A 57,671-nucleotide genomic window follows, 5' to 3' on the forward strand; every position below is an offset into this window, starting at 1 on the left:
CCTTGCCTGCACCAGCCCGTCCGAACCGGCGCCGAAGCGGGCGAGCGTCACCGGCAATTCCTCGCGTTTGGGGTTGAAGACGCCCGGCGGCCGGCCGGACAGCGGCACGCTGGCCAGGCCCGAGCGGACGAAGCCTTCGAACAGGATCGGTGCGGCCGAGACGTAGCCGGAGAGGCCGGGGATGGGGCTGGCGTCGGCACGGCCGACCCAGACGCCAAGCACGTAGCGGCCGTCGAAACCGACCGACCAGGCATCGCGATAGCCGTAGGAGGTGCCGGTTTTATAAGCGATGCCGCGCTGGGCAGCGCCTTCCGGCGGCTTCACGCCGGACAGGATGTCGTCGATCTGCCAGGCGGCCTGGTCGTCGAGGATGGTGGCGGTGGTGCGCTCGGCATTGGCCGGCTCGGTGCCGTCATGCAGCGTGTGCATCTTGCCGCCATTGGCGAGGCCCGTATAGAGCTGCACGAGATCGCGCAGCGTCACGCCGGCGCCGCCGAGGCCGATCGCCAGGCCGGGCGCCTCGTTGAGCGGCAGGACCAGGTTGACGCCTGCCTGGCGGAAGCGCGCCGTGAGCCGCGCCGGTCCGACGGCGTCCAGCACCCGGATCGCCGGCACGTTGAGCGACAGCTGCAGCGCCTGCCTGATGCTGACGTCGCCCTGGTAGCCCATGTCGAAATTCTTCGGCCGGTAGCCGCCGAAATCGGCGGGGCGGGCCTCGATGATCGTCTCCTGCGCGATCAGGCCTTGCTCGAAGGCCAGCCCATAGATGAACGGCTTCAGCGTCGAACCGGGCGAGCGCACGACCTTGGTCATGTCGATCCAGCCCGAGCGGCTGGCGTCGAAGAAATCAGCCGATCCGACCTCGCCAAAAATGTCGCCGGTGCGGGCATCGGCCATCACCATGGCAATGGAGAGTTTCGGGCCGAGCTTCCTGGCGGCCTCCCTTGCCACCTGCTCCAGCCCCTGCTGGACGCTTTTGCGGATGGTCAGCTGCAGCGGCTTGCCAGGCTCGGCCTTGGGCAGCATGGCGTAGGACGCATGCGCCGCCAGCGCCGGCAGCTTGCGGCGCAGGCCGGAGACGTCGTCGAGGGCGGCGCGCGTGGCCTCTTTTTCGCCGAGCAAGCCGGCGGAGACCATGCGGTTGAGCACGCGGTCGCGCGCGGCATGCGCGATGTCGACGTTGCGGTCGGGCCGGCGTTTCTCGGGCAATTGCGGCAGTGCGACCAGCAGGGCCGCCTCCGACACGGTCAGCCGCTTCGGCTCCTTGCCGAAATAGGCGAGCGAGGCGGCGCGCACGCCTTCCAGATTGCCGCCATAGGGCGCCAGCGTCAGGTAGCGTTCGAGGATTTCGCGCTTGGACAACCGCCGCTCGATCTGGATGGCGCGCAGGATCTGCTTGAACTTGGAACCCAGGCTGCGGCTGTCGCGCGGCTCGATCAGCCGGGCAAGCTGCATCGAGAGCGTCGAGCCGCCGGAGACGATGTGGCCGCTGGTGGCGAATTGACCGGCGGCGCGGCACAGCGCCAGCAGGTCGACGCCACGGTGGTCCCAGAAGCGCTTGTCTTCATAGGCGACGAGCATGTCGACGAATTGTTTGTCGACCTGGTCGAGCCGGGTCCCGAGCCGCCAGTAGCCGTCCGGTGTCGCAAAGGCGCGCAAGAGCTGGCCGTCGCGGTCCTGCACCTCGGTCGAGACCGTCAGCTTTGCCGGCAAAGGCGGCGGGAAGGAGCGGTCGAGTTCCCAAAGCGCGGCGATGGATGCGGCCGCAAAACAGGCAAGCGAAATGCCTGCGAGGGCGGTTCGCCTGAGGAATTTTCCGGAGAGCATGGCGCTGCCCCACACCCTTACCCTCTCCCCGTGAAGAACGGGGGGAGGGGGGCGTCAGCGTCGGAGCTTCTTCCTTCTCCCCGTTCCTCACGGGGAGAAGGTGCCGGTCCACCCTCCGCAGCTGCAGCGCAGCTGCTGCGGAGGACGGGCAGGCGGACGAGGGGCAGCGCAATCGCCATTTTTGTGATCGCCAGCGTCAGAGCAACTTACTCCGCCTTGACCTCCATCATGCCGGAGGCGGTGCGGGCCGAATATTGCGGCCGGTACATGTCCTCCACCGTCGCCGCCGGATGGGCATAGGTGCCCGGCGTCACGGCGCGCACGACATAGGCCAGCGTGATGTTGCGGTCGCCGTCGCCTTCGTTCGGATTGAAGGCGGCGACGAAGCGGTCATCGCGGAACTCCAGATGCGCGGCATCGGTCTGCGCCAGCCAGGAAAAGTTCGACAATTGCGCGCTGGAGACCAGGCTCGGATTGTCGATCTCGAAGCCAGCCGGCAACAGGTCGGTGACCAAGAGGCGCGATGGCCAGTTGTTCTGCTCATAGACCTTGAGCACGACCACGTAGCGTTCGTTCTGCCTGGCCTCGGTGATATTGGCCTCGGTGCCGTCGAGCCTGTAGTAGGTGCGATCGATGGTGAAGCCGTCGCCGCCGGCCGGCAGCGGCTCGACTGGCGCGGCCACCGCGGTGACCACCGCCTGCAGCGGCGTCGTGCCGGTGTTGGCTATGGTGAGCGGGCTGCCCTCGAGGTCGCTTCCGGAGACACGGTCGGAATAGCCACCGGAATGCGGCGCGCCGTTGACGGAAAGCGTGATGGAATCGTTGCCTTCCTTCAGCGCCCGCGCCGCCAGCAGCATCCAGGATTCGTCCTGCGTGCTCGTCCAGCGGGCGTCGGCGCGTTCCCTGGCGACCAACCTGATCAGCTGCGGCACGATGCCCGGCACCGGCTTCGATTCCGCAGCCAGCGCCAGCATCGCAGCGCCATCGCGGAGCGGCGAGCCGTAGTCGGAGCGGTAGTAGTCATATTCGGTGCTCGCCTGGGCCAGCCGCAGCGCCGTCTGGAAGGTGGCTTCCGAACGCTGCGTGTCGCCATAGAGCGCCAGGCTCGCCGCCAGTTGCGCGACGGCCATCGGGCTGGAGAAGGCTTCGAGCTGCGTGTCGGCATAATAGCGCAGATCGCCGATCGAGGCCTTCTTGTTGCGAGCGAGTACATAGAGCGCGTAGGCGATCTCGCTGCCGCGGTCCTGGACGTCCTGGTCGTAGCCCAGCGAGTTCTGCAGGTTGTTCAGCGCCTGGTTCATCGCCTGCGCCGGCACGTCGTATTTCTGCTCGCGCGCCCGGGTCAGGAACTCCGTCACATAGGCGTCGAGCCAGAGATCGCCGGAGCCCGGACCCCAAAGGCCGAAGCTGCCGCTGGAAGCCTGGTAGCTCAGCACCTTGTAGACGGCGTCCTGGATGCGCCCGTGCAGGTCAGGATCGCTCTCCATGCCGATGCTGGTGGCCATGTCGTTGACATAGAGCAGCGGCATCGCGCGGCTGGTCGTCTGCTCGGCGCAGCCATAGGGATAGCGGTCGAGCGTCATCAAGAGCGAAGGCACGTCGAAGGCCGCCGTCTGCGAGACGCCGACGCTGACCGAGACACCGTCGAGCACGCTTGCGGCGAGCAGCTCCTTGTCGACGCGAAGCGCGCCGCCATTGGGTTTCAGGTCGACCACCATGCGGTTGGTGATCGGAAGCTGCGCCGGGCGCACCGGCAGATAGAGCGTCTGCTCGACCTCGGTGCCGCTGTCATGCGCAAGCTTGACGGTGATCGAAGCATCGCCCGCCGTCGCTGCGATTAGCGGGAAGGAGAGCGTCTGCCGCTTGCCTTGGCTAAGCGTCAGCTTCTCGGGCAGGGGCTTGTCGCCGGTCGAGAGATCCCCGGTCGCGGTGACCGACAGTTTGTAATCGCCGGCGGGACCGTCGGTGTCGGCGATGTCGAGGCGCATCGTAGCGGCATCGCCCGGCGCCAGGAAGCGCGGCAAGCCGGCGGTGATCACCACCGGATCGCGCACGATGACGTCGGTTTGAGCATGGCCGACCGCTTCCTTGGTCCAGGCGACGGCCATGACGCGCACGGTGCCGTTGAACTGCGGGATGTCGAAGTCGATCCGCGCCTTGCCATTGGCATCGAGCTCAACCGGGCCGGAGAAGAAGGCGACCAGCTTCTCGGTCGGCGGGCTGCCCTGCGACTGCATGCTGGCGCCGTCGCCGCCGGTCCGCAATTTGCCGGTGGTGCCGAGCGAGCCGTCGATCAGGCGGCCATATAGGTCGCGGATATCGAGGCCCAGCATGCGCTGCCCGAAGAACCAGTTCTCCGGGTCGGGCGCCTTGTAGTTGGTGAGGTTGAGGATGCCGACGTCGACGGCCGCGACCATCACATAAGCATTGCTGCCGGGTTGCGCACCGTTGACGGCAACCGGTATCGACAGCTGCTGGCGCGGCGCGGTCTTTTCAGGCGGCGTCAGCGCGACGGCGAGCTGCTTTGAGCCCGGATCGACGGTCAGCCATTTGACGCCGATGGCGCGGGCCGGCATGCGCGATACCTGCGCATCGCCCGGCCTGAACAAAGTTGCCGTGATATAGGCACCGGCGCCCCAGTCATCGCCGACCGGGATATCGACCGTGCTGCCGCCGGCCGGCACCGAGGCGGTGACGGTCTTCAAGAGTTTATCCGCACCGATGGTGACCAGCAGTTCGCCGGCAAAATGCGGCGAGACCTTCAACTTGGCGACTTCGCCCGCGGCATAAGTGTCCTTGTCGAGCGCGATCTCCAGGCCGTCAGGTGTCTCGGTGGTGGTCGAGGCGACATACCAGCCGGCGTCGAACTCGTAGCTGGTCGCCGGACCATCGGGGTCTGCCGTCTCGACCTCGAGACGGTAGCGGCCCCAGTCGACGGGCAGCGACACGGTCGCCTCGCCGTCGGCGTTGAGGTCGATCTGCCCGTTGGCGACGGCCTTGGTGAGGTTGACCGCTTCATAGTTCCAGGAATTGTTCGAGCGGTACCATTGGTAGTTGCGCTCGACCTTGACCAGCGACCACTGGGCGCCTTTCAGCTCCCCGCGCTTGCCATTCGGATCGACGGCGATGATGCTGAACTTCGCCGTCCCGCCTTGCGGAACCTCGCCGCCTTCGAAATCCGAGCGGATGCCGATCATTTCCTTTTCCGGATGCGCGGCGATATCGAGCGAGCGCTCCACGGCGCGGCCGCCGGCTTCGCGCATGCGAACGGTGATCTTGGCGTTGATCAGCTTGGTGGTCGAAGGCAACTGGTCGATAGAGACCGGGAAGGTCGCCTTGCCGTCATCGCCGACGACGGGAAGGTTGGCTAAAGGCGTCACGGAAGGCTCGGCCGACTGCTCGTCGGCAAGACCGAAGGTGAAGTCCTCGAACCGGTCCCAGCTGCTCGTGGTCGACAGCGTCATCTCGCCTTCAAGCGCGAGGCCGGCGGCCGGCGCGCCGTAAAGGAAGCGGCCGTCGACGCTGACATTGGCGGTCTCGCCCTGGGCGATCTCCTTCTTGTCGGCCGTCAGGTCGAACTCGATGCGATCCGGCACGAAGTCTTCGACCAGGAACATCTGGCTCGCCACCGACGCCTGCTTGGGGTCGGTATAGATCGACACCGTCCAGGTGCCGCGCATGGCGTTGGCCTCGAGCGGCAGGTCGACGGCATGGCTGCCAGCGGAGGCGCCGTCAGTGACGATGCGGCGGTTCTCGACGCCGTCGGGACGGGTGAAGATGAAGGTCAGAGGCAGATTGTCGACCGCCTTGGCCGCGCCGTCGCGTGCAAGGGCCGCGACATGGACATCCTCGCCGGCGCGGTAGATGCCGCGCTCGGTCCAGGCATAGACGTCGAGCGCGCCGGGCGCGGCACGCCCGGCAACGCCGCGGTCCGACAGATCGAAGCCGGCGCGGCCCATGTCGAGGAAGACGAAGTCGTTGTCGCCCTGCTTGGCCATCAGCACGGCCGGCACCATGCCGCCTTCGCCGCGGGTGAGGCCGGGGTTGAACACGGCGTGGCCTTTGGCGTCGGATGTCGCCGTGCCGAGGATATCATTGTTCTTGGCAAGCAGCGTCAGTTCAGCGCCGGCGATCGGCTTGGCGGAGCCGAGCGAGCGGGCAAAGACATTGAGCCCGTCCTGACCAGTATAGGTGGACAAGCCGATATCGGAAACGACGAACCACTGCGTGGCGCGCGAACCATAGTCGTCGCCCTTGTCGTCGACCGGCTGCGCGGTCAGCACATAGACGCCGGGTTTGCGCTGCGGGATCGCCTGGTCGACCGGGAACGAGGTGGTGACCTCCTTGTTGAGGTCGTTGGCGATGTCCAGCGTGCCTTCCCAGACAGGCTCGCCCATCTGGTCGGAAATGGTGGAAATATCATAGCCGTCGAGCTGATGCAGGAACTGGTAGCCGGACAGAAGCTGCGCCAGCGAACGGTCGCCGATGCGGTAGAGCTTCATCTTGGCGGCGGTCATGTTGACCGTGACGACCGGGATGCCGCGGCGGACGCCGGCCGGCAGCACGAAGCTGTCGCCGGTGAAGCGGGCGGACGGGGCGCGGTCCTGGACATAGATCGACAGCACGACCGGGGCGGCGATAGTCTCGCCGACCGCCGCCGGCAGGCCGGCGCGGAAGGTCACGTCATAGTGCTGGCCGTGTTCCAACCCCTCGACGCAGATCTGCTTGCCCTTGGCCTCGACGGCCTTGGGGGCGGCGTTGTCGACGGTGACGAACTGCGAATAATCGACGCCGGTCTTGACCAGTTCCTCGGAAAACTGGGCGCAGATGCGCGGCGAAGAGGAATCGGCCTCGACCGAGTGATCGATGACGCGGAAACCCTTGCGCGCCTTGAGATCGGCATATTCAGCCTGCACGGCCGGCGAGCTCACCAGCGCGAGGCTCGCCTCATAGGCCTGAATGGCCGGCCGGAAGAGGTCGCGCTTGTCGAGGCCGGCGCCAAGCAGCGCCAGCGCCTCGGCGCGGGTCTTTGCGGTACGCACCAGCTTGTAGGCGTTGAAAGCGGCCGAGGTGACGTTTGCCGGCAAGGTCGAGGGCTCGGAGGTGTTGGAAGCCGGCTGCACGCCGAGCGTCTCGCGCGCCAGCGCCAGCCAGAGCGCGCCGTCGTCCGGCAGGATGGAAAGGGCGGCCTGGTATTTCTGCATGGCGAGACGATGATCGCCAGTCAGCGCCGCCTGCTCGGCCGCGGCCTGAAGTGCTGCCAGCCCTTCGGTCGGCTTGTCATAGGCCGGATCGGTCAGCTTGTTGCGGAACTGCTGGGCCTGGTCGGCCATCCAGTTGGGGAAGAAGGCAAGCGCCGGCGGCGCGCCGATATCGGGGTCGCCATCGACGTTTGCGACTTTGCCGGCAATGGCGCCGCTGAAGGGTTTCAGCTGATTATAGTCGGATTTGAGAAAGCACCATTTGGCCTTGGTGTTGTAGGTGAAGGCGCGGCAGGCGGGGTCGCCGAGGCATGTCGTCGTGCATTGGTCGAGGCTGACATTCTGGTCGGACCTGAGGTCGAAACCGAAATAGTCGGAATTGTCCGTCGTCACGATTCGCCGGGCTTCGGCCGCAAGTGCCGCGCCGCTCGATGCGAGGAAAATAGGGGCGAAAAAGAGAAGCAGAAGGAAAGAGAGACCACGAGCCGCGCGCATTGCCACATCACCCTCCAGACACTGCCAGCGTCCGGGCATGATCAAGCGTCAAGCGGGCTTGTCAACGCCGGAACGCGGCAGGTTTTCAACCTGCCAACGGTTTCCATGCCGGCCAAAGGCCGGTATTTCGACAGAACCTCTATGAGATGGATCACACTTTCTTGCGAAGATGCAAAAGGTGTGAATTCCAAGCCCGGTCTATTTCAGACAATTGGATTGTGGCCCCTTTACGAGCGTTTCAGAACTTCATTCCAATTTTAGTTTTGTCGACTAGGTTGTGTTAATGCCGGCGTATGAAACGCAGATGTCAGGAGGGATCGCTCCAGGGCGCGGGCTTCCGCGCGCCCTGCTTTTCGCGCTTGTCTGCGCTACCGTGCTCGCCGGCGAAGCGCGCCCGGCGGCTGCCTTCGAGATTTTCGGCATCAAGCTTTGGGGTTCATCCAAGGACGAGGATGCCGACATCGTCGATCCGCTGCGCTATTCCGTAACCATCGACGCGCCGGACGCCGACAAGGATCTGGTCAAGAGACTGGAGAATGCCTCGGCGCTTAAAAATGACGAGGAGCATCCGGTGTCGGGGTCGCTCGGCCTGATGGCCAAGGCGCGCAGCGACCGCGAACAGCTTGTTGCCGCGCTTTACGCCGACGCTCGCTACGAAGGCGTGGTCACCATCACCATCCAGGGCAAGTCTCTAGACGAACTGCCGCCGGATGCCGAGTTCAAGGGGCCGCAGCCCATCCCGGTGGTCGTCAGCATCGCCGCCGGGCCGAAATTCACGCTGGGCGACATCAGGCTGAAAGGCGATGCCGCGGGCCTGGCAAGCGCCGATTTCGGCCTGATCGCCGGCGGCGATGCAGGATCGGGCGCGGTGCTCAAGGCCGAAGCGGCGATCGTACGCGCTCTGAAGGAAGAGGGCAGGCCGCTAGCCAAGGTGACGGACCGCGAGATCGTCGCCGATCACGCGACCTCCACCCTCGATGTCACGCTGACGGTGGCGGCCGGTCCGGTCGCCGGCTACGGCGACACCACGGTCGAGGGCACCGAGAAGGTCGACCGTGACTTCACCGAATACATGACCGGCTTGAAGCGGGGCCGGCAATATTCGCCGCAAGAGATTGACGATGCCCGCGATCGCCTGCTCGGGCTCGAGGTCTTCAATAGCGTGACCTTCAAGGAAGGCGACAGCCTCGACGCCCAAGGCAATATCCCGATCGACGTTGAGGTCAGCGAGCGCAAGCCGCGCTTTTTCGGCATCGGCGGCACGTTTTCGAATACCGAAGGCCTGGGGCTGGAAGGCTATTGGGGCCACCGCAACTTGTTCGGCCAGGCGGAGAAGCTGCGGATCGACGGTTCGATCAGCGGCATCGGCAGCAACAGCATTTCCGCGCTCAACTACAATGCCGGCATCATGTTCGAAAAGCCGGGCGTGCTCGGACCGACATCGAAGTTCTTCACCGGCATCAAGACGGTGTTCGAGCATCCCGACGCCTATGACCATTTCTCGGTCAAGGGCAATATCGGCGTCTCCTACGACCTCGACAAGAAGCAGAGGGTTTCGGCGGAATTCGCCCTCGACTATTCGCGGATCACCGACGCCTTCGGCAAGCACACCTATCTGATCGCCAGCGTTCCGCTGCAATATGTCTATGACAGCCGCGACAACAAGCTCAATCCGACCAGGGGTTTTCGCGCGCTCGCCTATGCCGAGCCGAGCTACGATATCCTGAACGGCTCGACCTTCCTCAAGCTGAAGGGCGAAGGCTCCGCCTACCAGTCGCTCGATACAGCCAGCAAATTCGTGCTCGCGGAGCGCGCCGTGCTCGGCTCTATCGTCGGCACCGGGCTGCAGAACGTGCCCGCCGACCGGCGCTTCTATTCCGGTGGCGGCGGCTCGGTGCGCGGCTATGCCTATCAGGGTATCGGCCCGAAGGACATCGACGGCCAGCCGATCGGCGGACTGTCCTTCTTCGAGACTTCGGTCGAGATGCGCATCGCCGTCACCGACACGATCGGCATCGTGCCTTTCGTCGATGCCGGCACTGTCTCGACGAAATCCTTCCCGGATTTCTCGGACGTCAAGGTCGGCGCCGGCGTCGGTTTGCGCTATCTTACGCCATTCGGGCCGCTGCGCATCGATGCCGCCGTGCCGCTCAACCGCGATCCGAGCGATCCGCATTTCGGCATCTATGCCGGTATCGGTCAGGCGTTCTGACGATGAAGATATTCTGGCGCATCCTTCGCATCTGCCTTTACACGCTGCTCCTGCTGCTCGTGGTGGCGATCGGCGCGCTCGTTGTTCTGACCGGGACCGAAGGGGGCCGGCAAAATCTCACCGGCCTGATCTCGAAAATGGCCTCTACCGAGGATCGCAAGGTCACCGTCAGCGGCATCGAAGGCATATGGTCCGGCGCGTTGCGGCTGGACCATGTCGTGCTGGAGGATCGCGCCGGACCCTGGCTGGTGGCGCGCAAGGTGGCGCTCGACTGGTCGCCCACTGCGCTCTTGTCGCGCAATTTCAACGCCGACCGCATCGCGGCCGAACGCATCGAGCTGGCGCGGTTGCCGCAAGCCAGCCAGCAGCCGTCACAAGGCGGCTCGACCGGCCTGCCGGTTTCGATCGACGTCAGGGAGATCGACCTGCCCGAGATCGCGCTCGGGCAGGAACTCGCCGGCAGCGGCATTGCGGAACTTGCCGCCAAGGGCTCGCTCAAGGCCGACCCGTCGCCGCTGGCGATCGACACGGTGCTCAACGTCGCCCGGCATGACGGCAAGCAAGGCAATGTCGACGCCAAGGTCCATTTCGCGCCGGCCGACAACAAGCTCGACCTCGATCTCAAGGCCTCGGAGCCGGCCGGCGGCATCATCGCCAACCTGCTCAAGCTCCCCGATGCGCCGCCCGTCGATATCGTCGTTTCGGGAACCGGGCCGCTCGCCAATTGGAGCGGCATCGGCACCTTCGTCGTCGACCGCCAGATCGTCACCCAGCTCACCGGCCGGCATCAGTTGAACGACAAGGGGCACTACGTAGAAGCCAAGGGCGACGGCGAATTCGAGCGCTTCCTGCCGGAGAAGTTCAAGTCGCTGTTTGCCGGCAAGACGAACTTCGACGTGGCCGCGACGGCGACCACGACCGGCGGCGTCGATATCGAGCGCGCCACTATCGAGAGCGGCACGGTTCACGGCACGGCCACCGGCAATGTCGACCCGAAGGGTGCCAGCGACCTTGCCGTCGAGCTTTCCGCCAAGGACAAGCCCGTCACCATCGATGTCGGCACCAGCGCGGTGCCGATCCTGGTCGCGGTCGGGAAGGCGACCGCGCGCGCCTTTGGCGATGGCAAGGCGCCGATGGTCGACATCGGCACCTCGTTGGCCTCGATCGCTGTCGGCGGCACGCAGCTCAACAATGTGACGGGGGAAATCCACTCCGACGGCTTCGATGTCGAAAACCGCAGCGGCCCGGTCAGCGTCAAGCTCGCCGCCACCGGCCTGAAGACCGACGTGGCGACGCTGGCGCCGCTGGTGACGGGCAAGCTCGCCGCCGATCTCTCCGGTTCGATCAGCCGCGAGACCGTGACCGTCGACCATGGCACGCTGCGCAGCGACGCGCTGAATGCCGCGCTGACCGCCGGCGTCTCGCTCGCCGATCTCTCGATGACGCTGAAGATGAACGCCGACGCCGTATCGAAGGCGCTGCCGCCGCAGATCAGCTCGCTGCTTGGCGAACGGGTGAAATTCTCGGCCACCGCGACCCGCGATCCGGAAGGCGCCTTCGCGGCCAATGAGCTGGAACTCACCTCCGGCTCGCTCAGCGCCAGCGGCACCGCCAGCGCGCAAGGCTCCGACATCCAGGCCAACCTCAAGGGAACGCTGGGCGATGTATCGGCGCTGTCGTCGCTGGCGGGCACGCCGCTCGCCGGTGGGATCAATTTCGCGCTGAGCGCAAGCGGCCCGCGCTGGGCGCCGGATTTCTCGGTCTCGGCCGACAGCGCCAGCCTGACGGCCGCCGGCCGCACGGTGAAGGACATCAAGCTCTCGGCAAAGGGCAAGGCCGACATCGCCAACCCGTCGGCCGACGTTTCGCTGACCGGCAGCGCCGAGGAGCAGCCGCTCGACATCAGAGCCTCGCTGGTGACCGCCGATGGCAAGCGCTCGATCAGGGGGCTTAGCCTTGCGCTCGGCGACAACAAGGTTTCGGGCGATCTCGCGCTCGACGACCGGTTCCTGCCGCTCGGTACGCTGACGCTGGCCGTTCCCGATATCGCGCCGCTGGCGGCGCTCGGCGGTCAGGCGGCGACCGGCGACATCAACGGCACGATCGCCTTCGCCAAGGATGGCGAGGCGCCGAACGTCACCATCAATGCGGCAAGCACCTCGATCGCGCGCGGCGAGCTGGCGGCAAAGACGATCACCGTCGACGCGCTGATCGCCAACTACCTCAAGGGTCCGGCGATCTCGGGCACAATCAAGGCCGACAGCGTGACTTCCGGCAGCACGGTGATCAGCGGCATCGGCATCGATTTGAAGCGCGACGGCGACTGGACCAATTTTTCCGGCGGCGCGACGGCGTCGGGCATTCCGGCCACCGCAACCGGTCGCGTGAAGATTGCCAACGGCAAGACCAGCGTCGAGATCGCGTCCGGCGAAGCGACCGTGCGCGGCATCAAGGCGGCGATCGCCGAGCCTTCGAGCCTCGCAATCGCGAACGGCGTCACCAGCGTCGAAAAGCTCGCGCTCAATCTCGGTGGCGGCACGGCGACGGTTTCCGGCAGCGCTGGCCAGACACTCGACCTTACGGCCAATTTCGCCAGCCTGCCGGCGGCGCTCGCCAATGATCTCGTGCCCGGCCTCGACGCAGCCGGAACGCTGGAAGGCACGGCGCATGTCACGGGTCCTTCGTCCAACCCCGATGTTCAGTTCAACGCCAAGCTCGCCGGCGCCGAGACCAGCCAGACGCGTCAGGCGGGGCTCGGGCCGCTCAATCTCGATGCCGCCGGCAGCTATACGCTGGGGAGCGGTGTAGCATTGGACCACGCCACGCTTTCTGGTGACGGGATTTCGGGCAGGGCTGCCGGCACCATCAATCCCAATGGCGCCAGCGACTTTTCCCTTGACCTCACCTCATCCGGACCCAGTCTGCCGCTGACACTCGGCAGTGCCGAGAGCCCGGTCAAGGTCAAGGTCCAGTCGTTGTCAGCAAGGATGGCAGGCGAAAGCACCCAAGCGCGGCTGGATGTGTCCGCGATACTACCTTCCATTGCCGCCAGCCAGGCGAAGGTGGACGGTCTGGCGCTGGTGCTGCATTCGGATGCGTTCGACCTCAAGGGCCGGGCAGGTCCGGTTTCCGGCACGGTCTCGGTGGACAGAATAGGCCTCGACAATCCCATGATCGCGCCGCTGATCGCAGGCAAGGTCACGGCCGAGGTCAATGGTCGGCTCACGACCGACGCCGTCGCCGTCAACAGCGGCTCGTTCAAGAGCGATGCGCTCAATAGCCAGGTCGCTGGCCGGATATCCCTGGGTGACGGTGCCGTCGACCTCAATCTGAAAGCCGAAGTTGCTTCGTCCGCACTGCCAGCGGCGGTGCGTGGCATGCTTGGCGAGAGGGCGCAGTTGAGCGCCGGGCTGAAGCGCGATGCGAATGGCAATGTCAATGTCAACGGCTTGAAGCTGAATTCGGGCGCGCTGAGCGCCGACGGACAGGCGAGCCTTGCCGACGGCAAGGTCGCCGCCGATGTCAGAGGCGCATTGAGCGACGTTTCGCTGCTGTCGAAAGACGCCAAGGGCGCCATCGCTTTTGCCCTGAATGCGCAAGGTCCGATCATGGGGCCCGATCTGTCGCTGACGGTCGACAGCGACCGGCTTTCGGTGGCGGCGCGCGAAATCACCGGGCTGAAGCTGACCGCGACCGGCAAGGCGGATGCCGCCAATCCGGCGGCTAATGTGCAACTGACGGGCAATGTCGCCGGGCAGCCGCTGCAGGGCAATGCCGTGCTCGCCACCACCGGCGGCAAGAGCGCGATCAACGGGCTTTTGCTGTCGCTGGGATCGAACAAGATTTCCGGCGATCTCGCGTTGGACGAGGCCTTCGTGCCGGTGGGCACAGTGTCGCTCGACCTGCCCGATATCGGGCCACTGGCCGCACTTGCGCTGGAAAAAGCGGAAGGCGACGTGCGTGGCACGATCGCATTCTCGAAAGCGGGAAATGGGTCGAACGTCGCCATCAAGGCAAGCACGGCTGCGATCAGGCGCGGCGACGTTTCCGCCAAGAACGTCGCCATCGATGCGCAGATCGCCAATTATCTTGCCGCACCTGTCATCTCCGGCAAGGTTCGCGCCGAAAGCGTGACTTCAGGCGGCACTGCCGTCACCGGCATCGATGTCGACCTGAAGCGCGACGGCGATTGGACCGGCTTCTCCGGCGGCGCCACGGTCAAGAACATTCCGGCGAAGGCGGCCGGCCGGGTGAAAGTGGCGAACGGCACGACGACCATCGAGCTCGCGTCGGGCCAGGCGACGGCGCAAGGGATCAAGGTGGCGATCGCGCAGGCCTCGACGGTGACCATTGCCAACGGCGCGACGACGCTCGACCGGCTGGTGCTCAATCTTGGCGGCGGCACGGCGACGGTGACGGGCAAGGTCGCACAGACGCTCGACATCAACGCCAATCTGGCCAGGGTGCCGGTCTCGCTCGCCAACAGTTTCTCGGCCGGCCTCGATGCGGCAGGTTCGATCTCCGGCACTGTGAAGGTATCCGGCGCGTCGGCCACGCCGGCGGTCGCCTTCAAGGTCGACGCTTCCGGCGTACAGACCTCGCAGACGCGCGGCGCCGGCCTCGGCGGCATGAATGTATCGTCGTCGGGAACCTTTGCCGGCAACAAGCTCGCCTTCGACGCCAATATCAGCGACGGCGCCGGCCTAGGTCTCAAGGGTGGCGGCACGGTGACGACAGCGGGTACGCCGACCCTGGCGCTCGACTTCAACGGCAAGGTGCCGTTCTCCTTCCTTGCCTCGAAACTCGCCGCGCAAGGCCTTGCGCTCAACGGCACCGCCAATGTCGATGTGCAGGTGCGCGGTCCTGCATCCGCGCCGGTGATAAGCGGCAAAGTCACGACGTCCGGCGCACGCCTCATCGACGCGCGTTCCGGGCTTGCGGTCAACGATATCGCGGCCGACGTCTCGATCGGTGGCGGCGTCGCCAGGATCAACCGACTGACCGGCACGTTGTCGACGCGCGGCAGCCTTTCGGCCAGCGGCACCGTCGGCATCACGCCGGCGCAGGGTTTTCCGGCCGACCTGTCGATCAAGCTTACCGATGGTCGCTATACCGACGGCAGGGTGGTGACCGCCAACCTCGGCGGCGACCTGACCATCAAGGGGCCGCTCGTGTCGGCGCCGGTGATCGCCGGCACCATCAATCTGGCGAAGACGGTCATCACCGTGCCGGAAAAGCTGCCGGGGTCGCTCTCGGCGTTGGATGTGAAGCACAAGAACGCGCCGCGCGCGGTTCGCGCGCAGGACAGGGCGCTGAACCCGCCGACATCCAGCGGCAGCGGTAACAGCGGCAGCGGCCTTGTCCTCGACGTGACGGTAAACGCGCCGAACCAGATCTTCATCCAGGGCAGGGGCGTCGACGCCGAGCTCGGCGGCTCGCTGAAGCTGACCGGTCCGGCATCCGCGCCGCAGGCCGTCGGCACCTTCACCTTGCAGCGCGGACGGCTGACGATCCTCGCCAAGCGGCTGACCTTTACCGAGGGCACGGTCGGGTTCCAGGGTTCGCTGGTGCCCTATCTCAACCTGACGGCGACGACGACGACCAGCAGCGCCACCGTCACCATTGTCGTCTCCGGAGAAGCGACCAATCCCAAGTTCAACTTTTCCTCCGTGCCGGCGCTGCCCGAAGACGAGGTGCTGGCGCAACTGATCTTCGGCCGCTCGATGTCGAATCTGTCGCCGCTGCAAATCGCCCAGCTTGCCGATGCGGCCGCGCAATTGGCCGGCGCCGGCGGCACGACCTCGCTGCTCGACAATCTGCGCAGCGCGATCGGCGTCGACGATCTCGATGTGACGACGGACGAGAAGGGCGGCACCGCGGTTTCGGCCGGCAAATACCTCAACGACCGCACCTATGTGACGATCCAGAAGGGCGACAAACCGGGCTCCGGCAAGGCGACGATCGACCTCAATGTCGGGCGCGGCGTGAAGCTGCGCGGCGAGGCCAACGACGCGGGCGAAGCCAAGGGCGGTGTCTTTTACGAACGCGAATATTGACGGTGCGGTGCTCGCCTCAGCGGGCGCAAGAGGACTTTTGCCGCGCGCGCGAAGCCCTTATCCGCCTAGAATGTCTTGATTTAATCGCCCCGCCGATTTTTTGGGAAATGTGCGGTGCACTAACAAATTTGCGTCAAGCCTGTCGCTATCACGCCAACCGGCCTCATTCCAAAGTTGCACATTCCCTAGCATGTTCCCACTCCACACCGTCTTTTGACATCACGGTCTGGATGCGGAATGTTAAAAGGCGGAAAGCCAAACAATGGGAGTTAGTCATGGCAATCTATAAAAGTAACGGTGACCGCGTTCCGGACCACATCCTAGCCCTGGCCGAAGAAGCCAAGGCAGGAAAGGTCGACCGTCGCGAATTCCTGGCTTTGGCCAGCGTCTTCGGGGCGTCCACGGCGATGGCCTATGGCCTGCTCGGCCTCGCTGATCCGACCCCGGCGAGAGCCGAGGACGTGCAGGGCAAGAAGGGCGGCACGCTGAAGGTCGCGCAGTGGATCAAGGACCCGAAGGATCCGCGCAAGGCCGACTGGTCGGAAATCGCCAATGCCGAGCGCCAGGCGCTCGAGCCGCTGGTCAAGTACACAACCGAATACACGTTCCGCCCCTATCTGCTGGAAAGCTGGGACGTGAATGATGACGCCACCGAATACACCCTGCATGTGCGCAAGGGCGTGACCTGGTCGAACGGCGATGCCTTTACCGCCGATGACGTCATCTTCAACCTCAAGCGCTGGGCCGACAAGAAGGCCGAAGGCAATTCGATGCCCGGTCGTCTTGGCACCTTGGTCAAAGACGACAAGCTGGACGAGAGCGCCGTCACCAAGGTCGACGACATGACCATCAAGCTCAAGCTCGGCAAGCCCGACATCGCGCTGATCCCGAACATGTGCGACTACCCGGGCCTGATCGTCCACAAGAGCTTCGACGAGAAGGGCGGCGATTTCAAAGCCTGCCCGATCGGCACCGGTCCCTTCGAGCTCGTCTCCTACGATGTCGGCCAGAAAGTGGTCTACAAGCGCCGCGAGGACAACAAATGGTGGGACGGTGAGGTATTCCTCGACGGCATCGAGTTCATCGACTACGGCACCGACCCGGGTGCCATGGTCAGCGCCTTCGAGGCTGGCGAAGTCCACACCAACTTCGAAACGTCGGCCGACTATGTGACGATCCTCGACGGTATGGACCTTGTGAAGTCGGAAGTGGTGACGGCCTCGACGATCGTGTGCCGCACCAATGTCAACAACAAGCCGTATGACAACCAGAAGGTCCGCAACGCGCTGCAGCTCGCGGTCGACAACAATGTCGTCCTGCAACTTGGCTACGGCAATGCCGGCACGGTGGCCGAGAACCATCACGTGTGCCAGATCCATCCGGAATATTTCGAACTGCCGAAGATCAAGCGCGATCCCGCTAAGGCAAAGGCCCTGCTGGCGGAAGCCGGCAAGGCCGACTTCGAGCATGAGCTGATCACAGTCGACGAGGATTGGCACAAGAACACCGGCGATGCGATCGCCGCGCAGATGCGCGACGCCGGCATCAAGGTGAAGCGCACGGTGCTGCCGGGCTCGACCTTCTGGAACGACTGGACCAAATATCCTCTGTCCATGACCAACTGGAACATGCGTCCGCTTGGCGTCCAGGTGCTCGCGATCGGCTACCGCTCCGGCGAGGCCTGGAACGAGACGGCGTGGTCGAACCCCGATTGGGACGCCAAGCTCAACGCCGCGCTGGCCGTCGCCGACGCCGCCAAGCGCAAGGAGATGATGAAGGACATCGAGCAGATCCTGCAGGATTCCGGCATCATCATCCAGCCTTACTGGCGCAAGCTCTACAGCCACTCGGTCAAAGCGGTGCAGAACTACAAAATGCACCCGACCTTCGAGCGCGATTACGGCAAGGTCTGGCTCGACCAGGCGTGATCGAACCGTGGGGGAAGGGCCTTGCCCCTTCCCCTCAATCCCCGCACAATGCCGGAACCGGAAGCCGATGCCGCAAAGGGCGTGGGCTTTTCCGGCAACGGCATGCAACGAAAAAACAGGGTTGATCGCATTCGAGGGTCCGTTTGACAGGCAACCTGGCCGCTGGCGGCCAGATTGGTTTCCAGACAGGCTCCAACCCCAACCAGACCGGCAGGGGCCGCCATGCTTTCTTTCATCCTCAGGCGTCTTGGCACGATGGCATTGACGATGCTGTGCCTGACGTTGGTCGTCTTCTTTCTGATCAATCTCAACCCGAACCTGAAGAAGCTGGCGATCAGCCAGACCGAAATGCATACGTCGGCCGAGCAGCTAGAGGACTGGCTGGTCAACCACGGCTACCGCCAGAATTTCTTCGTTCGCTACGGGCAGTGGCTAGGTGTCTTGCCCAAGCAGCCGATCATCGATCCGGCGACGGGCAAGCCGGCGCAGCGCTTCTCTTTTTGCAACGATCCGGTCGAGCCGAAATTCTCGGGTGTCCTGCAGGGTGATTTCGGCTGCTCGACCAAGTTCAAGACGACGGTCGCGGCCAAGCTTTTTCCGGCGCTTGGCGCCACGGGGCTTTTGATGTTCTGGGTGCTGGCGGTGATGGTGCCGATCTCGCTGCTCATCGGCATCCTTGCCGGCATGCGCGAAGGCTCGCGCACCGACCGGACCCTGTCGGTCGCCTCGATCGCCTCGACGGCGACGCCCGAATACGTGTCGGGCGTCATCTTCACCGTCATCTTCGCCTCGTGGCTCGGCTGGCTGAACGGCTCGGCGGCCTCGGCGAGCCAAGGCCTCACCTTCTACAATTTCACGCTTCCGGTGATGACGCTGGCCATCTACGGCACCGGCTATATCGCGCGCATGACACGAGCCTCGATGGTCGAGGTGATGACGCAGCAATATATCCGCACCGCGCGCCTGAAGGGCCTCTCCTTCGGCAGCGTTGTCGTCAAGCATGCGCTGCGCAACGCGCTGATCGCGCCGTTCACCGTCATCATGCTGCAGTTCCCGTGGCTGCTGACCGGCGTCGTCATCGTCGAGGTGATGTTCCGCTATCAGGGGTTCGGCTACACCCTGGTCGAAGCCGCCGGAAACAACGACATCGACCTTTTGCTTGGCTGCTCGCTGGTTTCGGTGTTCATCGTGCTGATCACGCAGCTCATCTCCGATGTCGGCTACGCGTTTCTCAATCCGCGTATCAGGGTTCAATAGGGGGCAGGGCGGATGCAGACCGAATTTATCAGCGCCTTCGACGTCGTGCTCGGTGTGCTTGAGCGTTTCTGGCCGGTGTGGATCGCGCTCGTCCTGGTGATGGGCGTTAGCTTTGCCTACAAGAAGAAGCTCGCCCTCTACGGCCAGCTCTTCGACAGCGGCGTCGGCATTGCCGGCGTCGGCATCTGCCTGTTCTGGCTGTTCACGGCGATCTTCGCCTCGACCATCTCGCCTTTCGATCCGCTGGCGCAAGTGTCGATCATGAAGGACACGCTGCCGGGCGCGATCGAGCCGACATCGAAGCTCGTCTACTATTTCGGCGGCGACAAGCTGGCGCGCGATGTCTTCTCGCGCATGGTTTATGGCAGCCAGATCGTGCTGATCATCGCGCCGGCGGCGACCGGTTTCGCGCTGATGGTCGGCATCACGCTGGGCCTGCCGGCGGGCTACTATGGCGGCAAGATCGACACGTTGCTATCGTTCCTCGCCAACCTAGTGCTGGCTTTCCCGGTCATCCTCCTGTTCTACCTGCTGGTGACGCCCGGGATCATGGACACACCGATCCCCTATGCCATGGCAGGGTTGTTCTTCCTGTTCCCGATCATTTTCTTCAGCGTGCTGTTCTGGACGCGTTTCAAGAACCGGCCGGACCGGCTCTATATCCTGCTTGGCATCACGCTCGTCGTCGGCGGCTGGATCTATGCCGGGCTCGTCTTCGACGCCGACCCGCTGAAGATCGTCCACATAGATCCGAACCAGCTCAACATTTTCGTGGCGGTGGTGTTCGCTTCCAGCCCCGGCGTGTTCCGCATCGTGCGCGGGCTGACTATGGACATCAAGACGCGCGACTATGTGGCCGCAGCGCAGACGCGCGGTGAGTCGCCCTGGTACATCATGCTTTGGGAAATCCTGCCCAATGCGCGCGGACCGCTGATTGTCGATGCCTGCCTGCGCATCGGTTACACGACGATCCTGCTCGGCACGCTCGGCTATTTCGGCCTGGGCCTGGCGCCGGAAAGTCCCGACTGGGGCACTGCGATCAAGGATGCCAGCCGCCTGCTGCGCTCCTTCATCCATCCTGCGCTGCCGCCGACGATCGCGCTGATGTCGTTCGTGCTCGGGCTGAATCTCTTGGCGGATTCGCTGCGCGAACAGTCGATGAAGGATTGATGGCGGGGTCCCAGGCCCTACTTGCCCAGAGGACCCTAATTGCCCGGAGCATGATCCCGAACCGAAGGTCAGCGTAGCAAAAAGTGGCACCCGGTTTCGGACAAGATCATGCTAAAATAAGAAACTAAGGATTGGAGCGACCCATGAACGAGGCAGTTCGAAATCCAGCCAAGCCGACCAATGGGCCGATCATCGAGATCGAGAATCTCTCGATCTCCTTCTTCACGCGCAAGGGCGAGATCCCGGCGGTGATGGACTTTTCCTGCACCGTCATGCCCGGCGAGGCGATGGGCATCGTCGGCGAATCCGGCTGCGGCAAGTCGACCGTGTCGCTCGGCATCATGCGCGACCTCTCCAATATCGGAAAGATCGTGGGCGGCAAGATCAAGTTCCAGGGCAAGGATATGGGCGAATTGTCCGAGGAGGAGCTTCGCGCCATCCGCGGCAACAAGATCGCCATGATCTACCAGGAGCCGATGGCGAGCCTCAATCCGGCGATGAAGGTCGGTCAGCAATTGATGGAAGTGCCGCTGATCCACGACAAGGTGTCGAAGGAAGAGGCCTACAAACGCGCCCTCGAAATGGTACGCGCGGTGAGGCTGCCCGATCCGGAGCGCATGATGCGCTCCTATCCGCACCAGCTTTCCGGCGGCCAGCAGCAGCGTATCGTCATTGCCATGGCGCTGTTGTCGAAGCCGGCGCTGCTCCTGCTCGACGAGCCGACGACGGCGCTCGACGTCACCGTCGAGGCCGGCATCGTCGAACTGGTCAAGGGGCTCGGCGAAAAGTTCGGCACCTCGATGATCTTCGTGTCGCACAATCTCGGCCTCATCCTCGAGACCTGCGACAAGATCACGGTGATGTATTCCGGCGAGGCGGTCGAGACCGGCAAGATCGAGGACGTCTTCGACCGGATGCGCCACCCGTATACACAAGGGCTGTTCCGCTCGATCCCGCTGCCCGGTGCCGACAAGAATTCGCGGCCGCTGATTTCCATTCCCGGGCAGTTGCCATTGCCGCACGAGCGGCCGAAAGGGTGCAATTTCGGCCCCCGCTGCCACCATTTCGTCGAAGGCGTCTGCAACGCGGCGGAAATCCCGATGATCGCCGTCGAAGGGCATGAGGGCCATTTCTCGCGCTGCGTGCGCTTCAACGAGATCGACTGGGAAGCGCTGCCGCCCGGCGCCAAGAAGGTCAACGAAAAGGTCGAGCCCGGCGCGCCGGTGCTCAAGATCGAAGCCCTCAAGAAGTACTACAAGGTCGGCGGCAGCGAGGTATTCGGTTCCAGCGAAGGCCGCGTCGTCAAGGCCAACGAGACGATTTCGTTCACCGCGCGCGAATCCGAGACGGTCGCGATCGTCGGCGAGTCCGGCTGCGGGAAGTCGACGCTTGCCAAGGTGCTTCTGGGGCTCGAGACCGCAAGCTCGGGCACGGTGACGCTGGGCAACAAGGAGATCCAGTCGACCGGTATCGAGAGCCGCAATGTCGAGACCGTGTCTTCGATCCAGATGGTGTTCCAAAACCCGTTCGACACTCTGAACCCCAGCCACACGGTCGGCTCGCAGATCATCCGCACGCTGGAGAAGTTCAAAGTCGGCAAGACGGTCGCCGAGCGGCGCAAGCGCATGCTGGAACTGCTCGACCTGGTGAAGCTGCCGCGAGCCTTCGAGACCCGCAAGCCGCGCCAACTCTCAGGCGGGCAGAAGCAGCGCATCGGCGTGGCGCGCGCCTTCGCCGGCGATGCCAAGGTGGTGGTGGCCGACGAGCCGGTCTCGGCGCTCGACGTCTCGGTGCAGGCGGCGGTGACCGAGCTCTTGATGGATATCCAGCGCAAGAACAAGACGACGATGCTGTTCATCAGCCACGATCTGTCCGTCGTTCGCTACATCGCCGACCGCGTCGTCGTCATGTATCTCGGCTATATCGTCGAGCAGGGCACGACGGACCAGATCTTCTCGCCGCCTTACCATCCCTACACGGAGGCGCTACTCTCGGCGATTCCGATCGCCGACACCAGCGTCGTCAAGAAGCACATCGTGCTCGAGGGCGACATCCCGTCGGCGATGAACCCGCCGACCGGCTGCCCGTTCCAGACGCGCTGCGGCTACAAGAAGCTGGTGCCGGACAATCTCTGCGAGACGAAGGTGCCGCCGGTGAAGAATCTCGGCGACGGCCATATGAGCCTGTGCTGGCTTGCCGACGACGTGCTGGCGAAGATGGAGCCGGTCATCAAGTTCGATAAGGAGCATGCGGCGCATGAGGGCGTGCCGGATGACGCGCCGCATGGCGCAGGGCCGGGCTTTGCCGGTACTCCGCCGAAGCGTCCGAGCGGCAAGAAGCCCAAGCCGAAGCCGAACTAGAGTGGTTGACCGTTCCACGGAAACGCCGAACCACTCTATCTCTTTGTTTCACGCAATTCCGGACGGAAAACCGTTACATACTTTTCCTGGAATTGCTCTGAGGGGCAGCGCGCTTCCGCGCCGCCATCAGCTGCCGCACTGCCGCAGCTGCGTGGCGTAGTCGCTGGCCATCTGGTCGGTGGCGCGCGCGTAGTTCTGCACGCCGGCGTCACCGCGATTGCCGCGGCCGTAGGCCGACCAGCCAAGATAATAAGCGAGATAGAGGTTGTAAGTGTCGTTGCGAGCGACGCCGAAAGTGTCGACGGTCTTGGAATGATACCAGCCGACGAAATCGATGGCGTCGGCGAAGCGGCTGCGCCGCGCCGCCCAGTTGCCGGTCTCCATCTGATATTGCGACCAGGTGCCGTCGAGCGCCTGCGAGTAGCCCGCGGCGGTGGAGACATGCTTCCACGGAATGAAGCCGAGCAGCTTGGTGCGTGGCGGCCGGGCATTGCTCTTGAAGCCGGATTCCTTGCGCACCGTCGCCATCAGCACCGGGACGGGAATGCCGTATTTCTGCTCGGTGCGCTCGGCGGCGGACTGCCAGTTGTCGAACCAGCCGTCATTCTGGTCGAAGACGGCGCAGACATTGTTGATGTGGCTGGGCGCCGTCGCGCAGGCCGAAAGCGCCAGCAGCACAGAGACAGCGACAATTTTACTAAAACTCGACCTACGCATCGGAAGACGAATAGGCGTAAATCATAAAAGGAGTCTTTCGAGCTTCCTTAACGCCGGCCGGGATAGGCCGATCATGGGTCTATCGATATTTCGACCGAATGTGTCGTATATCTTTTCGTCGATTTGAAAAAATGCCGCCGTGGCTAAAATCACGCCGGCAAATGGCGAATTCCTGACAGCTACCGCGCCCGGCCAGCGCTCTGATGCGCGCATGACCGAACCAAGACGAAAACGCGGTGCCGAGCGAACCAGCAACCGGGGGCCGTCCGCCATCCCGCAGTTGCCGCTCAGGCGCGTGACGAATCCTTACCCGCCGATGGCGGTGCTTTCCGCCGACCAGATCGAGGCCATTCATCAGGCGTCGATGCATATCCTGGAAAATTTCGGCATCGAGGTGATGAGCAAGAGGGCGCTCGCCCTGTTCGAACGCGCCGGCGCCAAAGTCGATCACAGCTCGATGAATGTGCGCCTCGACCGCGGCATGGTCGATGAGGCGCTGAAGACGACGCGCGCCAGCTACACGCTCACCCCACGCAACTCTGCCCGTGCCATCCATCTCGGCGGCAACACCATCAACTTCACGCTGGTCGCCGGACCGCCCAACGTGCACGATATGGAGCGCGGCCGCCGCGCCGGCAATCTCGCCGACTACTCAGACCTCGTCCGGCTGGCGCAACATTTCAACTGCATCCATATGCTGGGCAACCAGGTCTGCGCGCCGATCGAATTGCCGGCCAACTCGCGCCATCTCGACGCCTATTTCGCTAATCTGACGCTAACCGACAAATGCTTCCATGTCTCGGCGATCGGACCGGGCAGGGCGCTTGACGGCATCGAGATGACGGCGATTGCGCGTGGCTTGACGCTCGACCAGATCGGCCAGGATCCCGGCGTCACCACAATCATTTCCGTCAACTCGCCGCGCCGCTTCGACGAGATGATGGCCGAAGGGCTGATGACCATGGCCGAGTTCGGCCAGTCGGTGGCGGTGACGCCGTTCACGCTGATGGGAGCGATGAGCCCGGTGACGCTTGCCGGCGCGCTGGCGCAGCAGAATGCCGAGGCGTTGTTCGGCATTGTGCTGACGCAGCTGGTTCGGCCAGGCGCGCCGGTGATGTATGGCGCCTTCACCTCCAATGTCGACATGAAGTCCGGCGCGCCGGCCTTCGGCACGCCGGAAAACACCAAGGCCAACATTGCCTCCGGGCAATTGGCGCGGCGCTATAATTTGCCATATCGCACGACGCCGGGCTCCGCCTCGAACGCCGCCGACGCGCAAGGCGCCTATGAGACGCTGATGGTGCTGTGGGGCGCCGTGCTCGGCCACGGCAATCTCATCTACCACGCCGCCGGCTGGCAGGAGGGCGGGCTGACAGCCTCGTTCGAAAAGCTCATCATCGATGTCGAGATGATGCAGCACATGATGGAATTCCTGCGGCCGATCGTGGTCGATGAAGGCGAACTGGCCGTCGAGGCGCTGGGCGCCGTGCCGACCGGCGGCCACTTCTTCGGCTCGCCGCATACGCTGGAGCGCTACGCCACCGCCTTTTATCAGCCGATGCTTTCCAACTGGCAGAATTACGAAGCCTGGCAGGAGGCCGGCGCGCTGGACACGACGGCGCGTGCGACGCGGCTGTGGAAGAAGGCGCTGGTGGAATATGTCCAGCCGGCCATGGATCCTGGCGTGCGCGAGGCGCTCGAAGCCTATATCGCGCGCCGCAAGGAAGCGATCGGGCAGGGCGAGCCGTGAAGGAACAGCTTGCCAATCTGATTCATTTCAATCTCTCAACTCACTGAAATAACGAGAAGAACCCATGAAGTCGCATGCAAAGGTCGTGGTCATCGGCGGCGGTGTCGTCGGATGCTCGGTGCTGTTCCATCTTGCCCGCCACGGCTGGACCGACGTCGTGCTTTTGGAGCGCGATGAGCTGACCTCGGGCTCGACCTGGCATGCGGCCGGCGGCATGCACACCATCAACGGCGATCCCAACGTCGCCAAGCTGCAGAAATACACGATCTCGCTCTACAAGGAGATCGAGGAGCTTTCCGGCCAGGCGACGGGCGTGCATCTGACCGGCGGCGTCTTGTTGGCGGCAACCGAGGCGCGGCTCGACTGGCTGCGCGGCGTGGTCTCCAAGGGCCGCTATCTCGGCATCGACCTCGAAGTGATCTCGCCCAGGGAAGCGGCCGAGCTGATGCCGCTCATCGACCCAAAACAATTTGTCGGCGCGGTGCGCAACAAGGAGGACGGCCATCTCGATCCGTCGGGCGTCACGCATGCCTATGCCAAGGCCGCGCGGAAATTGGGCGCGGAAGCGGAGCGCTTCACCAAGGTCGAGGACATCGTGCGCCGGCCGGACGGCCTGTGGCGCGTCATCACCAACAAGGGCGAGGTGGTGACCGAGCATGTCGTCAATGCCGGCGGGCTCTGGGCACGCGAAGTCGGCCGCATGGTCGGGCTGGAGCTACCGGTGCTCGCCATGGAGCACATGTACCTGATCACCGAGGACATGCCGGAGGTCGCCGACTGGAACAAGAAGACCGGCACCGAGATCATCCATGCGGTCGACTTCGACGGCGAGCTTTATCTCCGCCAGGAACGCGGCGGCATGCTGATGGGTACCTATGAGAAGGCCAACAAGGTCTGGTCCGAGTTCCAGACGCCTTGGAATTTCGGCCATGAACTGCTGGAGCCGGACATCGACCGCATCGCGCCGTCGTTGGAGGTCGGCTTCCGCCATTTCCCGGCCTTCCAGAAGGCCGGCATCAAGCAGATCATCAACGGCCCCTTCACCTTCGCGCCGGACGGGAATCCGCTGGTCGGTCCGGTGCGCGGTCTGCCGGGCTTCTGGGTCGCCTGCGGCGTCATGGCAGGGTTTTCGCAAGGCGGCGGCGTTGGGCTGGCGCTCTCCAACTGGATGATCGAGGGCGACCCAGGCGCCGACATCTGGGCGATGGACGTGGCGCGCTACGGCGACTGGGCGACGATGGCCTATACCAACGCCAAAGTGCGCGAGAATTATTCCCGGCGCTTCTCCATCCGCTTTCCCAACGAGGAGCTGCCGGCTGGACGGCCGCTGAAGACGACGCCGGTCTACGACACATTGTCCGCCAAGGGCGCCCAGTGGGGCGTGGCCTATGGGCTGGAAGTGCCGCTCTGGTATGCGCCCGAAGGCGTCAGGGACGAGTTCTCGTGGCGGCGTTCGACCGACTTCGATCATGTCGCGAAGGAGGTTGCCGCCGTTCGCAACGGCGTCGGCCTGTCGGAGATTTCAAGCTTCGCCAAATACAAGGTGACGGGCGAGGGGGCGGCAGCCTGGCTCGACCGCATGCTCGCCTGCAAGCTCCCCAAGCCCGGCCGCATGACGCTGGCGCCGATGCTGAAGGAAGACGGCAAGCTGATCGGCGACTTCACGCTCGCCAATGTCGGAGAGGGCGAATGGTTCATCGCCGGCTCCGGCGTAGCGGAGCAATATCACATGCGTTGGTTCGAGGCGCGTCTGCCCGAGGACGGCTCGGTCCGCATCGAGGCGCTGGGGCAGAAACTCACAGGCCTCGCCATCGCCGGGCCGAAGGCGAGGGAGGTGCTGGCCAAGGTCACCCGCGCCGATGTCTCCAACCCGGCATTCCCCTTCATGGCTGTCGCCAGGATGGATATCGGCATGGCGCCCTGCCTGGTCGGCCGCGTCAGCTATACCGGCGATCTCGGCTACGAGATCTGGGTGGCGCCGGAATATCAGCGCGCCGCTTACCAGGCGCTGATCAAGGCAGGCGAGGAATTCGGCATCGGCCTGTTTGGCTCGCGCGCGCTCAATGCGCTCAGGCTTGAGAAGAACTTCGGCTCATGGGCGCGCGAATACCGGCCGATCTATGGGCCGCTGGAGGCCGGGCTCGACCGTTTTGTCGCCTATGGCAAGGAAGCCGACTTCATCGGCAAGCAAGCGGTGCTTGCCGAGCGCAAGCAAGGCGGCAAGCTCAGGCTGCGCGCCTTCATCGTCGAGGCCACCGACGCCGATGTCATTGGCGACGAGGCGATCTGGCATGACGGCGCCGTGCGCGGCTGGGTCACCTCAGGCGGCTACGCTCATCATTCGAAGAAATCGGTCGCGATAGGTTATGTGCCGAAGGAGATCGCCGACAGGCCGGACGGCTTCGAGATCGAAATACTCGGCAAGCGCCATCCGGCACGGGTCCAACCGGCGCCTCTGTTCGACGCCAATTTCGAGCGGATGCGCGCCTGAAACCAGGCGCGCATCCGCTCGAAGGTCAAGCGCTGCGACGGTTGTCGAGCGCGAAGGCGCCGGGGCCGGCAAAGATCAGATAGAGGAAGATGAAGCAGAACGAGATCGCTGAATCGCCGCCATTGTTGACCGGGAAGAAGTCGCGCGGCATGTGCGCCATGAAATAGGCGATCGCCATCTCGCCGCAGAGCAGGAACGCCACCGGGCGGGTGAAGAGCCCGAGCACCAGCAGGATGCCACCGGCGAATTCCAGGATGCCGGCCGCCAGCGGCAGACCGGTCAAGGCGCCGGCGTGCTCGCCGACGGGAAAATTGAACAGTTTCTGAGTGCCGTGCTCGATGAATTGCAGCGCCGTCACGATGCGCAGCACGCCCAGCGCCTGCGGCCGGTATTGGGCAAGGCCTTCGAAAAGCTTCATCTAAAACTCCATTTTACCCGTCCGGACCGGCCATAAATTATCGTCCGGTAATGGACCACTCACTTCCCCTGGCCTGCCATCAACAATCGGTGATTGGAAATCGTTCCAGTCTGGTCCCCTAATCTTTTCTCTCTATGGTTGCATTCATGTCCTTATGGTTGTATTGGTATGTAGAGACACCAAACCATGAGGGTTGCCTTTGCCATGAAAAAAGTCGTCATCAGCCTATTCGCAATCCTTGCAGGCACGAGTTTCGCCATGGCCGGCGACGCCGGTTGTGATGCATTCAAATGGCCGGTGGCACGCGAGCAGGCCCTGTTTCCGTCAGCGTCGGCCGCGCAGTCCGGCGCTGCCCTGGCGGTCGGGCAAGCGATGGATTTCACACTCGCGGCGGTCGACACGATCAGCTTTGAAGTGCCGCCGGAACGCGCACCGCCAGCCGGCACGTTCGGCGCCACGGCAAGCGTGACCGTACCACCTGAAGGCGAGCTCCAGTTCAGCCTGTCCGATGATGCCTGGATCGATATCGTGCAGGACGGCCATGCCGTGAAGTCGACGGCTTTCAGCGGCGTGAAGACCTGCCCGGGAATTCGCAAGAGCGTGCGCTTCAAGCTGTCCGCCGGTCCGGCCACCGTGCAGCTCAGCGGCGCCAAGAAGGCCGATCTCAAAGTGGCGGTACTGACGCCGGAGTGACGCCTAAGAGGTGCACAAGGCCGGCAGGACAGCGCGCTCCGCTGTCGTGCCGGCCTTGGTCGTTCGGAAAGCAAGCAAGTGGCTTCCCGTCCGCTGCGCGGACCGCTCCTCGACCCCCATGATGGAAAATTGGCAGTTGCTACCGCACGGAGGCCAGCAGCGCGAAATGCGCGCCTTGCGGGTCCTGGCATTGGACGACCCATTGCGCGCTCGGCACCTCCATCGGTCCCATCAGCACCTTGCCGCCATTGTCGGCGACACGCTTGGCGGCGGCATCGATGGCGTCGACGTTGAAATAGAACAGCCAGACCGGGACCGGTATTTGCGGCGGCTTGTTCATCATGCCGCCGCCGGATTCAGGGCCGGCGCCGAAGGTCTGGTAGATGCCCATCTCGCCCATGTCGAACTGGCCGGCGCTTTCCCAGCCGAACTGGCCGGAATAGAAGTCGAAGGCGGCCTTCCAGTCCGAGGTGTAGAGCTCATGCCAGCCGACATGGCCAGGCGTGGTCGCGGGCACCGGCGGCTGTTCGGGCTGGTTGGGCTGCAGGAACATGAAGGTCGCGCCCTGCGGATCGGCGACGACGGCGAAGCGGCCGACGCCCGGAATGTCATCGGGCGCGCGGTGGACGGCGCCTCCTGCCTCCTGCAACGCCTTCGTCGAGGCATCGACGTCCTTGGTGTAGATGTAGCCGAGCCAGGCTGGCGGCATGCCCATCTTGGCGGCGTCTTCCGGGATCGTCATCAGCCCGCCGACGCCGCGCACGCTGGAGTTCATCACGATGTAGCGGGGCATGCCCGGCGCCTTGTCGAAGGGCTCGGCCCTCCAGCCGACAACGGCGGTGTAAAAGGCCTCGGCGGCGTCGAGGTCGGTGGTCATCAGTTCGTACCAGAAGAAAGGTTGGGGGGAATTCGGCATGGTCGGTCTCCTCACCGGTTCAGGCAGCGATCGCGGTTCGATCCATCCTAGGACGATCTCGGCGACAGAAATCCGACATCTGGACCAGAAATCGAGGACGGCAAGGCGCTGGGGACCATGATCTTGCGCGTCATGCGATTTTCGACTTTGCTGCGGTCAAAGAGGGGCTGTGTTTTCCGTTGCGTCGAATGTCGCTCACGCCTGAGCTTGTCGCTCTGTGCCACCGGGAGGAGGTCGATCCCGGTCCGAGCGGAGCCTGGACGCAACTGAGCGACAACGACTTCCGGGCGCTTGCCTTGCGCCTGTCAGGCGAAGCCGACGAGGGGCCGCTCTGGGTGTTCGCCTATGGCTCGCTGATCTGGAAGCCGGCCTTCGAATCCGTCGAGCAACGGCGAGCCTCGGCCTATGGCTGGCATCGCTCCTTCTGCCTTGATCTGGTGCGCTGGAGAGGCAGCGCTGCGCAGCCGGGGCTGATGATGGCGCTCGAACGCGGCGGGCGCTGCGACGGTGTCATCTATCGCCTGCCGGATGGCGAGAAGCCCGCCTAGATCGAAAGACTGTTGCGGCGCGAGATCGACGACCATGAAAGCATCAGCTCGGTCCGCTGGGTTCCGGTGCGCACGGCGCAAGGATCGCTGCGGGCGCTGGGCTTCTGGGTCGGCGTGACCGGCAGGGGCACGTCGCTAGGGCAGCCGCTGGAGAAGGTGGCGTGGGTGCTGGCGCGTGCCTGCGGCCATGTCGGTTCCGGCGCCGAGTATCTCTACAACACCGTCAGTCACCTTGAAGAATTCGGCATCCATGACCGCAATCTGTGGCCGCTGCAGGAACTCGTCGCCGACGAGCTCAGGTCGATCCATCCTTCCAGGATTGAAAGCGCTGAGCCGGCCGCTGTCCCTGTGATGGCTGTAACATGACTGCAATTATCATGTTTTTATGCAAGCAATACAGCGACTTGCCCGAAAATTGACCAATTGATAAAAAAATAAAACGTGCTAGCCTTCCCCAAAACGACAACAAGGGGAACTGGAATGGCGACTGGTCATTTCATCGAAGGCATTGCCGGCGGCCGGTTGTCGGCCGAGCAATATGCTGACAATTTTTCCGATCTGCATCCGCCGCTCGACCATCACGAGGCGCTGGTCGAGGCCGATCGCTGCTACTTCTGCTACGACGCGCCGTGCATGAATGCCTGCCCGACCTCGATCGACATTCCGATGTTCATCCGGCAGATCGCGACCGGCAATCCGCTGGGCTCGGCCAAGACGATCTTCGACCAGAACATCCTTGGCGGCATGTGCGCCCGCGTCTGCCCGACGGAGACGCTGTGCGAAGAGGTCTGCGTGCGCGAGGTCGCCGAGGGCAAGCCGGTGCAGATCGGCCGGCTGCAGCGCTACGCCACCGACGTCGCAATGGACGAGAACAAGCAGTTCTACAAGCGCGCCGAGCCGACCGGAAAGACGGTCGCGGTGGTCGGCGCCGGGCCTTCGGGTCTCGCGGCGGCGCATCGTCTTGCCCGCCACGGTCATGACGTCACCATCCTCGAGGCGCGGCCGAAAGCCGGGGGCCTCAACGAATATGGCATCGCGGCTTACAAGAGCGTCGACGATTTCGCCCAGGCCGAGGTCGACTATGTCACCTCGATCGGCGGCATCGACATCCAGAACGGCAAGGCGCTCGGCCGCGATTTCCAGCTCTCCGACCTGATCCGCAACTACGACGCGGTGTTCCTCGGCCTCGGGCTTGGCGGCATCAATGCGCTCAGCGCCGATGGCGAGGATGCGGACGGTGTCGCCAACGCCGTCGAGTTCATCGCCGAGCTCAGGCAGGCAAGCGATCTTGGCAGCCTGCCGGTCGGCCGGCGGGTCGTCGTCATCGGCGGCGGCATGACGGCGATCGACGCTGCCGTTCAGTCGAAGCTGCTCGGCGCCGAAGAGGTGACGATCTGCTACCGGCGCGGGCAGGAGCACATGAACGCCTCCGGCTTCGAGCAGGATCTCGCCGCCGCCAACGGCGTCACCATCCGCCACTGGCTGCAGCCGAAGCGCGTCATTGCCGAGAACGGTAAGGTGTCGGCCATCGAGCTCGAATATACCGCGATCAATGGCGACAAGCTCGCCGGCACCGGCGAACGGCTGACGCTTGCCGCCGATCAGGTGTTCAAGGCGATCGGCCAGAGTTTTGCGCCAGCGGTGCTCAACGGCAGCGTTGCCTCGATCGAGCTCGAGGGCGGCCGCATCAAGGTCGACGCGGAAGGCCGCACCTCGCTCACAAAAGTCTGGGCCGGCGGCGACTGCATCTTCGGCGGCGACGACCTGACGGTCTCGGCCGTGGCGCAGGGTCGCGACGCCGCCGAATCCATCCACCGGGCACTGACCTCTAACGGGAGGGCATGAGCATGGCAGACATCCGTAACACCTTCGTCGGCATCAAGTCGCCCAACCCGTTCTGGCTGGCTTCGGCGCCGCCGACCGACAAGGCCTACAATGTCGAGCGCGCCTTCAAGGCCGGCTGGGGCGGCGTGGTGTGGAAGACGCTGGGCGAAGAAGGCCCGCCGGTCGTCAACGTCAACGGCCCGCGCTACGGCGCGATCTGGGGCGCCGACCGACGTCTGCTCGGCCTGAACAACATCGAGCTGATCACCGACCGCGACCTGCAGACCAATTTGCGCGAGATGAAGCAGGTGAAGATGAACTGGCCGGATCGGGCGCTGGTCGCCTCGATCATGGTGCCGTGCGAGGAGGAGAGCTGGAAGGCGATCCTGCCCTTGGTCGAGGAGACCGGCGCCGACGGCATCGAGCTCAATTTCGGCTGCCCGCACGGCATGAGCGAGCGCGGCATGGGCTCGGCAGTCGGCCAGGTGCCGGAATATATCGAGATGGTGGTGCGCTGGTGCAAGCAGTACACGCGCATGCCGGTTATCACCAAGCTGACGCCGAACATCACCGACATCCGCAAGCCGGCCCGCGCGGCCAAGGCCGGCGGCACCGACGCGGTGTCGCTGATCAACACCATCAATTCGATCACCGGCGTCGATCTCGACAGTTTCGCGCCGCAGCCGACCATCGACGGCAAGGGCTCGCATGGCGGCTATTGCGGCCCGGCGGTCAAGCCGATCGCCATGAACATGGTGGCCGAGATCGCACGCGATCCGGAAACGCACGGTCTGCCGATTTCCGGCATCGGCGGCATCACCACCTGGCGGGATGCCGCCGAATTCATGGCGCTCGGCGCCGGCAACGTGCAGGTCTGCACGGCGGCCATGACCTATGGCTTCAAGATCGTGCAGGAGATGATCGCTGGGCTGGAGAACTGGATGGAGGAGAAAGGCCATGCCTCGCTCTCCGACATCATCGGCCGCGCCACGCCTAACGTCACCGACTGGCAGTATCTCAACCTCAACTATGTCGCCAAGGCGCATATCGACCAGGACGCCTGCATCAAATGCGGCCGCTGCCACATCGCCTGCGAGGACACCTCGCACCAGGCGATCACCAGCATGGTCGACGGCTTGAGGCATTTCGAGGTGATCGATGCCGAATGCGTCGGCTGCAACCTCTGCGTCAATGTCTGTCCGGTCGAAGGCTGCATCACCATGGAGCCGCTGGCGGCAGGCTCGATTGACCAGCGCACCGGCAAGCCGGTGTCGCCGATCTACGCCAACTGGACGACGCACCCGAACAATCCGATGGCCAAGGTGGCGGCGGAGTAGGGAACAGCATTCGAACGAAAAGCAGCGCCTTCGGGCGCCGCTTTTAATTCCTTATTGCGGATAAAAAATATCCATGATAAAAGTTATCCATGAATAGAAGCATCAAATCATGAAGCTCGGAGAAGGCGTCGAAGCGGCGATCCACTGCGCCGCCATGCTTGCCGGCGTCGACGGCAACAGCACCATGTCGGGCGCCGCCATGGCCGAGGCCTTCGGCCTGTCGCCGAGCTATCTGTTGAAACATCTCAATCAGCTCACAGCGGCGCGTATCCTGGAATCGGTGCCGGGACCGGCTGGCGGCTACAGGCTGGCGCGATCGGCCGAGCGCATCACGCTTCTCGACATCGTGCTTGCGGTCGAAGGCAAAGAGCCTGCCTTCCGCTGCGGGGAAATCCGCCAGCGCGGCCCGGTCAGGCTCGACGCTTCCGCCTATGTGAAGCCGTGCGGTATCAATGCCGCGATGCTCAAGGCCGAGCGCGCCTATCGCGCCGCGCTTGCCGAGGCAAAGCTCTCCGACATCGTCGTCGATTTCATGAACGACGCCGATCCCCGCACGGTCTCTGCCAGTTGCGCCTTCGTCGAGCGCCACCAGCGACCGCAGAAAAATCAATCCAATCAACCCAGCAAAGTGTGAAAGGTAAGAGAAATGAAACAGAGGCTACAGTTCTTCGCCAAGGCGCCGGAGATCATGAAGGCGGTGATGGCGCTCAACAAGGCGGTCGAGGAGTGCGGGCTGGAGGATAGCCTGATGCATCTCGTCAAGCTCAGGGCCTCACAAATCAATGGCTGTTCCTATTGCGTCGAGATGCACAGCCGTGAGGCGCGGCGCGACGGCGAGACCGAGACCCGGCTTTATCTTGTCGCCGCCTGGAAAGAATCGCCGCTGTTTTCCGAGCGCGAGCGCGCCGCGCTCGCCTGGACGGAGAAGGTGACGAACATCTCCGACAACGGCGTTCCGGACGATCTCTATTCCAGGACGCTCGAACATTTCTCCGAGGAGGAGCTGGTCAAGCTGACGGTGGTGATCGGCATGATCAACACCTGGAACCGGCTCTGCGTCTCCTTCCACGCCATCCATCCGATGCCGGCCGCGAAAGCTGCCTGAGGTTTTGACTGGCGCGCGGGCTGTCGTGGCTCGCGCGCTTTCATTTGCGAGATCAATGGGACATGCTTGACAATTTTCAGAACGAGATTCTGTTTGCCGCGCGCTTGCTGCTTGGCGGCGCCTTCGTCTTTGCTGGCCTGCGCAACATCCAGAACACGAACCTGCTCATCCCGATGATGGCGGCTCGCGGCGTGCCGCAGGCGGGCCCGGCATTGTGGCTGGGCATCGTCCTGCAAGTCGCCGCCGGGCTGCTGGTGATTGGCGGCTTATGGACGGCGCTGGCGGCAGCCTGCCTGATTCTGTTCCTCATCGTCGCAACACCGATGTTCCATAATTTCTGGGACCATCAAGGTCCGGACCGCGCGTCTCGTATCAATGGCTTCGTCGGCAATGTTGCCTTGGCCGGCGGGTTCCTGGCGCTGATCGCGCACTATGCCTGATGGCCCACTAGCGGATTCCGCGCAATTGATGGCTCAGTGTTAATCGCTCCGTCGCGATCGTCCTGTATTGGCAAATATAGGTTCGCCCCTTGGAGCGTTCATGGAGCAGAGCTGGACCGCATTCTGGGCGCGCGTTTCGGAAGCCTTCCATCAGGCGCTGTTTCCGTTCCGCGCAATCGCGGAAGCCTTCGGCCGGCATCCAAATGACATGCAAATCTGGTGCTTCCTGTGCGGCGTCTTCTTCCTGGCGGTCGTCGGCGCGCAGAGCTACGGCGACATCATGCTCAGGCGGCGCGGCGCCGTTGCCAGCGGCAAGGTGGTGGGCATCGACAAGTCGGATGACGGCCCGGACACACCGATCATCGAATTCGTCGACCGGCTGGGCAAGACCTGGCAGTTCAGTTCCTATTTGCCGGTCAACGGAACGACCGGGTCGATCGGCGCCGCGGTCGAAGTAATGTATGACCCTCTCCACCCGAAGCGGGCGCGCGAGGTGGGCCGCCCTCTCATGAAGACGGTCCACATGGTTGTCTGGTATGCGATCGTTGCCGGGCTGATGACGCTCGCCTTCTGGCCCGGCCTGATCTCCGACTGAACTATTCGCCGCTCACGCGGCGAAGCGCAGCCCGCCGTCGCAGGTCAGTACCTGGCCGGTCATGAAGCTGTTGGAGACCAGGAAGGCTATTGCCGCTGCGACATCCTCGGCGCGGCCGATGCGACCGACCGGCGTCTTGCCGGCATATTCGGCAAAGACCGCCTGTCGCTGCTCGCCCGGCAAAAAGTCCCACCAGGGCGTGTCGATGACGCCCGGCGCCACAACATTGACGCGCAGCGGCTTCAACTCGACCGCGAGGATCGGCGCGACGGTCAAAAGCATGCCGTTGATGGCGCCGATGCCGGCAACGCCGGGCACCGCGAGCTGCGCCGAGACGGCCGAAATGAAGGTGACCGATCCCGCCCTGTTCAAGGTCGGGAGAGCAGCCTGCAGACAGGACAGCTGCGGCCGGATTTTTTCGTCGACGCCGCTGCCGATGTCGGCAAGGTCGAGGGTCGCGAACGGCCCAAGTCCCTTGCCGCCACTCGCAGCGAGAACGAGATGATCGAACCGGCCGAGACCGTCGAAGAAATGCCGGACCTCATCCGGCTTGGTCGCATCAAAAGCAGCCTTGCCGACAGTGCCGCCAAGGCTCTTCCAGGCGCTCTTCAGCTTCTCCTCGTTGCGGCCGGTAATCGTCACTTTCATCGTGGGGCTGACCAGCCGTTTGGCCGTGGCAAGGCCGATGCCGGACGAGCCGCCGATGATCACGCAATGTTCGATAGTCCCATTCATGAATGCTGTTCCCTGGATGTCGTAGAAGATTGTCCGGTCAGTTCGAGGCTGAGGTCCCGCAACCGGCGGCGGGCCTTTTCGTCATAGGCCTGGGCATCCGCGCGCGATTCCCGCTGGCCGTCGAAATAGAAGCCGCTACGTCCCTCAAGCGCCGGCGATGCGGCGAGGTTGAGGATGGCATCGGCACCAGTCTCGACCGAACTCCACGGCGTGACGCCCGCCTGCCGGACCATGGTGGTGTCCATGTAGCTTGCCGGGTGTAGCGCATTGACGGTGACGCCGGTGCCTTTGAGCCGTTCGGCCAGGTCGAGGGTGAACAGGATCTGCGCCAACTTGCTCTGGCAATAGGCGCGCACGCCGCTATAGCCGCGGGTCAGCATGACATCGTCGAAGTCGATCGCCTGCTGGCCGGCCGAGGCGACATTGACGATGCGCGCCGGTGCGCTTGCCTTGAGCAACGGCAGCAGTTCCGACGTCAGCAGGAAGCCGGCGAGATAGTTGACGGCGAAGCGCAGCTCATAGCCGTCGGCGCTCACCTGCCGCCTTGCGCTTTCGCCGCCGGTGCCGACGCCGGCATTGTTGATCAAAATGTCGAGCCGGCCGGTCCTGGCGCGCACGGCTTCGGCAAGGCGGCGCACCTCCGCAAGCGATGCGAGGTCCGCGGCGAGAAATTCCGCCTTGCCACCCTTTGCCTCGATGGCGGCCACCACATCCTCGCCCCGGCCTTCGTCGCGGCCATGCACCAACACGTGGGCGCCGGCGCTCCCGAGCCTTTCGGCGATCACGCGGCCGACGCCGTCCGTCGAGCCGGTGACGAGCACTGTCTTGTTTTTGAGTTCCATGTTCAGAGCCTCCTTATGCTGCTCTGAACTCAAGATGGGGCACGGCGCGCGGCGCAAACAGTTCAAACTTTATCCTGGTATCAGTACTGCTATAATAACTTCATGGATGCCGTGACCCAATCTCCCGAGGACAGCCGCCGCCACGAGCTTGGCGCCTTCCTGCGCTCGCGCCGTGAGCGACTGTCGCCTGCCGACATCGGTATCGCCACCGGCGCCAGGCGGCGTACCCCCGGGCTGAGGCGCGAGGAGGTGGCGATGATCGCCGGCGTCGGCACCACCTGGTACACCTGGCTCGAGCAGGGCAGGGACGTGCGGCCCTCGGTGGAAGTGCTGACCGCGCTATGCGAGGCGTTGCGCCTCGATGCCGTCGAGAAGCGGCATCTGTTCATCCTCGCCGGCCGGCAACAGCCGGAACGCCGCTCAGCCGCGCCCGAGAAGGTCGACGGGACGCTACTGCACATGCTGCAGAGCCTCGTCCTGCAGCCGGCCTATGTCGTTGGCCGGCGCTGGGATGTGCTGGCCTGGAACGATGCAGCGGTTGCCGTGTTCGGCGACTATGGCCTGCTGGAGGGCGATGCCCGCAACATCGTCCATCTGGTGTTCACCAGCCCGCACCACCGGCGGCTGCTGGTCGATTGGGAAGAACTCGCGCACGTGGTGCTCGCTTCGTTTCGCGCCGAGAGCGCGAAATATGTCGGCGATCCGGATTTCGAGCGGCTGATCGCGCTGATGATGCGCTCAAGCCCGGAGTTCCGGGATTGGTGGCCGAGGCGGGACGTGGCGCGAAGGCTGACGGGGGTGAAGCATGTCCGCCACCCGAGCGCCGGCGCGATGGCCTTCGAGCATATGAGCCTGTCGATCGACGACGGCTCGGATATGCGGCCGATCGTCTACACGCCGTTGCCTGAGCAGAATTCGATCGCCAAGTTGGAGAAGCTGCTCGAAGCGCAGCCTGCCGAGCGGCGCAGCGCCTGATTGGATCTCAGCCTTTCGGTTTCAACCCGTCGAGGAACAACTGCTCGAGGAAGCGCGCGGCGTCCTCGAAGCGGCCTTCGCCGCCGCGATCGGGGCCGAGCACGGCGCGGACCTGGACATCGAAATCGGCATAATGCTGTGTCGTCGCCCAGATCGAGAAGATCAGATGCCAGGGGTCGGTGCGGGCGATCTTGCCGGCGCGCATCCAGCCCTTGATGACCGTGGCCTTCTCGTCGACCAGCGTCTTCAACTCGCCCTCCAGCATAGGCATGATGCGCGGCGCACCTTGCAGGATCTCATTGGCGAAGAGCCGGCTTTCGCGCGGAAAATCGCGCGCCATTTCGAGCTTGCGGCGGATATAGCTCTTGAGTTCGGTCATCGGGTCGCCGATGTCGTCGAGCTCGCGGAGCGGCGCCAGCCATGTGTCCAGGAGCCGCTTCATCAACGTCTCGTGAATGTCTTCCTTGCGGCGGAAGTAATAGAGAAGGTTCGGCTTCGACATGCCGGCGGCTTCGGCGATCTGGTCGATGGTCGAGCCGCGAAAGCCGTTAGTGGAGAAGACTTCGAGCGCGGCTTCCAGGATCAGCTCGCGCTTTTCCTGCTGGATGCGGGTGCGGCGGGGAGCTGAGCCTTCCATCGTGTCCGTCATCCTTGCCGGCCGCTGTTGCGCGGTCTTTCTGGACCAATCCTCTGGACCAGTTTTTCTCCGAGCCGTGGAGCGCGCTTTCGATGCCGCATTTCCGCTAGTAGTCCCTTGACCGCCGACAGGGCGGTGCTAACGTTTGTCCAACCGGTCAAAATTTTGCGTAGCACGAAAACGCAACGAAGACCAAGCCTTGGGAAGACCAAGCGTTAGCGCACCGAAACAGGTTACAAGGGGAAATCTTGGTCATGTCCAACCGGCTGAAAGTCACGCCGAACGATCTCAGCGCATTCTGGATGCCGTTCACGGCAAACCGGCAGTTCAAGCAGGCGCCGCGCATGTTCGTGTCCGCCAAGGACATGCACTACACGACGAGCGACGGCCGCAAGGTGCTCGACGGCACGGCCGGCCTGTGGTGCGTGAACGCCGGACACTGCCGGCCTAAGATCACCGAGGCGATCCAGCAGCAGGCAGCCGAGCTCGACTATGCGCCGGCCTTCCAGATGGGTCACCCGATCGTGTTCGAGCTGGCGAACCGCCTGGTCGATATCGCGCCCAAGGGCATGGACCATGTCTTCTTCACCAATTCCGGCTCGGAATCGGTCGAAACCGCGCTGAAGATGGCGATCGCCTATCACCGCGTCAGGGGTGAAGGCTCGCGCACCCGCCTGATCGGCCGCGAGCGTGGCTATCATGGCGTCAATTTCGGCGGCATCTCCGTCGGCGGCATCGTCAGCAACCGCAAGATGTTCGGCACGCTGCTCGGCGGCGTCGACCATCTGCCGCACACCCACCTTCCGGAGAAGAACGCCTTCTCGAAGGGCGTGCCGGAGCATGGCGCGGAGCTGGCGAACGAGCTGGAACGCCTGGTTACGCTGCACGATGCCTCGACCATTGCTGCGGTCATCGTCGAGCCGGTCGCGGGCTCGACCGGAGTCATCCTGCCGCCGGAGGGCTATCTGCAGAAGCTTCGAGAAATTTGCACCAAACACGGCATATTGTTGATCTTTGATGAAGTGATCACCGGCTTCGGCCGCCTCGGCGCGCCGTTCGCGGCGGATTATTTCGGCGTCGCTCCGGATATCATGACCACGGCCAAGGGCGTCTCCAACGGCGTCATCCCGATGGGCGCGGTGTTCGTCAAGAAGGAGATCCATGACGCCTTCATGACCGGCCCCGAGCACATGATCGAGTTCTTCCACGGCTACACCTATTCGGGCAACCCGATCGCCTGCGCCGCGGCCCTCGGCACGCTCGACACCTATAAGGAAGAAGGCCTGCTCACCCGTGGCGAGGAGCTGGCGCCTTATTGGGAAGACGCGCTGCACTCGCTGAAGGGCGAGCCGCATGTCATCGACATCCGCAATATCGGCCTGATCGGCGCGATCGAGCTGGCGCCGATCGCCGGAAGCCCGACTAAGCGGGCCTTCTCGGCCTTCGTCAAGGCGTTCGAGCGTGGCGCGCTGATCCGCACCACCGGCGACATTATCGCGCTGTCGCCGCCACTGATCATCACCAAGGGCCAGATCAACGAGCTGATCGACCATGTTCGGGATGTGTTGAGGTCGATAGATTGAGAGACCGGGCGCGGATATCCCTCCCCCTTGAGGGGAGGGTGGCCGCGAAGCGGCCGGGTGGGGTCCGCGGCGACGCGCGCCGACCTGATCTTTTGCGAGGTCGTTCCTGATGCCTAGGACCCGCGTGAGTTTCGAAATGCGGCAAAAAGCGCGCGCGCTTCGAATTCACGCGACCAAAGGTGAAAACCTGCTTTGGTATGAACTGCGCGAATTGAAGGCTTCTGGTCTCAAGTTCCGCCGACAGTGCCCCATAGGGCCATACATCGTCGACTTTGCCTGTCTCGCAGTAAAGCTGATCGTTGAGATCGACGGCGATTTGCATGAGCATGACAAAGGCAAACGCCATGATGCTGTCCGCGACGCCTATTTGCGTTTACTCGGATACGACGTCTTTCGTGTCGATGAGCCCGATGTCATAAACAGTGCCTGGCACGTCGCGCAGGTGATCAAGGAAAAGGCCGCGCGTATGGCCGGCGACCCCACCCGACCGCTTCGCGGCCACCCTCCCCTCGAGGGGGAGGGGGACGCCGCGTAAATGAGAGGACTTTGAATGACCGCCCCCGGCGAGAATCTGCGTATCAATTCAGACCGTTTGTGGGACTCCTTGATGGAGATGGCGAAGATCGGCCCCGGCATTGCCGGCGGCAACAATCGCCAGACGCTCACCGATTCCGACAGAGAAGGCCGCGAGCTCTTCAAATCCTGGTGCGACGAGGCCGGGCTCACGATGGGCGTGGACCAGATGGGCACCATGTTCATGACGCGCGCCGGCACCGATCCGGACGCGCTGCCCGTCTATGTCGGCTCCCATCTCGACACCCAGCCGACAGGCGGCAAATATGACGGCGTGCTTGGCGTGCTCTCAGGGCTCGAGGTCGTGCGCTCGCTCAACGATCTCGGCATCAAGACCAAGCATCCGATCGTCGTCACCAACTGGACGAACGAGGAGGGCGCGCGCTTCGCCCCGGCCATGCTCGCTTCCGGCGTGTTCGCGGGCGTCCACACCCAGGACTACGCCTATGCCCGCAAGGATCTCGATGGCTTGACCTTCGGCGACGAGCTGAAGCGGATCGGCTGGGTCGGCGACGAGAAGGTCGGCGCGCGCAAGATGCAAGCCTATTTCGAATACCACATCGAGCAGGGACCGATCCTCGAAGCCGAGAACAAGCAGATCGGCGTGGTCACCCACTGCCAGGGCCTGTGGTGGCTGGAATTCACGCTGACCGGGAGGGAGGCGCATACCGGCTCGACGCCGATGAACATGCGCGTCAATGCAGGGCTGGCCATGGCGCGCATCCTGGAGATGGTGCAGACGGTCGCGATGCAGAACCAGCCCGGCGCCGTCGGCGGGGTCGGGCAGGTGAAGTTCTCGCCCAATTCGCGCAACGTTTTGCCGGGCACGGTGATCTTCACCGTCGACATCCGTTCGCCCGATCAAGCCAAGCTCGACGGCATGCGCGCCCGCATCGAGAAGGAAGCGCCGAAGATCTGCGAGCCGCTCGGCGTCAAATGCTCGGTCGAGGCCGTTGGCCATTTCGATCCCGTGACCTTCGATCCGACGCTGGTCGGCCGTGTGCGCACGGCCGCCGAAAAGCTCGGCTACAGCCACATGAACCTCATTTCGGGCGCCGGCCACGACGCCTGCTGGGCGGCCAAGGTGGCGCCGGCGACCATGGTCATGTGCCCCTGCGTCGGCGGCCTCAGCCACAACGAGGCCGAGGACATCTCCAAGGAGTGGGCGGCGGCAGGCGCCGACGTGCTGTTCCACGCGGTGGTCGAGACAGCGGGGATTGTGGAGTGAAGCGGCGGCGCTGTACCCCCACCCCTAACCCCTCCCCACAAGGGGGAGGGGGACTGGCATCGCCGCCGCTTTCTCCGGTAGCGCAGCACTTTAATAGTGGGATGATGATAGCGCGGCGCCAAACCTCCCTCCCCCTTGTGGGGAGGGATTGAGGGTGGGGGTACTCGCCTTGGCACCGACCGCGATCGACCCGACCATGATCACGCGCGCAAGGGCGCTGCGCCGAAACATGACGGAGGGCGAACGCAAGCTCTGGTCTGAGTTGAAAGAGTTTCGTCGCCTTTATGGGCTGCATGCCAGGAAACAGGCACCTATCGGGCCATACATCGTGGACTTCGTCCTGCATGAGAAGGGCGTAGTCATCGAGGTGGATGGCGAACACCATTTCACGCCGGAGCGGATGGAGAAGGACCAAAAACGTGACGCCTGGCTTGGCCAGCAAGGCTATCGCGTGCTCAGATTTTCTACTGGCGAACTGGCGGAATCCTTCGACGGTTGTGTGGAAGAGATATTGCGGGAAGTTGGCGTGATGTAGTGTCGGCCCCCCACGTCTCGTATGTTTTGAACAACTAAAGCGCTCCGAAGAAGCGCAGCAAGAAAAAGGGAACAAGAGAAATGACCAAAGTCATCAAGAACGGCACCATCGTCACGGCTGACCGCACCTGGAAAGCCGACGTCGTGTTCAGCCACGGCAAGATTATCGCCATCGGCACGGATCTGCATGGCGATCACGAGTTCGACGCCACCGGCTGCTACGTCATGCCGGGCGGCATCGATCCGCATACCCATCTCGAAATGCCCTTCATGGGCACCTATTCGGCCGACGATTTCGAATCGGGCACGCGCGCGGCGCTTTCCGGCGGCACGACCATGGTCGTCGATTTCTGCTTGCCGGCGCCGCAGCAGTCGCTGCTCGAGGCGCTGCAGATGTGGGACAACAAGACGTCGAAGGCGTCCTGCGACTATTCCTTTCACATGGCCATCACCTGGTGGGGGAAGCAGGTGTTCGACGAGATGGCGACCGTGGTCGACAGGGGCATCACCTCGTTCAAGCACTTCATGGCCTACAAAGGCGCGCTGATGGTCGACGACGACGAGATGTATGCGTCGTTTCAGCGCTGCGCCGATCTCGGCGCGCTGCCGCTCGTCCATGCCGAGAACGGCGATGTGGTTGCCGCGCTCTCGCAGAAGCTGCTTGCGGCCGGCAACAACGGCCCGGAAGGCCATGCCTATTCGCGCCCGCCGGAAGTGGAGGGCGAGGCCACAAATCGCGCCATCATGATCGCCGACATGGCCGGTGTGCCGCTCTATGTGGTGCATGTCTCCTGCGAGCAGAGCCACGAGGCCATCCGCCGCGCCCGCCAGAAGGGCATGCGGGTATTCGGCGAGCCGCTGATCCAGCACCTGACGCTCGACGAGACCGAGTATTTCAACAAGGACTGGGACCATGCGGCGCGCCGCGTGATGAGCCCTCCCTTCCGCAGCAAGTGGCACCAGGATTCGCTGTGGGCAGGCCTGCAGGCCGGCTCGCTGCAGGTGGTGGCGACTGACCACTGCTCCTTCACCACCAAGCAGAAGCGCAACGGCGTCGGCGACTTCACCAAGATCCCGAACGGCACCGGCGGCCTCGAGGATCGCTTGCCCATCCTGTGGACCACCGGCGTGAACACCGGACGGCTGACGATGAACGAGTTCGTGGCGGTGACCTCGACCAACATCGCCAAGATCCTCAACATGTATCCGAAGAAGGGCGCGATCGTCGAAGGCGCGGACGCCGACATCGTGGTCTGGGATCCGAAGCGCAAGAAGACGATCTCGGCCAAGAAGCAGCAGTCGGTGATCGACTACAATGTCTTCGAAGGTTTCGAGGTGACCGGCCTGCCGCGCTTCGTCTTCTCGCGCGGCGAGCTCTCGATCGAAGAGTCCGACGTCAAGGTCAAGATCGGCCACGGCGAGTTCGTCGCGCGCGAGCCGAACGCCGCGGTCAACCGGGCGCTGTCGACCTGGAAGGAGATCAGCGCGCCGCGCAAGGTGGAGCGTTCCGGCATTCCGGCGACCGGAGTTTGAGCGTGCGCGCAGCTCCCCTTTTCGTCGCGGCAGCCATGCTGCTGGCCGCCGGCCAGGCCTTTGCGGCCGGCATCGACCTCTCCAAGCCTTACGGCAACAAATCCGGCTGCATCAACAAGAACGGCCAGGAAGTCTATGCCGAGGACATGCTGCTCCTGACCAGCGAGGCATTTGTCACGGTGGCGAGCGCCTGCACCTTCACCGACAAGAAGCCCCAGGCGGATGGCTCCCTTTTGGTGACAGCGCAGTGCGAGGCGGAAGGCGAGGAGGGGCAGACGCCTGCCCATTTCACCATCAAGCGCAGCGCCAAGAGCCCGAAGAAGCTGGTGATTGCCGGCGAGGACGGCACCGTGATGGGCGAAGTCTCCCGGTGCAAATGACGGCGAGAGCCCATCCTTCAGCTTCAGGCGACCAACGCATCCAGTTCCGGCAGCAGGACCACGCTTTCCTGCTCGTTGGGATCGGTGCGGGCGATGACCGCCGAAGAGGGCGCGCCGCTCAGATTGGCCGGCAGATGCGGCACGCCAGCCGGGATGTAGAAGAGGTCGCCGGCCTTGACGAGGATATGATGCTCAAGCCGGTCGCCGTACCAAGTATGGACCTCGCCGGAGAGCACATAGATCGCCGTCTCGTGGTTCTCATGCATATGCGCCTTGGCGCGGGCGCCGGGCGGGATGGTGAGAAGATGCATGCAGATGCCGGAAGAGCCGACGGTCTCGGCGGCAATACCGGCGAAATAGCTCAGCCCCTGCTTGCCTTCATAAGTGCTTTCAGGGCGAATAAGATGACAAGTGGATTTAGGCGACATCGGCAAGGCTCCGGGCGTCGATCGAATGGGACTGGACGAGTGGAAAACAACATCGACGCAAAAGCAACGGGATTTCATCCTGCGCGGCAGCGGCTGCGAAAGGCAGGTTTCTGCCAATGAGCGGACAGTCGCCAGCCGTCGTCTCGGCAAGCAAACTCGGCCTCACCTTCCAGACCAATGATGGTCCGGTACAGGCACTGTCCAATGTCGATCTCACCATTGGCAAGGGCGAATTCGTATCGTTCATCGGGCCGTCTGGCTGTGGCAAGACCACCTTGCTGCGCGTCATTGCCGATCTGGAGAAGCCGACGGCGGGGGCCATCTCGGTCAACGGCATGACGCCCGAGCAGGCGCGCGAAAGCCGAGCCTACGGCTATGTCTTCCAGGCGGCAGCCCTGTTTCCGTGGCGCACGATCGAACGCAACGTGGCGCTGCCGCTGGAGATCATCGGCCTCTCCAAGGCGGAGCAGGCGGACCGCATCAAGCGCACCATGGAACTCGTCAACCTGTCTGGTTTCGAGAAGAAATATCCCTGGCAGTTGTCGGGTGGCATGCAGCAGCGCGCCTCGATCGCTCGCGCGCTGGCCTTCGATGCCGACCTGCTTTTGATGGACGAGCCGTTCGGCGCGCTCGACGAGATCGTGCGCGACCATCTGAACGAGCAGCTTCTCTCGCTTTGGGACCGGACCAACAAGACGATCTGCTTCGTCACCCACTCGATCCCCGAGGCGGTCTATCTGTCGACGCGCATCGTGGTGATGTCGCCGCGGCCGGGCCGTGTCACCGACATCATCGAATCGACCTTGTCCAGGAAGCGGCCGCTCGACATCCGCGAAACGCCGGAATTCCTGGCGATCGCGGCGCGCGTGCGCGACGGCCTGCGGGCCGGCCACTCCTACGAGGACTAAGGAATGGACTCCTTCCGTTCCAAGATCATCCCCGTCACCACCATCCTCGTCGGCGTGGTGGCGATCTGGTATGTCTTTGCCGTTATCCTCAACGCGCCGTTCCAGCGCGATCTCGACCAGCGCGCAAACGAGACGCCCGGCGCGGTCGAATTCATCGGCAAGACGCTGTCGCAGCCGAAGCCGACGCTGCCGGCGCCGCACCAGGTGGCGGTAAACTTCTTCCAGAATACCTTCCTGCGCAGCGTCACCTCCAACCGAAGCCTGATCTACAACGCCTGGGTGACGCTGTCCTCGACGCTGCTCGGCTTTGCTTTCGGCACGGCGCTCGGCATCGTCATCGCGGTCGGCATCGTGCATGTGGCGACGCTCGACTGCAGCCTGATGCCGTGGATCATCGCCTCGCAGACCATTCCGATCCTGGCGGTGGCGCCGATGATCATCGTGGTGCTGGCGGCGATCGGCATCACCGGCCTGATCCCGAAGGCGCTGATCTCGACCTATCTGTCCTTCTTCCCGGTCGCGGTCGGCATGGTGAAGGGCCTGCGCTCGCCCGAGCTCATGCATCTCGATCTTATGCACACCTATAATGCCAGCGCCTCGCAGACCTTCTGGAAACTTCGCGTCCCGGCCTCCGTGCCGTTCCTGTTCACCTCGATGAAGGTGGCGGTCGCGGCAAGCCTCGTCGGCGCCATTGTGGGCGAACTGCCGACCGGCGCGGTCGCCGGAATCGGCGCGAAGTTGCTGGCAGGCGCCTACTACAGCCAGTCCATCGACATCTGGTCGGCGCTGGTCGCCGGTTCAGTGGTTGCTGCGCTGCTGGTGATGGTGGTCGGCATTGCCGGCCGCCTGGTCGACCGCGCCATGGGCGGGAGGCCGGCATGATCTGGCTGAAACCATCCTGGCAAGCAGTGCTTGCGATCCTCCTTTGCCTGGTGGCCTTCGCGCTTGGCGCGATGTCGAAACCGGAAGCGGCCGCGCTGGCTGAGCCCGCTGCGACGATCGCCTACCCGTATATGGACACGAAGGGTCTGATCCTCGCGCTGCTGCTGATCGCGGCGCTGGTTTCCACGGTGAGACTGGCGCCACTTGTCGAAGGCGTCGTGCTGTTCGTTGGCGCCCATATTGCCGCCTGGCTGCTGATCAAAGGCATAGGCGGCTTCGAGGGCACTGCGTTGGCGCCTTACTTTTTGGCTCTCGCAGCCGCCTGGTTGCTTGCCTGGCGCTGCGTGGGCCTCCTGTCTTCGCTAAGGCCCGCGGCCAATGGGGCGAAGACTGCATTGCGCCTGGTCATCCCGGCGATCTTCGGCGCCTGGATCCTGATCATCTGGGAAGCGGTGACGCGCGGCGCCGGCATTCCCTTCATCCTTTTGCCGCCGCCGAGCGCCATCGGCGCGCGTATCGCCAACTCGCTGCCGATCCTGGGGTCGGACGTTCGGCAGACGATCTTCAAGGCGGTGCTGATCGGTTACATCGTCGGCAGCTTCGCCGGCTTCATCGTCGCCATCCTCGCCGACCGTGTGCCGTTCCTGCGGCGCGGGCTGCTGCCGATCGGCAACATGGTGTCGGCGCTGCCGATCATCGGCGTCGCGCCGATCATGGTCATGTGGTTCGGCTTCGACTGGCCCTCCAAGGCGGCGGTCGTCATCATCATGACCTTCTTTCCGATGCTGGTGAACACGGTCGCCGGGCTTGCCGCCTCCGGCCATATGGAGCGCGACCTGATGCGCACTTATGCCTCGGGTTATTGGCCGACCTTGCTGAAGCTCAGGCTGCCGGCGGCAATGCCGTTCATCTTCAATGCGCTGAAGATCAACTCGACGCTGGCGCTGATCGGCGCCATCGTCGCGGAGTTCTTCGGCACGCCTGTTGTCGGCATGGGATTCCGCATTTCGACGGAAGTCGGGCGGATGAACATCGACATGGTTTGGGCCGAAATCGCAGTTGCAGCACTGGCGGGTTCGGTCTTTTATGGCGTGGTCGCTCTCGTCGAAAGAGCCGTCACGTTTTGGCATCCCTCTGTCCGTGGTGGATAGGGGCGGTGGGTTTGGGTGCTAACTTCAGAGGGTAAAAACATGAAAAGACTTGTAATTTCTGCTTTGGCCGGTGCGATGTCGCTGGCCGCTTTCCAGGCGATGGCCGCCGACAAGGTGACGCTGCAGCTGAAATGGGTCACGCAGGCCCAGTTCGCCGGCTATTATGTCGCCAAGGCCAAGGGCTTCTATGATGCCGAGGGCCTCGACGTCGACATCAAGCCAGGCGGTCCGGATATCGCGCCCGAGCAGGTGATCGCGGGCGGCGGCGCCGACGTCATCGTCGACTGGATGGGCGGCGCGCTCGCTGCCCGCGAAAAGGGCGTGCCGCTGGTCAACATCGCCCAGCCGTTCAAGAAGGCCGGCATGGAGCTGGTCTGCCCGAAGGACGGCCCGATCAAGACCGAAGCCGACTTCAAGGGCCATACGCTCGGCGTCTGGTTCTTCGGCAACGAATATCCGTTCTATGCCTGGATGAACAAGCTCGGCCTCAAGACCGATGGCGGCAAGGACGGCGTCACCGTGCTGAAGCAGAGCTTCGACGTGCAGCCGCTGATCCAGAAGCAGGCGGACTGCATCTCGGTCATGACCTATAACGAGTACTGGCAGCTGATCGACGCCGGCTACAAGCCGGAGCAGCTTACCGTCTTCAACTACTCGGCCATGGGCAACGATCTGCTCGAGGATGGGCTCTACGCGCTGGAAGACAAGCTCAAGGACCCGGCCTTCGAGGACAAGATGGTGCGCTTCGTGCGCGCCTCGATGAAGGGCTGGAAATATGCAGTCGACAACTCGGATGAGGCGGCCGGGATCGTCATGGACAATGGCGGCCAGGACGAGAACCACCAGAAGCGCATGATGGGCGAAGTCGCCAAGCTGATCGACAACGCCGACGGCAAGCTCGATCCGGCGACCTATGAGCGCACCGCCAAGGCGCTGCTCGACCAGAAGATCATCGCCAAGGAGCCGTCGGGCGCCTACACCACCGCGATCACCGACAAGGCGATCAAGTAGGCCGACTAAAGCGCGTCGTGTCTGAATGGATTCAGGCGACGCGCTTTAAGTTGTCGTTTATGCATGTCGTTACCCCAAAACCGCTGCGCACTTTGGGCGACATGCACTGACGGCACATCCTGATTTTGAGAACGGCGCCTCAGAGGCGCCGTTCCTTTATGGTGTTCATGACGAAGCTGGTCTCGATCGAGGCGACACATTTCAGCCGCGCGATCTTTTCCTTGATGAAGCGCTCGTACTGTTCGAGGCTTCCTGCCACGACCTTCAGCACATAATCGCGCGAGCCGGTGACGAGGTGGCATTCCAGGACCTCTTCCCAGCCGCGGATCGCTTCCTCGAACATAACGATCTCGTCCTCGTTCTGGCGGCTGAGCCGGATGGTGGCGATGGCAACCATGCCCCAGCCGAAGGCGGCCGGATCGACCAGCGCGGTGTAGCCCCTGATAACTCCGGCTTCCTCCAGCCGCCGCACGCGCCTCAGGCAGGGTGACGGCGACAGACCGATCCGCTCGGCAAGCTCGTTGTTGGTGATGCGGGCGTCGGCTTGCAGTTCGCGCAGGATCTTGCGGTCGAAATCGTCGGCTATCTTCTGCTGCACTTTCGGCTTCTCCGGGCAATATATTGCGGAAATGCGGCCACAAGAGCGCAAAAATAGCAAGGACTGCATGATCGGGATCGCATAAATTGCGGTGCGACACTCCTCGAAAAGCAGGAAAAAGCCATGACCGCGCCGCGCCCTTCGAAAACCCATATCGGCAACCACAAGCTCCACCCGGAGACGCTGATGCTGAGCTATGGCTTCGATCCGCAGCTTTCGGAGGGCGCCGTCAAGCCGCCGGTGTTCCTCACCTCGACCTTCGTGTTCAAATCGGCCGAAGAGGGACGCGATTTCTTCGACTACACCTCCGGCCGCAAGGAACCTCCGAGCGGCGCGGCTTCCGGTCTGGTCTATTCGCGCTTCAACCATCCCAACAGCGAGATCGTCGAGGACCGGCTGGCGATTTATGAGGGGACGGACGCCTGCATCCTGTTCTCGTCCGGCATGTCGGCGATCGCGACGACACTTTTCGCCTATGCTCGCCCGGGCGACGTCATCCTGCATTCACAGCCGCTCTATGGCGGCACCGAGACCCTTCTGACGCGCACGCTCGCCGGCTTCGGCATAGAGGCTGTCGCGTTCGCCGACGGCGTCGACGAGGCGGCGGTGCGCTTGGCTGCCGAAACGGCCGTCGGCAAGGGCCGCGTGTCGGTCATCCTGATCGAGACACCGTCAAACCCGACCAACAGCCTTGTCGACATTGCGCTGATGCGGAGGATCGCCGACGAGATCGGCGTCCGGCAAGGAACGACGCCGATCATCGTCTGTGACAACACCCTGCTCGGCCCGGTATTCCAGCGGCCTATCGAACACGGGGCCGATGTTTCGGTCTATTCGCTGACCAAATATGTCGGCGGCCATTCCGACCTGATCGCGGGTGCCGCCATGGGCAGCAAGGCGGTCACCAAGCCGATCAAGGCGCTGCGCGGCGCGATCGGCACGCAGCTCGACCCCCATTCCTGCTGGATGCTCGGCCGCTCGCTGGAGACGCTGTCGATCCGCATGGAGCGGGCAAACGACAACGCCCGCCTGGTCGCCGAATTCCTGCGCGATCACCCCAAGGTCGAGAAGGTGCATTATCTGCCGTTCCTGAACGAAGAAACCTCCGCCGGCCGCACCTACCGGGCGCAATGCAGTGGCGCCGGCTCCACGTTCTCCTTCGACATTCGCGGCGGCCAGAAGGCCGCCTTCACCTTTCTCAACAGCCTGCAGATATTCAAGCTGGCGGTAAGCCTCGGCGGAACGGAATCGCTGGCCAGCCATCCGGCGGCCATGACCCATTCCGGCATTCCCTACGACGTGCGCCAGCGCATCGGCGTGCTTGAGACCACGGTCAGGCTGTCTATCGGTGTCGAGCACCCGGATGATCTGATCGCGGATCTGGCGCAGGCGCTGGCGGCCGTCTGATCATTGCCTTCGTGGAATCCAGAAGGGGCGGGCGACCGCGCCTTTTTTGTTGGCGCCGGTAAAATATACGTGCGCAGGGAAACAAAGCGCCGGCCAACCGTTGCAATAGAGCATCCGCGCCGGGGGAGCCGTGGCGGATGCGTCAGCCAAACGGAGGTCCTCAATGCGCATCCTATCCCTGTCGCTGCTTTCGGCTTTAGCCGTTTCGACCGCCTTCCTGCTCGCATCGCCGGCCATGGCCGAGACGATGAAGTTCAAGGCGACGCTCGATGGTGGCCAGCAGAACCCGCCTGTCACCACCAAGGGCAAGGGAACTGCCACATTCACATTCAACACCACCAGCAAGAAACTCACCTGGAACGTCAAATATTCCGGCCTCAGCGGGCCGGCGGTGGCCGCTCACATTCACGGCCCGGCCGCGATGGGTCAAAGCGCGGACCCGGTAATCCCGTTCAAGAAGCTCAAGAGCCCGATCAAAGGATCGGCGACATTGACCGATGCGCAAGCCACCGACCTCGAGGCCGGCAAGTACTATGTCAACGTCCACACCAAGGCGAATCCGGACGGTGAGATCCGCGGGCAGATCGAGAAGGCCGCCGGATCGATGTAGCGGACTTTCCGCAGCCAGGAACGAGGCGGGCAACCGCCTCGTTTTGCTAGAGCAGTTCGTCGGTTCGCGAAACGCCGAACTGCTCTGACTATTTGTTTTTGCGCAATTCCGGACGGAAAACCGTTACACACTTTTCCTGGAATTACTTCGTCTCACGACTTGTCGCGGATCTGGGTCAATGTGCGGGTCGGGGTGATCGCTTCGGGATCGAGCCTGATCTCGACGATCGCCGGCTTGCCGCTGGCGCGTGCGCGCTCGAAGGCGGCAGCGAAGTCTTCGGTCTTCTCGACCGTCTCGCCATGGCCGCCACAGGCGCGGGCGAGAGCGGCGAAGTCCGGGTTCTTGAGGTCGGTGGCGACGACCCGGCTCGGATATTCCCGCTCCTGGTGCATGCGGATCGTGCCGTAGATGCCGTTGTTGACGACGACCACGATGATCGGCAGGCCGTATTGCACGGCGGTCGCGAACTCCTGCCCGTTCATCAGGAAGCAGCCGTCACCGGCGAAGGCGATGACCTCGCGGTCCGGGTGCAGCGCCTTGGCGGCTACGGCCGCCGGCGTGCCGTAGCCCATCGAGCCGGAGGTCGGCGCCGCCTGCGTGGCGAAGCGGCGGAAGCGATGGAAGCGGTGCACCCAGGTGGCGTAATTGCCGGCGCCGTTGGTGAGGATGGCGTCCTCCGGCAGTGCTTTTTCCAGGTAGTTCATGATCGGCCCCATCTGGACGGCGCCGGGGCCGGTCTGCGGTGGCGTCGACCATTCGAGATAGGCGGCGTGAGCTTTCGCCGTCTCGTCCGCCCATGACGGCGTGCCGGCCGGCCTTCGCTTGGCGAAAGCCTCGACGAAAGCCGACGGCGAGGCGTTGATCGCCAGGGTCGGCCGGTAGACGCGGCCGAGCTCGCCGGCATCGGCGTGGACATGCACCAGCGCCTGGTCGGGGTAGGGGCTCTTGAGCAGTGTGTAGTCGGAAGAGGGCATCTCGCCCATGCGGCCGCCGATAAGCAGCACGACGTCGGCCGCCTTGATCTGCGCCGCCAGCTTGGGATTGATGCCGATGCCGACATCGCCGGCGTAGTTCGCATGAAGATGGTCGAACAGCATCTGGCGGCGGAAGGAGCAGCCGACGGGAAGCGACCATGTCTCGGCGATCGTCTGCATCCGCGCCACCGCTTTCTCATCCCAGCGCGTGCCACCGAGAATGACGAACGGACGCTTGGCGCCGGCGAGCAGCATTTCCAGCGCGTCGATCTCGGCCTCACCGGGGCGCGTCTCGACCGGCGTGTGCGGAAGGGCTTCCGGCGCCTCGACCTCGCTGGTCAGCATGTCCTCTGGCAGTGAGATGACGACCGGGCCGGGGCGGCCTGACGTCGCCACCGCGAAGGCGCGGGTGACGAATTCCGGGATGCGCGAGGCATCGTCGATCTCGACCACCCATTTGGCGATGTCGCCGAAGAAACGCTTGTAGTCGACCTCCTGAAACGCCTCGCGCTCCTTGGCGTGGCTGGCGACCTGGCCGATGAACAGGATCAGCGGCACCGAATCCTGCATGGCGATGTGGATGCCGGCCGAAGCGTTGGTGGCGCCGGGGCCGCGGGTGACGAAGCAGATACCGGGCTTGCCGGTCAGGCGCCCCTGGCAGTCGGCCATCATTGCCGCACCGCCTTCCTGGCGGCAGACAATGGTGCGGATCGACGAGTCATGCAGCGCATCGAGCACCGCCAGATAGGATTCGCCGGGAACGCAGAAAATGCGGTCGGTGCCGTTCGCTTCGAGCGCCTCGACGATCAGTTGTCCGCCGGTCTTCATTTTGCTGATCTCTCCAGTTCGGCAAGAATTTCTTGCGTGTGCTCGCCAAGACGAGGCGAGGGGCGCTCATAGACGAGCGGGGTGCCGGACATCACCATCGGCGAACGCACCGAAGGCAGGCGATTGCCGTGGCCGTCGTCGAGGTCGAGCCGCATGCCGCGCGCGATCGTCTGCGGGTCGGCGAACATCTGGCCGATGGTGTTGATCGGGCTTGCGGGCACGCTTGCCGCTTCGAGCTTCGCCAAAAGCGGGTCGCGATCCCAGGTCGCCAGCGTTTCGATGATCAGTTCGCGCAGCTTCGCGCGGTTGGTGACGCGGGCGGGGTTGGTGGCGAAATCCGGATTGGCGGGCAGGTCGGTGAGACCGACCACGGCGCAGAACTTGGCGAACTGGCCGTCATTGCCGACCGCCAGGATGATGTGCCCGTCCTTCACCGGCAGCACCTCGTAGGGCGCGATGTTCATATGCGCGTTACCCATCTGCACAGGCGACTTGCCGGAGACGAGATAGTTGAGGTTCTGGTTGCCCAGCGCCGAAATCTGGCTGTCGAACAGCGCCATGTCGACATGCTGGCCTTCGCCGGTTTTTTCCGCGTGGCGAAGTCCCGCCTGGATGGCGATCACCGAATAGAGACCGGTGAACAGATCGGAGATTGCGACGCCTGCCTTCTGCGGCTCGCGGCCAGGCTCGCCGGTGATCGACATCATGCCGGCCATCGCCTGGATGATGAAATCATAGCCCGCGCGCGGCGCGTAGGGGCCGTCCTGGCCGAAGCCGGTGATCGAGCAATAGACGAGGCGCGGATTGATCGTCTTCAGGCTCTCATAGTCGAGGCCGTATTTCTTGAGGCCGCCGAGCTTGAAGTTTTCGATCAGCACGTCCGCTGTGGCAACGAGGCGGCGCAGCGTGTCGGCGCCCTCCGGCTTGGAGAAATCGATGGCGACCGAGCGCTTGCCGCGATTGCAGGAATGATAATAGGCCGCCGACAGGTTCTCGCCGTCATGGCTCATGACGAAGGGCGGCCCCCATTTGCGGGTGTCGTCGCCGCCGTCCGGGCTCTCGACCTTGATGACATCGGCGCCGAGATCGGCGAGCAACTGCCCGGCCCAGGGTCCCGCCAGGATGCGGGCGAGTTCGATAACGCGAATGCCTTTCAGCGGAGGCTCAGTCATGGATCACCGTGGTTTGATGAAGCGCAGCCTAGAATCCTGCTTTGTGCATGTCGTTATCCCAAAACCGCTGCGCACTTTTGGGCGACATGCACTATCAATCGTAGCCGGCTGTGTCACGGCTCATGCTGTGGGCCACGCCAGTCAGACTTCAGCGCGCTGTCTGCCCAGGCGGCGAAATCGCCCATAATGATGTCGCGGTTGATCTCGTTCAGGCTTTCGTGGCGGGTGTCGGCGTAAACCTTTGAAACCAGATTCGAAAAGCCCATTCGGTCCATGCGCCGGGCGAGATGGTGAACCGCCTTGCCATAGTCCGACGCCGGGTCCTTCTCGCCGCCGACCAGATTGACGAAGAGGTCGCGGCGCACGCCGGCAAAGCTGGAATCCTTGCCGCCGTGAAGCGCCATCTTGACCACATCGCGCCACATCGAGATGGAGGCATCCCAGCCGCAGAGCGGATCGGCGATGTATTTGTCGACCTCGGCCGGATCGCGCGACAGCCAGTCGAACAAGGTCCGGTGGTCGGGCACGGCCTTGCCCCAGGCCTGGAAGGTGAGCCTCGGCAGCAGGCGCGACGGCACGTCGGACCCCAGTCGCATCCGCTCCCAGCCGAGAATACCCAACGCCAACTGGCCGAGCAGGCCTTGCGAGAAATTTCCGTTCCAGATCGCTGCGGCATGAACACGCTCGGAATGGCGCAGGACGAAATTCAACGCGATCGAGGCGCCGAGCGAATGGCCGAAGACGATGACCGGCAATCCCGGATGCTCGGAGGCGATCAGGTCGTGGACGGCGCCGACATCCGCAATCACCTTGGCGATGCCGTCGACGTCGGCGAACCTGCCGAGCGGCGCATCGGGCGCCTTTGTCGCGCCATGGCCGCGATGGTCATGGGCGTAGACATGGAAGCCGCGCGGGGCGAGGAATTCGGCAAAGCGGGCATAGCGCTCCGCATGCTCGGCCAGGCCATGGTTGATCTGGATCGCCGCGCGCGGATTTCCACCGGCATGCTTCACATAGATGCATAGGTCGGCCCCGGTCGGTGAGGCCAGCCTGGTCTGCTTGTCGAATGGCATATCTCGCTCCCTTCGGGACTGATGGGCGAGGGTTTCGGCGGCGTCAAGAGAGCAGCGCCCGCGTGGACCAGGTTGACAGTATGCGCAGGAGCTGAAGCGTTCACCTGGGGATTATTTTCGCGCGGTGAAAAAGATCGCAATTCTGACACGTCGCCCGTTCTATTGTGACGAATCCAATACGGTTCGATGATCGCCGGGAGAGCGGGAATGCGGGTTTGGGCACTATGGGGTTCGGTCTTGTTGGCTGCGGCCGGCGCCGGCGCGGCGAAGGCCGACGTCAAGATGAGCGGCACTTTCGTGGCCGAGAGCGCCTGTCCGGCGACGCAGGCCATCAAGAGCGGCAAGAACCCCGGCGACGTGTCCACCGAAGCAGGACAAAGCTATCAGCTTCTGGCCGGCAACAAGGATGAGCCGACCCACTATCTCATCCAGGTTCCGGGCGCCGATCCGGAGCGGCGTTGGGTGAAGATCAGCTGCGGCCACGTCACCGGCGGCAGCGCGTCGGCCACGCCGTCGCCTGCCGGCCAGACCAAGCCGTCGCAGCCTGGTTCCGGCAAGCCTGAATATGTCTTCGCGCTGAGCTGGCAGCCCGCCTTCTGCGAGACCAAGGCCAGCAAGCCCGAATGCAAGGCGCAGAACCCCAGCGAGTTCGATGCTTCCCACTTCACGCTGCATGGGTTGTGGCCGCAGCCGAACGGCAATTTCTATTGCCAGGTGTCGGCGGGCGACAAGGCCAACGACAATCCCGCGCATTGGGGGGATTTGCCACCCGTCGATCTCGACGCCAACACGCGCGCCGAGCTCGACCAGGTGATGCCTGGCACGGCCTCCAAGCTCGAACGCCACGAATGGATCAAGCACGGCACCTGCTACGGCAAGAGCCAGCAGGAGTATTTCTCCGACGCGCTCGATCTGATGCGTGCGGTGAACGCCTCGCCGGTGCGCGATCTCTTCACCAAGAGCATCGGCAAGCAGCTGACATCGGACCAGATCCGCGATGCCTTCGACCAGGCCTTCGGCAAGGGTGCCGGCGAGCGCGTGCGCGTCTCCTGCCTTGTCGATCCGTCGAGCGGCCGGCGGCTGATCGGCGAGCTGACGCTCGGTCTCTCCGGTCCGATCGGCCCTGACAGCAAGCTCGCCGACCTGCTCAAGGCCTCGGCGCCGACGGGTAAGGCCGGCTGCCCGAAGGGCACGGTCGACGCGATCGGGTTCCAGTAGGCCGGCAGCCGGGTTAGGCGGTCTTTGGGGTCGCCTCACGGGCGCCGGCCTCGCTGCCCGGTTCGCCGATCACGCGGTCTCGGCCGCTCGACTTGGCCTTGTAGAGGCGCTGGTCGGCAAGCGCGAAGATGTCGGCCAGGCAGCGCGTCGTCTCGCTGACGGTGGAGACGCCGGCGCTTACCGTTATGTTGAAGCGGCTGGTGTGCGTCGAGGTCTTGACCGCGTTCCTGATGCCTTCGCCGAGCAGCTTCGCTAGTGCATGCGGCTGCGGGCACAGGATCGCAAACTCCTCGCCGCCGATCCTGAACACCTGCTTTTCGCTGCCGACGGTCTCGATCAACACGGCCGCGACCGATTTCAGCACCTTGTCGCCTTCGGCGTGGCCGAACCGGTCGTTGATCGACTTGAAGTGGTCGACGTCGACGATGAGCAGGCTGAGCGGTCTGGCGGTCCGGATGCCCGCCGCGACAGCCGCCTCGCCGTCGGCATCGAAGCTGCCGCGGTGCAGCAGCCCGGTGAGCCCGTCGCGGCCGACATGCTTGACCAGCGCCTCGTAGCGTTCGCGATAGGTGAGGGTGTCGAAGATGTCGGAGAGGCCGCGCGGCAGCGTGATGTCGTGGTCCTCGACCCACCTGAGATAGGCGACGAGCATGCCGCTGTAAGCGAGCGCCGCCGCCATCTTGGCGAACCACCCGCCGAAGAAGACCTCGATCGGTGCGCCGGCGACGAAATGCAGCGCGGTGAAGAAACCCGCCTGGTCGAATGTGAGCACACAGGCGACGCAGGCGAGGATACGGGCGAAAGGCATGTGGCGCAGATAGGCGCCGAGCTTTTCGTAGAGCAGGATGATCAAAATGGCGTCGACGAAGAGCAGCGAGGTGCCCCACACCATCAGCCAACCCATCTCGTCGACGAAGCCGATATCCGGCATCCTGCCGTCGGGAAGCGGGGAGATCGCATGCAGGCGCAGGATCAGCAACAGCACCAGTCCGATCATCAGCGCATTGCCGAGCAGCAGGCCGTAGATGGGCTGACGGACGGTCGCCGCGTC

Annotated in this window: 43 protein-coding genes and 1 pseudogene (1 of these 44 running past the window's edge); 30 read left to right on the plus strand and 14 right to left on the minus strand. The window is 63.8% G+C overall.

Translation table 11 applies throughout. The features are described from left to right. Both pbpC and DH10_RS07385 read right to left on the minus strand, forming a co-directional pair. Positions 1–1,827 (minus strand): penicillin-binding protein 1C (gene pbpC, locus DH10_RS07380; protein ID WP_192384577.1); only part of this gene is annotated, 1,827 nt, incomplete at its 3' end. 206 nt (positions 1,828–2,033) lie between these two features. After that, positions 2,034–7,529, minus strand: coding sequence for an MG2 domain-containing protein (locus DH10_RS07385; protein WP_192384571.1), 5,496 nt, complete (start codon positions 7,527–7,529; stop codon positions 2,034–2,036). A 277-nt stretch (positions 7,530–7,806) separates the two neighbouring features. On the opposite strand from DH10_RS07385, the gene DH10_RS07390 reads away from it, so the two are divergent. From DH10_RS07390 to DH10_RS07415, 6 genes are all read left to right on the plus strand, one after another. Next, on the plus strand, positions 7,807–9,735 hold the full coding sequence (locus tag DH10_RS07390) for an autotransporter assembly complex protein TamA (RefSeq protein ID WP_192243317.1): 1,929 nt from the start codon (positions 7,807–7,809) through the stop codon (positions 9,733–9,735). Between the two features lie 2 nt (positions 9,736–9,737). Continuing rightward, positions 9,738–15,791: a translocation/assembly module TamB domain-containing protein gene (locus DH10_RS07395; protein WP_192243315.1), complete on the plus strand. Its 6,054-nt coding sequence runs from the start codon at positions 9,738–9,740 to the stop codon at positions 15,789–15,791. A 275-nt stretch (positions 15,792–16,066) separates the two neighbouring features. Further along, a complete protein-coding gene (locus tag DH10_RS07400) occupies positions 16,067–17,719 on the plus strand; it encodes an ABC transporter substrate-binding protein (RefSeq protein ID WP_192243313.1) in 1,653 nt (550 codons plus the stop codon). Positions 17,720–17,941: 222 nt separating this feature from the next. Next, positions 17,942–18,976 (plus strand): ABC transporter permease, encoded by a 1,035-nt coding sequence (locus DH10_RS07405; RefSeq protein WP_192243311.1) that lies wholly within the window; start codon positions 17,942–17,944, stop codon positions 18,974–18,976. Positions 18,977–18,988: 12 nt separating this feature from the next. Then, positions 18,989–20,146, plus strand: coding sequence for an ABC transporter permease (locus DH10_RS07410; RefSeq protein ID WP_192243309.1), 1,158 nt, complete (start codon positions 18,989–18,991; stop codon positions 20,144–20,146). Positions 20,147–20,289: 143 nt separating this feature from the next. Beyond that, positions 20,290–22,506, plus strand: coding sequence for a dipeptide ABC transporter ATP-binding protein (locus DH10_RS07415; protein ID WP_192243307.1), 2,217 nt, complete (start codon positions 20,290–20,292; stop codon positions 22,504–22,506). 126 nt (positions 22,507–22,632) lie between these two features. Here DH10_RS07415 and DH10_RS07420 read toward each other — a convergent pair whose 3' ends face one another. Next, positions 22,633–23,223 (minus strand): transglycosylase SLT domain-containing protein, encoded by a 591-nt coding sequence (locus tag DH10_RS07420; RefSeq protein ID WP_192243305.1) that lies wholly within the window; start codon positions 23,221–23,223, stop codon positions 22,633–22,635. Between the two features lie 211 nt (positions 23,224–23,434). Between DH10_RS07420 and DH10_RS07425 the strand changes: the two genes are divergently transcribed. Together DH10_RS07425 and DH10_RS07430 are read left to right on the plus strand one after the other, a co-directional pair. Further along, a complete protein-coding gene (locus DH10_RS07425; RefSeq protein ID WP_192243303.1) occupies positions 23,435–24,973 on the plus strand; it encodes a trimethylamine methyltransferase family protein in 1,539 nt (512 codons plus the stop codon). 64 nt (positions 24,974–25,037) lie between these two features. Beyond that, positions 25,038–27,464 carry a GcvT family protein gene (locus DH10_RS07430; protein ID WP_192243301.1) on the plus strand — a complete coding sequence of 809 codons (2,427 nt, stop codon included), beginning with the start codon at positions 25,038–25,040 and terminating at the stop codon, positions 27,462–27,464. A 25-nt stretch (positions 27,465–27,489) separates the two neighbouring features. Here the strand turns inward: DH10_RS07430 and DH10_RS07435 are convergent, their stop codons facing one another. Beyond that, positions 27,490–27,882: a DoxX family protein gene (locus DH10_RS07435; protein ID WP_192243299.1), complete on the minus strand. Its 393-nt coding sequence runs from the start codon at positions 27,880–27,882 to the stop codon at positions 27,490–27,492. 186 nt (positions 27,883–28,068) lie between these two features. On the opposite strand from DH10_RS07435, the gene DH10_RS07440 reads away from it, so the two are divergent. After that, positions 28,069–28,575 (plus strand): hypothetical protein, encoded by a 507-nt coding sequence (locus DH10_RS07440; RefSeq protein WP_192243297.1) that lies wholly within the window; start codon positions 28,069–28,071, stop codon positions 28,573–28,575. A 139-nt stretch (positions 28,576–28,714) separates the two neighbouring features. On the opposite strand, the gene DH10_RS07445 is transcribed toward DH10_RS07440, so the two are convergent. Then, positions 28,715–29,491, minus strand: a complete 777-nt coding sequence (locus tag DH10_RS07445) for a VOC family protein (RefSeq protein WP_192243295.1) — start codon at positions 29,489–29,491, stop codon at positions 28,715–28,717. A 179-nt stretch (positions 29,492–29,670) separates the two neighbouring features. Here DH10_RS07445 and DH10_RS07450 point away from each other — a divergent pair. The 7 genes and pseudogenes from DH10_RS07450 to DH10_RS07480 all read left to right on the plus strand — a co-directional run bounded on the left by DH10_RS07450 (position 29,671) and on the right by DH10_RS07480 (position 35,340). Beyond that, positions 29,671–30,405: pseudogene (locus DH10_RS07450) on the plus strand (gamma-glutamylcyclotransferase). A gap of 114 nt (positions 30,406–30,519) precedes the next feature. Further along, on the plus strand, positions 30,520–31,884 hold the full coding sequence (locus tag DH10_RS07455) for an NAD(P)-dependent oxidoreductase (protein WP_192243293.1): 1,365 nt from the start codon (positions 30,520–30,522) through the stop codon (positions 31,882–31,884). Positions 31,885–31,886: 2 nt separating this feature from the next. Beyond that, the gene (preA, locus tag DH10_RS07460; RefSeq protein WP_192243291.1) at positions 31,887–33,200 is read left to right on the plus strand and encodes an NAD-dependent dihydropyrimidine dehydrogenase subunit PreA; all 1,314 of its coding nucleotides are present in this window, start codon (positions 31,887–31,889) and stop codon (positions 33,198–33,200) included. A 109-nt stretch (positions 33,201–33,309) separates the two neighbouring features. Continuing rightward, positions 33,310–33,834 (plus strand): RrF2 family transcriptional regulator, encoded by a 525-nt coding sequence (locus DH10_RS07465; RefSeq protein ID WP_192243289.1) that lies wholly within the window; start codon positions 33,310–33,312, stop codon positions 33,832–33,834. Between the two features lie 12 nt (positions 33,835–33,846). Beyond that, positions 33,847–34,305, plus strand: a complete 459-nt coding sequence (locus DH10_RS07470; RefSeq protein ID WP_192243287.1) for a carboxymuconolactone decarboxylase family protein — start codon at positions 33,847–33,849, stop codon at positions 34,303–34,305. Between the two features lie 62 nt (positions 34,306–34,367). Further along, positions 34,368–34,745, plus strand: a complete 378-nt coding sequence (locus tag DH10_RS07475; RefSeq protein WP_192243285.1) for a DoxX family protein — start codon at positions 34,368–34,370, stop codon at positions 34,743–34,745. Between the two features lie 100 nt (positions 34,746–34,845). Beyond that, positions 34,846–35,340, plus strand: a complete 495-nt coding sequence (locus DH10_RS07480; RefSeq protein WP_192384572.1) for a DUF3592 domain-containing protein — start codon at positions 34,846–34,848, stop codon at positions 35,338–35,340. Between the two features lie 12 nt (positions 35,341–35,352). On the opposite strand, the gene DH10_RS07485 is transcribed toward DH10_RS07480, so the two are convergent. Both DH10_RS07485 and DH10_RS07490 read right to left on the minus strand, forming a co-directional pair. Beyond that, a complete protein-coding gene (locus DH10_RS07485) occupies positions 35,353–36,075 on the minus strand; it encodes an SDR family oxidoreductase (RefSeq protein ID WP_192243281.1) in 723 nt (240 codons plus the stop codon). Then, complete coding sequence (locus DH10_RS07490; protein WP_192243279.1) at positions 36,072–36,917, minus strand: SDR family oxidoreductase; 846 nt, start codon at positions 36,915–36,917, stop codon at positions 36,072–36,074. The genes DH10_RS07485 and DH10_RS07490 overlap by 4 nt, the downstream gene beginning before the upstream one ends. Positions 36,918–37,019: 102 nt before the next feature. Here DH10_RS07490 and DH10_RS07495 point away from each other — a divergent pair, with 102 nt between their 5' ends. After that, positions 37,020–37,892 (plus strand): helix-turn-helix transcriptional regulator, encoded by an 873-nt coding sequence (locus tag DH10_RS07495; protein WP_192384573.1) that lies wholly within the window; start codon positions 37,020–37,022, stop codon positions 37,890–37,892. Between the two features lie 7 nt (positions 37,893–37,899). Here DH10_RS07495 and DH10_RS07500 read toward each other — a convergent pair whose 3' ends face one another. After that, on the minus strand, positions 37,900–38,529 hold the full coding sequence (locus DH10_RS07500; RefSeq protein ID WP_192243557.1) for a TetR family transcriptional regulator C-terminal domain-containing protein: 630 nt from the start codon (positions 38,527–38,529) through the stop codon (positions 37,900–37,902). Positions 38,530–38,783: 254 nt separating this feature from the next. On the opposite strand from DH10_RS07500, the gene aptA reads away from it, so the two are divergent. From aptA to DH10_RS07530, 6 genes are all read left to right on the plus strand, one after another. After that, complete coding sequence (aptA, locus tag DH10_RS07505; RefSeq protein ID WP_192243274.1) at positions 38,784–40,112, plus strand: omega-aminotransferase AptA; 1,329 nt, start codon at positions 38,784–38,786, stop codon at positions 40,110–40,112. A 124-nt stretch (positions 40,113–40,236) separates the two neighbouring features. Next, complete coding sequence (locus DH10_RS07510; RefSeq protein ID WP_343221488.1) at positions 40,237–40,647, plus strand: endonuclease domain-containing protein; 411 nt, start codon at positions 40,237–40,239, stop codon at positions 40,645–40,647. Between the two features lie 15 nt (positions 40,648–40,662). Next, a complete protein-coding gene (locus tag DH10_RS07515) occupies positions 40,663–41,913 on the plus strand; it encodes a Zn-dependent hydrolase (protein WP_192384574.1) in 1,251 nt (416 codons plus the stop codon). 154 nt (positions 41,914–42,067) lie between these two features. After that, positions 42,068–42,448, plus strand: a complete 381-nt coding sequence (locus DH10_RS07520; protein ID WP_343221489.1) for an endonuclease domain-containing protein — start codon at positions 42,068–42,070, stop codon at positions 42,446–42,448. Between the two features lie 80 nt (positions 42,449–42,528). Beyond that, on the plus strand, positions 42,529–43,980 hold the full coding sequence (gene hydA, locus DH10_RS07525; protein ID WP_192243266.1) for a dihydropyrimidinase: 1,452 nt from the start codon (positions 42,529–42,531) through the stop codon (positions 43,978–43,980). Between the two features lie 2 nt (positions 43,981–43,982). Continuing rightward, a complete protein-coding gene (locus tag DH10_RS07530; protein ID WP_312891172.1) occupies positions 43,983–44,360 on the plus strand; it encodes a hypothetical protein in 378 nt (125 codons plus the stop codon). A gap of 23 nt (positions 44,361–44,383) precedes the next feature. Here the strand turns inward: DH10_RS07530 and DH10_RS07535 are convergent, their stop codons facing one another. Further along, positions 44,384–44,788, minus strand: coding sequence for a cupin domain-containing protein (locus DH10_RS07535; RefSeq protein ID WP_192243263.1), 405 nt, complete (start codon positions 44,786–44,788; stop codon positions 44,384–44,386). A gap of 116 nt (positions 44,789–44,904) precedes the next feature. Here DH10_RS07535 and DH10_RS07540 point away from each other — a divergent pair, with 116 nt between their 5' ends. The 4 genes from DH10_RS07540 to DH10_RS07555 are packed head-to-tail and all read left to right on the plus strand — an operon-like array spanning position 44,905 to position 48,740. Then, positions 44,905–45,696: an ABC transporter ATP-binding protein gene (locus DH10_RS07540; protein WP_192243261.1), complete on the plus strand. Its 792-nt coding sequence runs from the start codon at positions 44,905–44,907 to the stop codon at positions 45,694–45,696. A gap of 3 nt (positions 45,697–45,699) precedes the next feature. Next, entirely contained in the window at positions 45,700–46,578 is an 879-nt protein-coding gene (locus tag DH10_RS07545; protein ID WP_192243259.1) for an ABC transporter permease, read from the plus strand. Continuing rightward, positions 46,575–47,729, plus strand: a complete 1,155-nt coding sequence (locus DH10_RS07550) for an ABC transporter permease (protein WP_192243257.1) — start codon at positions 46,575–46,577, stop codon at positions 47,727–47,729. Before DH10_RS07545 ends, DH10_RS07550 begins: the two co-directional genes overlap by 4 nt. A 39-nt stretch (positions 47,730–47,768) precedes the next feature. After that, a complete protein-coding gene (locus DH10_RS07555) occupies positions 47,769–48,740 on the plus strand; it encodes an ABC transporter substrate-binding protein (RefSeq protein WP_192243255.1) in 972 nt (323 codons plus the stop codon). A gap of 139 nt (positions 48,741–48,879) precedes the next feature. Here DH10_RS07555 and DH10_RS07560 read toward each other — a convergent pair whose 3' ends face one another. Continuing rightward, the gene (locus DH10_RS07560; protein WP_126093047.1) at positions 48,880–49,338 is read right to left on the minus strand and encodes an Lrp/AsnC family transcriptional regulator; all 459 of its coding nucleotides are present in this window, start codon (positions 49,336–49,338) and stop codon (positions 48,880–48,882) included. A 123-nt stretch (positions 49,339–49,461) separates the two neighbouring features. Between DH10_RS07560 and DH10_RS07565 the strand changes: the two genes are divergently transcribed. Next, the gene (locus DH10_RS07565; RefSeq protein ID WP_192243253.1) at positions 49,462–50,745 is read left to right on the plus strand and encodes a cystathionine gamma-synthase family protein; all 1,284 of its coding nucleotides are present in this window, start codon (positions 49,462–49,464) and stop codon (positions 50,743–50,745) included. A gap of 163 nt (positions 50,746–50,908) precedes the next feature. Continuing rightward, positions 50,909–51,355, plus strand: coding sequence for a CHRD domain-containing protein (locus DH10_RS07570; RefSeq protein ID WP_192243251.1), 447 nt, complete (start codon positions 50,909–50,911; stop codon positions 51,353–51,355). A gap of 152 nt (positions 51,356–51,507) precedes the next feature. On the opposite strand, the gene DH10_RS07575 is transcribed toward DH10_RS07570, so the two are convergent. The 3 genes from DH10_RS07575 to DH10_RS07585 all read right to left on the minus strand — a co-directional run bounded on the left by DH10_RS07575 (position 51,508) and on the right by DH10_RS07585 (position 55,402). Then, positions 51,508–53,157 carry a thiamine pyrophosphate-binding protein gene (locus DH10_RS07575; RefSeq protein ID WP_192243249.1) on the minus strand — a complete coding sequence of 550 codons (1,650 nt, stop codon included), beginning with the start codon at positions 53,155–53,157 and terminating at the stop codon, positions 51,508–51,510. Continuing rightward, positions 53,154–54,329, minus strand: a complete 1,176-nt coding sequence (locus tag DH10_RS07580) for a CaiB/BaiF CoA transferase family protein (RefSeq protein ID WP_192243247.1) — start codon at positions 54,327–54,329, stop codon at positions 53,154–53,156. Before DH10_RS07580 ends, DH10_RS07575 begins: the two co-directional genes overlap by 4 nt. 113 nt (positions 54,330–54,442) lie before the next feature. Continuing rightward, positions 54,443–55,402: an alpha/beta fold hydrolase gene (locus DH10_RS07585; protein ID WP_192243245.1), complete on the minus strand. Its 960-nt coding sequence runs from the start codon at positions 55,400–55,402 to the stop codon at positions 54,443–54,445. A gap of 207 nt (positions 55,403–55,609) precedes the next feature. Here DH10_RS07585 and DH10_RS07590 point away from each other — a divergent pair, with 207 nt between their 5' ends. Continuing rightward, on the plus strand, positions 55,610–56,620 hold the full coding sequence (locus tag DH10_RS07590; protein WP_192243243.1) for a ribonuclease T2 family protein: 1,011 nt from the start codon (positions 55,610–55,612) through the stop codon (positions 56,618–56,620). A 13-nt stretch (positions 56,621–56,633) separates the two neighbouring features. Here DH10_RS07590 and DH10_RS07595 read toward each other — a convergent pair whose 3' ends face one another. Next, on the minus strand, positions 56,634–57,671 hold the 3' portion of the coding sequence (locus DH10_RS07595) for a GGDEF domain-containing protein (protein WP_343221490.1). It continues 246 nt past the right edge of the window; 1,038 of the gene's 1,284 nt are visible here — the last part of the coding sequence; its start codon lies off the right edge, out of view; the stop codon is at positions 56,634–56,636.

The organism is Mesorhizobium silamurunense, assembly GCF_014843825.1.
Lineage (GTDB): Bacteria > Pseudomonadota > Alphaproteobacteria > Rhizobiales > Rhizobiaceae > Mesorhizobium > Mesorhizobium silamurunense.

Bases quoted from the DNA above. Each gene is read 5' to 3' on its own strand.
- DH10_RS07390 (WP_192243317.1), top strand. From the start codon at position 7,807: ATGCCGGCGTATGAAACGCAGATGTCAGGAGGGATCGCTCCAGGGCGC.
- DH10_RS07395 (WP_192243315.1), top strand. From the start codon at position 9,738: ATGAAGATATTCTGGCGCATCCTTCGCATCTGCCTTTACACGCTGCTC.
- DH10_RS07400 (WP_192243313.1), top strand. From the start codon at position 16,067: ATGGCAATCTATAAAAGTAACGGTGACCGCGTTCCGGACCACATCCTA.
- DH10_RS07405 (WP_192243311.1), top strand. From the start codon at position 17,942: ATGCTTTCTTTCATCCTCAGGCGTCTTGGCACGATGGCATTGACGATG.
- DH10_RS07410 (WP_192243309.1), top strand. From the start codon at position 18,989: ATGCAGACCGAATTTATCAGCGCCTTCGACGTCGTGCTCGGTGTGCTT.
- DH10_RS07415 (WP_192243307.1), top strand. From the start codon at position 20,290: ATGAACGAGGCAGTTCGAAATCCAGCCAAGCCGACCAATGGGCCGATC.
- DH10_RS07420 (WP_192243305.1), bottom strand. From the start codon at position 23,223: ATGCGTAGGTCGAGTTTTAGTAAAATTGTCGCTGTCTCTGTGCTGCTG.
- DH10_RS07425 (WP_192243303.1), top strand. From the start codon at position 23,435: ATGACCGAACCAAGACGAAAACGCGGTGCCGAGCGAACCAGCAACCGG.
- DH10_RS07430 (WP_192243301.1), top strand. From the start codon at position 25,038: ATGAAGTCGCATGCAAAGGTCGTGGTCATCGGCGGCGGTGTCGTCGGA.
- DH10_RS07435 (WP_192243299.1), bottom strand. From the start codon at position 27,882: ATGAAGCTTTTCGAAGGCCTTGCCCAATACCGGCCGCAGGCGCTGGGC.
- DH10_RS07440 (WP_192243297.1), top strand. From the start codon at position 28,069: ATGAGGGTTGCCTTTGCCATGAAAAAAGTCGTCATCAGCCTATTCGCA.
- DH10_RS07445 (WP_192243295.1), bottom strand. From the start codon at position 29,491: ATGCCGAATTCCCCCCAACCTTTCTTCTGGTACGAACTGATGACCACC.
- DH10_RS07455 (WP_192243293.1), top strand. From the start codon at position 30,520: ATGGCGACTGGTCATTTCATCGAAGGCATTGCCGGCGGCCGGTTGTCG.
- preA (WP_192243291.1), top strand. From the start codon at position 31,887: ATGGCAGACATCCGTAACACCTTCGTCGGCATCAAGTCGCCCAACCCG.
- DH10_RS07465 (WP_192243289.1), top strand. From the start codon at position 33,310: ATGAAGCTCGGAGAAGGCGTCGAAGCGGCGATCCACTGCGCCGCCATG.
- DH10_RS07470 (WP_192243287.1), top strand. From the start codon at position 33,847: ATGAAACAGAGGCTACAGTTCTTCGCCAAGGCGCCGGAGATCATGAAG.
- DH10_RS07475 (WP_192243285.1), top strand. From the start codon at position 34,368: ATGCTTGACAATTTTCAGAACGAGATTCTGTTTGCCGCGCGCTTGCTG.
- DH10_RS07480 (WP_192384572.1), top strand. From the start codon at position 34,846: ATGGAGCAGAGCTGGACCGCATTCTGGGCGCGCGTTTCGGAAGCCTTC.
- DH10_RS07485 (WP_192243281.1), bottom strand. From the start codon at position 36,075: ATGAATGGGACTATCGAACATTGCGTGATCATCGGCGGCTCGTCCGGC.
- DH10_RS07490 (WP_192243279.1), bottom strand. From the start codon at position 36,917: ATGGAACTCAAAAACAAGACAGTGCTCGTCACCGGCTCGACGGACGGC.
- DH10_RS07495 (WP_192384573.1), top strand. From the start codon at position 37,020: ATGGATGCCGTGACCCAATCTCCCGAGGACAGCCGCCGCCACGAGCTT.
- DH10_RS07500 (WP_192243557.1), bottom strand. From the start codon at position 38,529: ATGGAAGGCTCAGCTCCCCGCCGCACCCGCATCCAGCAGGAAAAGCGC.
- aptA (WP_192243274.1), top strand. From the start codon at position 38,784: ATGTCCAACCGGCTGAAAGTCACGCCGAACGATCTCAGCGCATTCTGG.
- DH10_RS07515 (WP_192384574.1), top strand. From the start codon at position 40,663: ATGACCGCCCCCGGCGAGAATCTGCGTATCAATTCAGACCGTTTGTGG.
- hydA (WP_192243266.1), top strand. From the start codon at position 42,529: ATGACCAAAGTCATCAAGAACGGCACCATCGTCACGGCTGACCGCACC.
- DH10_RS07535 (WP_192243263.1), bottom strand. From the start codon at position 44,788: ATGTCGCCTAAATCCACTTGTCATCTTATTCGCCCTGAAAGCACTTAT.
- DH10_RS07540 (WP_192243261.1), top strand. From the start codon at position 44,905: ATGAGCGGACAGTCGCCAGCCGTCGTCTCGGCAAGCAAACTCGGCCTC.
- DH10_RS07545 (WP_192243259.1), top strand. From the start codon at position 45,700: ATGGACTCCTTCCGTTCCAAGATCATCCCCGTCACCACCATCCTCGTC.
- DH10_RS07550 (WP_192243257.1), top strand. From the start codon at position 46,575: ATGATCTGGCTGAAACCATCCTGGCAAGCAGTGCTTGCGATCCTCCTT.
- DH10_RS07555 (WP_192243255.1), top strand. From the start codon at position 47,769: ATGAAAAGACTTGTAATTTCTGCTTTGGCCGGTGCGATGTCGCTGGCC.
- DH10_RS07565 (WP_192243253.1), top strand. From the start codon at position 49,462: ATGACCGCGCCGCGCCCTTCGAAAACCCATATCGGCAACCACAAGCTC.
- DH10_RS07570 (WP_192243251.1), top strand. From the start codon at position 50,909: ATGCGCATCCTATCCCTGTCGCTGCTTTCGGCTTTAGCCGTTTCGACC.
- DH10_RS07575 (WP_192243249.1), bottom strand. From the start codon at position 53,157: ATGAAGACCGGCGGACAACTGATCGTCGAGGCGCTCGAAGCGAACGGC.
- DH10_RS07580 (WP_192243247.1), bottom strand. From the start codon at position 54,329: ATGACTGAGCCTCCGCTGAAAGGCATTCGCGTTATCGAACTCGCCCGC.
- DH10_RS07585 (WP_192243245.1), bottom strand. From the start codon at position 55,402: ATGCCATTCGACAAGCAGACCAGGCTGGCCTCACCGACCGGGGCCGAC.
- DH10_RS07590 (WP_192243243.1), top strand. From the start codon at position 55,610: ATGCGGGTTTGGGCACTATGGGGTTCGGTCTTGTTGGCTGCGGCCGGC.